Source organism: Allobosea sp. RCC_152_1 (assembly GCF_041360765.1).
Taxonomy (GTDB): domain Bacteria; phylum Pseudomonadota; class Alphaproteobacteria; order Rhizobiales; family Beijerinckiaceae; genus Allobosea; species Allobosea spartocytisi.
Genome location: NZ_JBFUPU010000003.1, coordinates 335,307 through 389,830 on the forward strand (window position 1 = coordinate 335,307; position 54,524 = coordinate 389,830).

Consider the following 54,524-nt stretch of genomic DNA (forward strand, 5'->3'; position numbering starts at 1 on the left):
TCCGCCATCAGCGCCGCGCAGTCGCGCATCAGGACGTCGTAATCCTCGCCGGCGCGATACCATTCCAGCATGGTGAATTCGGGATGGTGCAGCGCCGTGCGCTCGCGGTTGCGAAAGACGCGGGCGAAATCGAAGATGCGCGCCTCGCCAGCCGCGAGCAGCTTCTTGGCCGCGAATTCCGGCGAGGTGTGCAGGTAATAGGGATGCGGCTCAGCGGCGTTATCGATCAGCGTCGTACCGAAGCCGTGGAGATGCGTCTCGTTGCCGGGCGAAAGCTGCAGGATCGCCGCCTCGACCTCGACGAAATCATCAGCCTCGAACCAGCGCCGCAGCGCCGTCTTGATCCGCCCGCGCGCCAGAAGCGCCGGCCGGCGGTCGGCATGGATGTCGGGCCGCCAGAATGGCGTGGGGGACGAACTCATCGAATCTCGCGTCGGAACCGTCGGAAAGCTTTCGTTTCGCGCGCGAATGCGGTAGTTGCGCGGCAATTGAATTCGCATAGAGCATTGCGCGAAAAAGTGGGAACCGGTTTTTCGCAAGCGCAAGGCTCTGAACTTTAGGATTCGCGCGGGCGCGCCGCGCACCAGAAGGACATTCACGTGGTCAAGGTCATCGCCTCTTCCGTCCGCAAGGGCAACGTCCTCGAGCTCGACGGGCATCTCTGCACCGTCATCTCGGCCGAGAGCTTCTTCCCCGGCAAGGGCACCCCGACGACGCAGATCGACATGCGCCGCATCGCCGACGGCGTGAAGATGACGCAGCGCTACAAGACGACCGAGCAGGTCGAGCGCGCCTATGTCGAGGACCGCGACTTCACCTATCTCTACCAGGATGGCGAGCAGTACGTCTTCATGAACCCGGAGACCTACGACCAGATCCATGTCGACAAGGACGTGGTCGGCGATGCCGCTCCCTATCTCCAGGAGAACATGAAGGTCTCGCTCTCGGTGTTCGAGGACAAGGCGGTGGCGATCGAACTGCCGCAGCGCGTCACGCTCGAAGTCGTCGAGACCGAGCCGGTGACCAAGGGCCAGACGGCCTCCTCCTCCTACAAGCCGGCGATCCTCTCCAACGGCGTGCGCAGCGCCGTGCCGCCGCATGTCGGCGTCGGCACCCGCGTCGTCGTGATGACGGCCGACGGCTCCTATGTCGAGCGCGCGAAGGATTGACCTGCTGGCGCAGAGCGCCGGGGAAAATTCTGCTCTATAGCTTTACGCAGCGGGCCCTTTCCGGGCCCGTTGTCGTTTCCCGAGGATATCCATGCCGCTCACAGTCCAGGCCGCCGCCCTTTCCGGCTTCGTGCAGACGCTCAAGGCGCTCGACGCCATTCTCGACAAGGCCGTGGAACAGGCCGAGAGCCGCAAGATCCAGCCGGAGGTGCTGCTGAGCGCCCGGCTCGCGCCGGACATGCTGGCCTTCACCCGCCAGATCCAGCTCTGCTGCGATTTCGCCAAGAACGCCGTCGCGCGCCTTTCGGGCGGCGAAAACCCGCGCTTCCCCGATGAGGAAAAGAGCTTCCCGGAGCTGAAGGAGCGCATCGCCAAGACGCTGGCCTTCATCAATGCGGCCGACGGCGCGGCGCTCGATGCAGGCCTCACCCGCGAAGTCACCTTCCCGCGCGGCCCCTCCGCGACGGCGACGATGACCGGCGTGGCCTATCTCTCCTGCTTCGCCATCCCGAATTTCTATTTCCACGCCACGACCGCCTACGACATCCTGCGGCAGAACGGCTTCCAGATCGGCAAGCAGGACTTCCTGAAGGGTGTATTCGAGGCCTGATCGCATCTTTTGCGAGTGGCCTTGAAATAGCCTTGTTAGCCTCCCATATAGGGATCACGACGGTGTTGAAGGCGGCTCTGCTGCTTTCCATTGTCGGTGAAGACGGCCATGGGCCGAACGTTTGACGCCGGATGTACGCGCACCCGTTCAGGACATGGCCGTTGGTTCATTCCGAGGCCCGTAGCGGATATCCGCTGCGGGTCTTTTCGTTTCCAGGGTCCGGTTTCCTTCGGGAAATGCTCCGTCATGGTCTGGCTTGTGCCGACCAGCCACGTCTTCCTTCGTCAAAGGCCATGTCCAGGACGTCGACGCTTGCCACAAGGGCGAGCATCCACGTCGCGGTCTTTCACCCCTGCAAGAACGGATTGTTCCGGCGCTCCTCGCCCAGCGTGCTGGCCGGGCCGTGGCCGGGCAGGAACTGCACGTCGTCACCGAGCGGCAGGAGCTTCGTCTTGATGCCGGCAATCAGCGCCGTGTGATCGCCATAAGGGAAATCGGTGCGGCCAACCGAGCCGGCAAAGACCGTGTCGCCCGCCAGCAGGAAGCGCAGGTCTTTCTGGAAGAAGGTGACATGGCCGGGCGAATGGCCCGGCACATGCGCGACCTCGAAGGTCAGATCGCCCAGCGAAACCGTGTCGCCATCCTTCAGCCAGCGCGTCGGCACGACCGCCTTCATGTCCAGAATGTCGAAGCGCAGCCCCTGCTCGGGCAAGCCGTCGAGCAGGAACTTGTCACCCTCATGCGGACCGACGATCGGGACCGACAACGCCTCGGCCAGCTCCGTCGCGCCGCCGGCATGGTCGAGATGGCCATGGGTGAGCCAGATCGCGACCGGCGTCACGCCGAGCTCCTTCACCGCCTCCTTGAGACGCGGCACGTCGCCGCCCGGATCGACGATGGCGGCCTGCTTCGTCTTCGTGTCCCAGACGATCGAGCAATTCTGCTGGAACGGCGTCACTTGCAGGACGGCGATCTGGAGCGGCGGCTGGTCGGTCATGGGAAGCCTTTCGATCATTCGGGAAGGTTCCTACCACGTCATGACGTCATTGCGAGCGCAGCGAAGCAATCCAGGAAGACTGGGTTGAACTTCCCAGTTCCCCTGGATTGCTTCGTCGCTGCGCTTCTCGCAATGACGCGCAGGCCTCACCGCCCGCCGCAGCGATTGGCGATGAGGGCGCGGTAGTTGACCAGCTCGGAATCCATCTCCGCGATATTGCGCTCGCGCTCGGCGCCACCCTGGCAGGTGGCGAAGATGGCCCGCGACTTCTGCAGATAGACGACATGCTCGCGATAGGCCCGGCACTGGGTCGCCGGGTCCGCACTGGCCACGGCGGCGAGCCGGGTCTGCTGCTGACGGAAGCCGGCCTCGTTCTGGAACAGGTCGCGCGAGCAGGTCGCGGGGCGCGGCTGCTGGGCCAAGGCGGGACCGGCCAGCAGCAACGCCAAGGCGAGCGAAAGCGAAAGCCTCATCCGAGGTTCAGCTCCTTGAAGAAGTCGTTGCCCTTGTCGTCGATGACGATGAAGGCCGGGAAATCCTCGACCTTGATCCGCCAGACGGCTTCCATGCCGAGCTCGGGATATTCGAGCACCTCGACCTTGCGGATGCAGTCCTGCGCGAGACGCGCGGCCGGGCCGCCGATCGAGCCGAGATAGAAGCCGCCATGGGCCTTGCAGGCCTCGCGCACCGCCGCCGAGCGGTTGCCCTTGGCGAGCATCACCATCGAACCGCCGAAGGACTGGAACTGGTCGACGAAGGAATCCATGCGGCCGGCCGTGGTCGGGCCGAAGGAGCCGGAGGCGAAGCCTTCGGGCGTCTTGGCCGGGCCGGCGTAATAGACCGGGTGGTTCTTGAAATAGTCGGGCATGCCCTCGCCGCGCTCCAGCCGCTCGCGGATCTTGGCATGGGCGAGGTCGCGGGCGACGACGATGGTGCCGGTCAGCGACAGGCGCGTCTTGACCGGGTGCTTCGACAGCGTGGCGAGGATCTCGCTCATCGGCTGGTTGAGATCGATCCTGACGACATCGCCGCCGAGCGCGGCTTCGTCGATATCCGGCAGGTATTTCGAGGGATCGGTCTCCAGAGCTTCCAGGAAGATGCCGTCCTTGGTGATCTTGCCCTTGGCCTGGCGGTCGGCCGAGCAGGAGACGCCGAGCCCGATCGGCAGCGAGGCACCGTGGCGCGGCAGGCGGATGACGCGGACGTCATGGCAGAAATACTTGCCGCCGAACTGTGCGCCGACGCCGAGCGCCTGCGTCATCTTATGGACCTCTTCCTCCATCTCGAGGTCGCGGAAGGCATGGCCCGAGGGCGAACCCTTGGTCGGCAGCGCGTCGAGATATTTGGTCGAGGCGAGCTTCACCGTCTTGAGGTTCTGCTCGGCCGAGGTGCCGCCGATGACGATGGCGAGATGATAGGGCGGGCAGGCCGCGGTGCCGAGCGTCAGGATCTTCTCCTTCAGGAACGCCATCATGCGGTCCTTGGTCAGGAGCGAAGGCGTCGCCTGGTAGAGGAAGGTCTTGTTGGCCGAGCCGCCGCCCTTGCAGACGAAGAGGAATTTGTAGGCATCCTCGCCCTCGGCGTAGATGTCGATCTGCGCCGGCAGGTTGGTCGCAGTGTTCTTCTCCTCGAACATCGAGAGCGGCGCGAGCTGCGAATAGCGCAGGTTGCGCTTGAAATAGGCGTCCGCGACGCCCTCGCCCAGCGCGGCCTCGTCGTCGCCATCGGTCCAGACCTTGCGGCCCTTCTTGCCCATGATGATGGCCGTGCCGGTGTCCTGGCACATCGGCAGCACGCCGCCGGCGGCGATATTGGCGTTCTTCAGAAGGTCATAGGCGACGAACTTGTCGTTCGAGGTCGCCTCGGGGTCGTCGAGGATCTTGCCGAGCTGGGCGAGATGGCCGGGGCGCAGCAGATGGTTGATGTCGATGAAGGCCTGCTCGGAGAGCTGGCGGATCGCCTCGCGCGAGACGCTGAGCACCTCACGGTCACCGATCTTCTCGACACTGACGCCCTCGCTGCCGAGCTTGCGGTAAGGCGTCTCGTCTTCGCCGAGCGGAAAGAGATCGACATGCGTATAGGCCATGGCCAGCGGCTCCGAAGCAGGATGCGCCGCGCGCGTGACTCAGGGCTGGCGCGACGCCGGTCTGGCCGGCGTCATAGCGGCTCGGGCGTTCGCGTCCAAGCAGTCTTTAGCAACTCTAGACTGGGCGCGCTGTTCAAGCCGCCTGAGCGGCCGACTCGGCCAGCACGGCGTAGATCGCCGCGGGATCGCGGATCTTGCGGACCTGCTCCAGAACCGACTGGTTGCGCAGCACGCGGGCAACGCGCGCCAGCGCCTTGAGATGGTCGGCGCCGGCCCCTTCGGGCGCGATCAGGACGAAGATGATGTCGACCGGCTGACCGTCGAGGGCCTCGAAGTCGATCGGCTTGTCCGCTCGCGCGAACAGGCCGACCAGGCGGTCGATTCCCGCCATGCGACCATGGGGAATCGCGATGCCGTCACCGATGCCGGTGGAGCCGAGGCGCTCGCGTTGGAGCAGGGCCTCGAAGAGTTCCCGCTCGGGCAGGCCGGTCAGCGTCGCGGCGTGCTGGGCAAGCTCCTGCAGCGCCTGCTTCTTGCCGTTGGCCCGCAGCGGCGAAATCACCGCGGCGGGGCTCAGGAGATCGGTCAGCGTCATTCGCCCGTCCATGCATGTCCCGTGCCGCTCTTGAACGCGTCGGCCTGGGTCGGGGTTCGACGACCGGTGCGATTATTCCGCCGGCCTCAGGACAACGATGCCGGCGGGTCGATCCAGCCGATGTTACCGTCGCGGCGGCGATATACGATGTTCATGCGACCATTGCCAGCATGGCGGAAGACGATGACCGGCGCGCCGGTGAGGTCGAGCTCCGCCACCGCATCGCCCACGGTCAGGCTGAGCAGGGATTTGGTCGATTCCGCAACGATAACCGGGTTGTCGGCACCCGCATCGCCGCTGATCTCCTCGACATCGTCGTCCGGCGCCGCGATCACATAGCTGGGGATTTCGATCCCGGCATCGCGGCCATTGGCGGCGGTACGGTCCTTCAGCCGGCGCTTGTAGCGTCGCAGCCGCTTCTCGATGCGCTCGGCCATCTTGTCGAGGCTGGCATAGGCATCATGGGCGGTGGCGGAGGCTTCCAGCGTGATCCCGGAGGAGAGGTGAATGACCGTGTCGGTGCGAAAGGCCGTACCGTCCTTGTCGACGGTGACATGCCCTTGATAGCCGCCCTCGTAATATTTGCTGACGGCCGCAGCGACCCGCACCTCGGCCTGGCCGCGCAGGGCCTCGCCGACATCGAGATTCTTGCCGGAGATTCGCAGGCTCATGGAGTGCTTCCCCTTGTTAGCCATGGCCAGTGTTCGACCATCCAGAGGAGCTAAGGACTGCGAGTCCGGGATGTCAATGAGCGAAGCCCCGCATGGCGCACATGCCGCAAGGCTTTGGAACAAAATCGCTCAACGGCCTCCCAGCGCCATCGCGACCTTTTCCCGGCGGCGCTCCATCGAGGAAGGGATTCTGAGCGATTCGCGGTATTTCGCGACGGTGCGCCGGGCGATGTCGATGCCGCCGTCCTTGAGCCTGGCGACGATGGCGTCGTCCGAGAGCACCGCGGAGGGGCTTTCCTCGTCGATCATCTGCTTGATGCGGAAGCGGACCGCCTCGGCCGAATGCGCCTCGCCATAGCCCGTCGCGGCGATCGCGGCGGAGAAGAAATACTTCATCTCGAAGACGCCGCGCGAGCAGGTCAGGTACTTGTTCGAGGTGACGCGCGAGACAGTCGATTCGTGCATGCCGATGGCGTCCGCGACCGTCTTGAGGTTGAGCGGGCGCAGATGCTCGACGCCATGGGCGAAGAAGCCATCCTGCTGGCGGACGATCTCGCTGGCGACCTTCAGGATCGTGCGGGCCCGCTGCTCGAGCGAGCGGGTCAGCCAATTGGCGGTCTGCAGGCATTCCGCGATGAAGGCGCGATCCTGGTCGCTGCGCGCCGACTTCGAGACGCGCGCGTGATAGGTCTGGTTGACCAGCAGGCGCGGCAGGGTCTCCGGGTTGAGATCGACGAGCCAGGAGCCGTCCGGCGCGGCGCGGATGAAGACATCCGGCACGACCGTCTCCGCCGCCGAGCCGCCGAAGCCGCGGCCGGGCTTGGGATCGAGCCTCCGGATCTCCGCGACCATGTCGGCGACATCCTCATCATCGACGCCGCAGATCCGCTTCAGCGCCGCGAAATCGCGCTTGGCCACGAGGTGGAGATTGGCGACCAGCATCTGCATGGCGGGGTCGAAGCGGTCGCGGTCGCGTAGCTGGATCGCCAGGCACTCCGCGACGTCGCGCGCCGCCACGCCGGACGGGTCGAAGCTCTGGACGATGCGCAGCACGGCTTCCACCCGCTCGACGCCAACCCCGAGGCGTTCCGCGATCTCCGCGACCGGCTCGGTCAGATAGCCGCTATCGTCGACCGCATCGATGAGATGGCGGCCGATGATCCGCTCGGCCGGAGCATCGACGGCGAGGTCGAGCTGGGCGCTCAGATGGTCGTGCAGGGACAATTCGGCCGTCAGGCTGCTTTCGAAGCCGTCGGGACCATCCTCGAAGGAACCACCGGAGGAGCCGTAGCTGCCGCCGACGATCGGCAGGCTGTCGGCGCCGCTGGCTTCGCTGCGCGCCAGGCTCGGCTGCTCGCCCTGGAAGACGTTGTCGAGACTGGTGCCGAGCCGCCCTTCCATGCCCTCCAGCGTGTTCAGGCTCTCCGCCCGCGCGAAGCTCTCGGCATCCGCAGCGAGCGCCCCCTCGGCGCCATTCGCCTCCGCCGGCACATCCGCCCCGTCGTCGCGTTCCAGCAGCGGATTGCGCTCCAGCTCGCCCTCGACGAAATTCTGGAGTTCGAGATGCGAAAGCTGGAGAAGCTTGATCGCCTGCAGAAGCTGCGGCGTCATCACCAGGGATTGTCCCTGGCGCAATTCCATGCGCGGCATCATCGCCATGCGCGAAAGGCCCTTCTGCGACGGCGCGCCAGCGGCACGCTTCTTGCTTTCGAGAAAGACCCTAGCGCCCGATCACGCCGACGTCAAAGGCCTTGCCGACGAAACGGGCAAGCCGGTTAATGCGGCGCAGCATTATTCCGCAATCGCGAACAAGACGGCACCGCTCAGAGGCGGAAATCCTCGCCGAGATAGACACGGCGGACATCGGGATTGGCAATGATCTCAGCCGGCGAGCCTTCGGTGAGCACGCGGCCGGTGTGGATGATATAGGCGCGGTCGACCAGCCCGAGCGTCTCGCGGACATTGTGATCGGTGATCAGCACGCCGATGCCGCGATCGGTCAATTGCCGCACCAGCGCCTGGATGTCGCCGACCGCGATCGGGTCGATACCCGCGAAGGGCTCGTCGAGCAGGATGAAGGAGGGCTTGCCGGCCAGCGCGCGGGCGATCTCGCAGCGGCGACGCTCGCCGCCCGAAAGCGCGATCGAGGGCGCCTTGCGCAGGCGCGCGATGCTGAACTCGTCGAGGAGCTGGTCGAGCTGGCGCTCACGCGCCTTGCGGTCGGGCTCGACCACCTCCAGCACCGCCCGGATGTTGTTCTCCACGGAGAGCCCCCGGAAGATCGAGGCTTCCTGCGGCAGGTAGCCGATGCCGAGACGGGCGCGCTGATACATCGGCAGGGCAGTGATGTCGTTGCCTTCGAGCGAGATGACGCCGAGATCGGCCCCGACCAGCCCGGTGATCATGTAGAAGATCGTGGTCTTGCCGGCGCCGTTGGGGCCGAGCAGGCCGACCGCCTCGCCCTGGCGCAGATAGAGGCTGGCATCGCTGACGACGGTGCGCCCGCCATAGGTCTTGCGCAGGCCGCTGACGGCGAGGATGCCCGGGCCGCCGATCGCGGCCGCGATCAGGCCGGGACGGTCCTGCCGCTCCTGCGAACGGCCGCCGAACAGGCCGCGCAGCCGCGCCATCGCGCCACCGCTGCGCGGACGGGTGGATTTACGCGCCGGAGCGGCGGCGGGACGGGCGTCGGAAACGGTCACGAGGCAGCCGGATCAGTTGGTGGGAGGCTTGGCGGCCGCACCGGCGGCGGGCTTGGCGCCCGGCTTGGCCGCGTCGGTCTTGTTGGCGTCGGCCGAGTTCGGCACGAAGAAGCCCTGCACGCGCCCACCCTTGTTGGTCTCGACATTGGCGACGCCAGTGACGGTATTGTAGGTCAGCTTCTCGCCGCGGGTGATGTTCGGCCCGTCGTTCAGCGCGACATTGCCGGTCATGATCACCAGATTGTTGGCGCGGTCGAATTCGGCATTGTCGGAGGTGGCGGCCTGCGTCTTCGAGACAACGGTGACCGGCCCTTTGCAGAGGATGCGCTTGATCGAGCTGTCATTGGCCGGATCCTTGCCGCCGGCCGCGGCCGGCGTCTGTGCCGGCGCCGGGGTGGCCCCCTTGGCGGCAGCAGCGCCCTGCCCGCCGCGCCCTTCATAGAGCACGGTCATCACGGTGCAGCGCACGGTGGTCTCGCCCTGCACGGCAACGACATTGCCGGTGAAGACCGCCTTGTTCTCCTTGTCGAGCACATCAAGCTTGTCGGCGTCGATCTTGATCGGCTCCTTGCTGTCGCCGCCGAGGCCGCCGAGCGGGGACGAGGCATTGCCTCCCCTCTGCTTGGGCTGGGCCTGGGCAAAGCCATCCTGCTGGGTCGCCAGAAGCGCGAGGCCGGTCACCGCCAGCAGCGTGGCGACCCGGCCGGCACGCATGAAACGGAACGTCTGCGCCGGCGCTCTCATATCACTGCCTCTTTTCGTTGCCTTACGGAGCCGCAGAGTCTGCGGGAGCCGTCCGATTCGCCTTCAACAATTCCGGCATCGGCGTGCTGCCCGCGCGCTCCGGTCCGGCGATCGTCCCGGCGGGAGCATTCTTGATCAGCACGCGGACCCGTCCTTCGAAGGCGATCAGCTCTCCGTTGTTCTTCACGTCGAGCGTGTTCGCGTCAACCGTCGTCTGATCCATATGGACGGTCACCGGCTCTCTCGAGGCGACCGTTCCGGCCTTGAAGTCGACATCGGCGGTTCTCATGCTCATGTCATGGCCGCTTTCGGTGCGGATCTTGACGTCGTCGATGAGCTTGAGCTTCTCCTTCTGCGTGTCGAACAGCCCGGTCTTCGCATTCACCGTGACCCAGCCCTCGCGCTCCATCTGGATGCGAGCGATAACCGCCTGCAGCTCGACCTGCGTCGGATTCTTGATCTCCTGGAAGGCGTTTTCCGCGGTGACCTGATAAGGCCGGTTGTCCTTGCGATAGCCGGAGAGCTTCGGCGTCTCCATCCGGACCTTGCCGCCGGTGATGCCAACCGCGCCGATCGAGACATTCGCGAGCTTGCCCCCCAGCGGGTTGAGGAAGGGGACGATCACCAGCCCGAGCACGGAGACGACAGCCACGACCGGGATGGCGCGGCGCAGCAGGCGGACGAGGCGGGTGTGCCGCTGCGCGGCGCTGAAGGCCCGCTGCCGGCGCAGCATATGTGCCGACAGCCCGCCCGTCGGGTTATTGAAGGTCATTGCCACAGTCATGCCCCGCGCAATGGCAGTCGCTCACGGCTTTTTCGTGTCGCCGGACGAACTGCATCGCGCCCCCGCGCTGCCCGCCCTGTCGGAAGGAGCGGGACAAGACCCCCGCTCGCGCGCAGACTGACGCAGAAAGCCTTAGAAATTGTCAAGTGTGAGCGAAGATGTCCGTCTCCGCCCAGCCGGCGAGATCAAGCTCGGCACGGTAGGGCAGGAAGTCGAAACACGCTTTCGCGAGGTCAGCGCGCCCTTCCCGCGCCAGCATCGTGTCGAGCTTCTGATGCAGCGCGTGGAGATGCAGCACATCGGAGGCCGCGTAAGCGAGCTGGGCTTCGCTCAACGTATCCGCCCCCCAGTCGGAGGATTGCTGCTGCTTCGACAATTCGACCCCGAGCAACTCGCGCACGAGATCCTTCAGCCCGTGACGGTCGGTATAGGTGCGGGTCAGCTTCGAGGCGATCTTGGTGCAGTAGACCGGGGTGGTGACCACGCCGAAGGCGTGACGCAGCACGGCAACGTCGAAACGGGCGAAGTGGAAGAGCTTCAGCACCGCCGGATCCTCCAGCAGGCGGACCAGATTCTTCGGCCGCCCCGGATTCTTCGGGATCTGCACGACATCGGCGGTGCCGTCGCCACGCGAAAGCTGCACGACGCAGAGCCGGTCGCGATGCGGGTTGAGGCCGAGCGTCTCGGTGTCGATCGCGATGCTCGCACCGGCGTCGTAGCCGTCCGGCAGGTCGCCGCGATGGAAACGGATGGTCATGCTCGCAACCTCACTCGTCCGGCAGCGGCGGCCGGCACGTCAACGCACGCTCGATTCGGCAGGACGGCCTGGGAACGACGCTCCCGGATCCTGCGCGATATCTTTCCGCAGCTAGCCGCCCGCCCCGCCCCGTTCAAGCCTTTTCTGAGGCCGAACAAGGATTTGGGCCGGTGTTAACCTTTTATTCACCATAAGCTTCATTCCGCGGCGCAAGCATGCGACAAGAGGGCAACGGAGCCCGACACATGCCCCTGATCCGCCTCTTCACCGATCTCGACGGCCGCATCGGCCTGCGGGCCTTCTGGTTCGGCACCGCGGCGGTGGCGCTCTCGCTGTTCGTGATCCAGCGGCTCGCGCCGCAACTGGCCGCTCCCGCCACGGCGGCGGCCATCATCGCCTTCGCCAAGTCCTTCGCCCTGTTTCCCTGGTGTGCGCTGGCCGCCAAGCGCGCCAAGGATCGCGGCGGCTCTTCCCTGTTCGGCATCCTGCTGATCTGCGCGATCGTCATACCGGAGCTTATGCTTCCTCATGTTCCGTTCGGCTGGCGGCCATCGCTGGAAGCGATCGGCACCATCGCCTGGGTCGTCGCCTTCATCGATCTCGGCCTGATGCCTTCCGCGCATCAGGACGAAACCGGGCTTGCGACTGTCGTGCTGGGTGCTAAAGCGGCGGAATGACCGCCGACTCCACAGCCGCCCTTCCCTCGCTCGATTTCGATCCGACCGATCCGGTCGCGCTGACGCAGGCGCTGGTGCGCTGCCCCTCCGTGACGCCAGCCGAAGGCGGCGCGCTCTCGCTGCTCGCCGCGGTCCTGTCGGCGGAAGGCTATGGCGTGCATCGCCCGGTCTTCAGCGAGCCGGGCATGCCGGATATCGAGAATTTCTACGCGCGGATCGGCAGCGAGACCCCGGTCTTCGTCATCGCCGGGCATACCGATGTCGTGCCGGTCGGCGACGAGGCCGCCTGGAGCCGCGCGCCCTTCGGAGCGGAGATCCAGGACGGCGTCCTCTACGGGCGCGGCGCCTGCGATATGAAGGGCGGGCTCGCCGCCATGGTCGCGGCCGCGATCCGCTATCGGCGCGAGAATCCGGACGCGCCGGGCTCGATCGCCTTCCTCGTCACCGGCGACGAGGAGGGACCGGCGGTCAACGGCACGGTCAAGCTGCTCGAATGGGCGCATGGACGCGGCGAGCGCTTCGACCATTGCCTCCTCGGCGAGCCGACCAATCCGGCCACGATGAGCGACATGATCAAGATCGGCCGGCGCGGCTCGCTGACCGGCGAGCTGACGGTGAGCGGCATCCAGGGCCATGTCGGCTATCCGCATCTCGCCGATAATCCGATCCGCGGCATGGTCCGCCTGCTGGCGGCGCTCGATGCGACGCCGCTCGACCAGGGCACCCAGCATTTCGACCCGAGCAATCTCGAGGTGACGACGCTCGATGTCGGCAATCCCGCGACGAACATCATCCCGGCACAGGCGAAGGCCGTCTTCAACATCCGCTTCAACGATACCTGGACGCCGGAGACGCTCGCCAACGAGATCGAGCACCGTTTGCGCGAGGCGGCCGGCAATACGGTGCGCTTCGCGGTGACCTTCCGGCCGACGAACTCGGTCGCCTTCCTGACCGAGCCCGGCCCCTTCGTCGCGATGGTCGCGGATGCGGTCGAGGCCGAGACCGGCAAGCGCCCGGCGCTCTCGACGACCGGCGGCACTTCGGACGCCCGTTTCATCAAGAGCTATTGCCCGGTGGTCGAGTATGGCGTCGTCGGCAAGACGATGCACCAGATCGACGAATGCGCCGCCGTTTCGGACCTGGTCGCTCTCGAGCGGATCACGCATCGGCTGCTCGCCACTTATTTTGCAACGCAACATAAGGCTTGACCTGCCGGCAAAGCGCCTCATTATTGGCTTAGACGAAAGTCTAAGACCACATGATGAGGTTCGCGATGAGGCTCGATGCCGATGACGTCGCGCGTTCGCTGCGCGGCTCCTGGCGCCTGATGACGAAGGGCGCGGATGCGCTCCCCGAACTCGATCTCAGCCGTGACGGCTTCTGGCGCTCCTTCCTCGCCTTCGCGCTGATGCTGCCCGCGACGGTGGCGATGCTCGCGGCCATGCGGCTGGCGGCCGGGCTCAGCAATGCCGGCGGCCTGTTCGGCGCGCCCGGACTCGCACTTGCCGTCGTCGGGGCGCTGTCGCTGGCCATCCTGGTCGTGCCGGCCTTCCTGATCCTGATCCGGCCGGAGCTGGCGCAGGCACCGCGCTTTACCAGCTTCGTGATCGCCTGGAACTGGGCCGGCATCGTCTCCGCCAGCCTGATGGCCGTGCCGGCCGCGGTCTATGCTGTCGGCTGGGCGCCCGCCACGCTCGCGCTGGTGCAATCGGCCTTCTTCGCCGCGATCGTGCTCAGGCTGCGCTATTGCGTGGCGCGCGCCGCCTTCGGCGCCGGCAACGGCATCGCGCTGCCGCTGGTCATCGCCAGCGTGGTGCTGGACTACGGGGTGGTCCGGGCCTTCGGCCTGGTCTAAGGCCGCGACGTGGTTCTCGGGCCCGACCCGAGAGCCTCATGCCGCGTGAGCGATCCGAGCCTCGACGTCACGAGATGTGCGGGTCAAGCCGGAGCCTGACGGCCGCGCTGCCGGCGAAGACCTCAGTAGTCCACCCCGGCCAGATAGAGCCCGCTGGACGGCGCCAGCGCCGCACATTGCGAACGATCGCGCGCCGCCAACACCGCACCCATCTTCCCCTCCGGCCAGCGCCCGGCCCCGACCATCTTCAGGCTGCCGACGATGGAACGGATCTGATGATGCAGGAAGGAGCGCGCATGGGCGTAGACCACGATCTCGCTGCCCTCGCGCCGGACGTCGAGCCGGTCCAGCGTCCGGATCGGGCTGTTGGCCTGGCATTCGGCGGCGCGGAAGGTGGTGAAGTCGTGCTTGCCGAGCAGGGCCTTGGCGGCACGGTCCATCGCCTCGTGGTCGAGCTTCACCGGGACGTGCCAGACCCGGCCACGGTCGAGCGCCGGCGGCGCCCGCCGATCGAGGATGCGATAGATGTAGTAGCGGCGCTTCGCCGAGATGCGGGCATCGAAATCATCCGGCACGATCTCGGCGCTCAGCACGCTGACCGGCACCCGCGCCTTCAGCCGGGCGTTGGTGGCGTCGCGCACGACATCGGTGCGCCAGTCCTTGTCGAGGTCGACATGGGCGACCTGATGGGTGGCGTGGACGCCGGCATCGGTGCGCCCGGCGCAATGCAGGCGCACGGCATGGCCGCAAAAGGCCTCCACCGCCTCCTCGACGCTCTGCTGCACGGACGGGTCGCTCGCCTGGCGCTGCCAGCCCGAGAACGGCGTGCCGTCATATTCGATGACGAGCTTGTAGCGCGGCATCAGAGCCGGTTACCCAACCGGAGGTCCGCGTCAGCGAACAGTGCGAAGCGGTTTTCGGACAATGGCCTGCTCATTTAAAGCTTGTCGCCGGCCCCGAGCCGGGCGCCGCGCAGGAATTCCGCCCCGCTCATCGGCGCCTTGCCGGCGCGCTGGACCTGGAGGAGCTTCACCGCCCCTTCCGCGCAGGCGACCGTGCCCTCGTCGTCGAGCAGCGTGCCGGGCTCGGCCGCGCCGCCGGCGAGCGCCGAACGGAGCACCTTGAGACGCTCCGGCCCCTTGCCGAGATCGATCTCGGCAAAGGCGCCCGGAAAGGGCGACAGGCCGCGCACGAGGTCGTGCACCTGCCGGGCCGGCCGGCTCCAGCTCAGCCTCGCCTCGGCATTGGCGATCTTGGCGGCGTAAGTCACGCCCTCCTCCGGCTGCGGCGTGAACTGCAGCCCGCCGCGCCCGAGCGCCGCGAGCGCCCGCACCATCAGGTCGGCGCCGAGGCGGCTGAGCCCATCGTGCAATTCGCCGGCCGTCATGTCGGGGCCGATGGCGAGCGTCTCGACCATGCCGACCGGGCCTGTGTCGAGCCCGGCCTCCATCTTCATCACGCAGACGCCGCTCTCGGCGTCGCCGGCCATGATAGCGCGCTGGATCGGCGCGGCGCCGCGCCAGCGCGGCAGCAGCGAGGCATGCAGGTTGAGGCAACCCAGTTCCGGCAGATCGAGGATCGCCTGGGGCAGGATCATGCCATAGGCGACGACGACCGCGACATCGGCTTCATGCGAGGCGATCAGCTCGGCCTGCTCGGCCGTTTTCAGGGTCGCGGGCGTGAAGACCGGAATGCCGAAGCGCTCGGCCGCCCTGTGCACCGGCGAGGGCCGCAGCTCCAGCCCACGACCGGCCTGGGCCGGAGCGCGGGTGTAGCAAGAGACGACCTCATGCCCCTGCCCGACGATCTCGGTCAGGACCGGCACGGCGAAATCGGGCGTGCCCATGAAGATGACGCGCAAGCTCATACGCTCGACCTTACCTTAAAATCTTCCCCGTCATTCCGGGCATAGCCCCCGGGTCCGATCTTCGATCGGCCCAAGGATAAACTCCGCGGAGAGCCGGAAGCCATGCCGGCACGCCGGAGCCCTTCGATGGATTCCGGATCGGCGCCGCTTCGCGGCTCGTCCGGAATGACGCAGCAGTGATTATGCCGCTGAGCGCTTGGCGGCCTTGGCGAATTTCTTGGTCACACGCTCGCGCTTCAGCCGCGAGAGATGATCGATGAAGAGCACACCGTTGAGATGATCGATCTCGTGCTGCAGGCAGGTGGCGAGAAGGCCATCCGCCGCGATCTCGTGAGTCTTGCCGTCGAGATCCATGTAGCGAACCTTGACCTCGGCCGGGCGCTCGACCTCCTCGTAATATTCGGGGATCGAAAGGCAGCCCTCTTCATACACATTGGTCTCTTCCGAGAACCAGGTGACCTCCGGGTTGATGAAGACCTGCGGCTTCCTCGGTTCCGGCTCCTCGCCCTCCTTCGCCTCCGGCTTCGACAGATCCATCGTCACGACGCGCAGCGGCACGCCGATCTGGATCGCGGCGAGACCGATGCCCGGCGCGTCGTACATGGTCTCGAACATGTCCGCGACCAGCGCCTTGATTTCCGGCGTGACGGCCTCGACCGGCTTCGAGGCAAGGCGAAGCTGGGCGTCGGGCAGGATGACGAGCGGACGAATGGGCATGTGGTTCCGAGAGAAAAGGGCTGTTGAGCCCGGGACATAAGCATTTGTGGGCGGGCGGTCAAACCGTTCCGCTTTCGTTCGCCATCCCGAGCCGAATCGGCTAGGCTTCGCGCATGAACGCGATTGCCTTCACCTTGCTGGAACGCCCCGTGACCTGGGCGGAGGCCGCACTCGGCTTCGGCGGGTTGAGTCTCGCATTGCTGCTGATGACGGCTTTGGCGGCCTGGCGCGGCGGCAGAAGCCGCGCGATCGAGGCTGCGATGGCCGCCGAACGCGCCCGCGAGATGGACGACAAGGTCGCGGAGATGAACCGGCAGCAGGCCGAGCTCGCCGGCCGGATGCAGTCGATGGCCGAGATCCTCTCGACCCGGCAGGGCGACCTCGCAAGGTTGATGGCCGAGCGGATGGACGGCCTCGGCCAAAAGGTCGGCCAGGGGCTCGAGCAGAGCGTCCGCCAGACCACCGAAAGCCTCGGCAAGCTGCAGGAGCGGCTGGCGGTGATCGACAGCGCGCAGAAGAACCTGACCGACCTCACCTCGGAAGTGGTGACGCTGAAGGACGTGCTCTCCAACAAGCAGGCGCGCGGCGCCTATGGCCAGGGCCGGATGGAAGCGATCATCCGCGACGGTCTGCCCGCCGCCTTCTTCGCCTTCCAGCCGCAGCTCTCGAACGGACGCCGGCCCGACTGCCTCGTCACGCTGCCGGGCGACGGGCGCGGCCTCGTGATCGATGCCAAGTTCCCGCTGGAGAGCTTCACGATGCTGCGCGAGGCGCGCGGCGAGGAGGCGAAGAAGATCGCGGGCCAGCGCGTCCGCAGCGATGTCGGCGTGCATGTGAAGGACATCGCCGAGCGCTATTTCCTGCCCGGCGAGACGCAGGATATCGCGCTGCTCTTCGTGCCGTCGGAATCGATCTATGCCGATCTGCACGAATATTTCGACGATGTCGTGCAGCGGGCGCACCGGGCCCGCGTGATGATCGTCTCGCCCTCGCTGCTGGCGCTGGCGATCCAGCTCATGCAGTCGCTGGTGCGCGATGCGCGGATGCGCGAGGAGGCGCAGGTCATCCAGACCGAGGTCGGCAAGCTGCTCGACGATGTCAGGCGCCTTGGCGAGCGCGTCGACAAGCTCGACACGCATTTCCGGCAGGCGCAGGAGGATGTCGGCCAGATCAAGACCTCTGCCGGCAAGGTCACCAGCCGCGCCGAGAGGATCGGCGCGCTCGATTTCGACGACGAGAAGAGCGAGCCGAAGCTGCCCTTCGCCAAGGGGCTCGAACTGAAGCGGGCCGCGGAGTAGCGCGCTCCCTGCCAGGCAGGGCGGATCCGGCCGACGACGCTAAAGGACCCCAAAGTCAACGCGCCGCCTGCCCCGGATGTCGGCGAGGGCGAGCCAGGGGGACCGCCCACACAACCTGAACGCTCATCCCCAACGTGAATACGCGTATTTGCAAGTAAACGTCGTCACTTTTCCGAAGGGGACATTAGAACAGCCTTAAACTTTATCTGAAAGATCTGGGGCACCGAGAACTCTCAATACAGTCGAGCGCCATGACGCGACCGGGGTATCGCCGATCCATGCCTGGACCATAGGCATCTTTGCGGACCTTCCATCATCGGCACTCCATTGAATGAGCGACGTCTTCCCAGAAGGTCCGTCATGACAATGAGCATCAAGACAAAGCTGGCGGCCGCGCTGGTCGCCCTGGCCCTGTGCGTCCTCGCCATCGGCGCCTGCGGCTATCTGGCCTTGCGATCCGTGACGGAGCGTGTCGACAACGTCGTCCAGAACAATGTCATCCCGATGGAACAGTTGCGTTCCGTCAGCGACATGTATGCCGTCAACGTCGTCGACACGATCTGGAAGGCGCAGAGCAACCAGGTCACCTGGACCAATGCGCTCAAGAGCGTCCAGGACGCGGTCGGGACCATCGACAAGAGCTGGAAGGCCTATCTGCCCAGCATCACCGAGTCCGATGAGAGGCAGCTTGCGGATCAGGCAGCGGCGCTGATGAAGACCGGCGATGTCGCCATCGCCAAGGTCATCGCCATCCTGAAGGATCGTGACGACAGCGCTCTTCGCCTGTTCTCCTCGGACGAACTCTACAAGGCGATGGACCCGATCACGAAAAAGCTCGGCGAGTTGGCCGCGTTGCAGCTCAAGCAGGCGCGCGAGCAGGGAGCACAGGCCCAGTCGACGGCCCATGCCGCGGCCTATCTGCTGCTCGCCGTTGCCGGCGGCGCCCTGCTCCTGGGAGCATTTGCGCTCGCCTTCGTGATCAGCGGCGTCGTGCGGCCGCTCGGCGGCATGACCGCCGCGATGAAACGCCTGGCGGATGGCGAGCAGGACGTCACCGTGCCGAGCGTCGGCCGGCGCGACGAGATCGGCGAGATGGCCGGCGCCCTGCAGATCTTCCAGGAGAACGCGGCAAGGGTCCGTGCCCTGGAAGAGCAAGAGCGTGCTGCGGCGGCGGCGCGGCTGGCGCGGGCCCAGTCGATGGAGGCTGTGGTGTCGGATGTCGGCGAGGTGGTCGCGGCGGCGGCGGCCGGCGATTTCTCGGCCCGCCTCCAGATCGACGATGCCGACGAGCAGATGCAGCGGCTGGTCGCCGGCATCAACGAAATCAACAGCGTGGTCGACGGTGCGACGACGGAGTTCGCTGGGGTTCTGCAGGCGGTGGCGGGCGGCGACCTGACGCGGCAGGTCGAGGGCGGCTATCGCGGCCGCTTCGCCGATCTCCAGGGCGCGATCAACGAGACGGTCGAGCGCCTCTCGGCCACGGTCGCGACGATCCAGACGACCTCGGCCGATGTCGGGCTCGCCGCCCGCGAGATCAACATGGGCGCCGACGATCTCTCGAAGCGCACCGAGGAACAGGCCTCCTCGCTGGAGGAGACCGCCGCCACCACCGAGGAGCTCGCCGCGTCCGTCAAGGCCTCGGCCCAGGCCTCGAAGGATGCCGCCCGCATCGCCGACGAGGCGATGCAGGCGGCCCAGTCCGGCGGCGCCATCGCCGGCCAGGCGGTCGAGGCCATGGCCCGCATCGAGAGCGCCTCGCAGAAGATCTCCGACATCATCCGCGTCATCGACGACATCGCCTTCCAGACCAACCTGCTGGCGCTCAACGCCGCGGTCGAGGCGGCGCGTGCCGGCGAGGCCGGCAAGGGCTTTGCCGTCGTCGCCTCGGAAGTGCGCACCCTGGCGCAGCGCTCGGGCGAGGCGGCCAAGGACATCTCCGGGCTGATCTCCTCCTCCAATGACGAGGTCGGCGCCGGGGTGAAGCTGGTGCGCCAGGCCGGCGACCAGCTGGCGCGCATCCTCGAAGCCTCGCGCAAGGTCGCCGCCACCATCGCCGACATCTCGGCGGCGGCGGGCGAGCAGGCCAACGGCATCGACGAGATGAGCCAGGCGGTGGCGCATCTCGACGAGATGACGCAGGCGAATGCGGCGCTGGCCGAGCAGAGCGCGGCCTCGGCCGGCTCGCTGTCGGGCCGCATCGGCCAGCTCAACGACCTCGTCGCGACCTTCCGCACCGGCCGCGAGGCGGCTGGGCAGTCCGCCTATCCGCAAGCCCATGCGGCGGCTCCCGCCCGCCCGGCGAAGGCGGCCCCTGCCGTCCCGGCCCGGCCCACTCCGGCTGCCGCCACCACCGCGCCCGAGCCGGCGCGGCTGCGCCAGCTCGCCGAGGCCGCCTTCGTCCAGTCCCGGACCGCCCCAGCCCCCCGCAAGGTCGCCAATGGCCGCGCCATCGATACCGGATGGGAAGAGTTCTGAGGGAGCCCGGCCTTCAAGGCGCTCCGTCACAAACACAAACGGCGCCGAAAGGCGCCGTTTTCTTTAGGCGTCAATGGCCTGCCCGACCGAGACCTGGCGCGCCCGAAAGCGCTCCAGGCGGTGCTCAGACGGCTTTTCGATCCAGCACCGCCGACAATTCCGGCTTCACGTTGAGCGTCTGGAAGACGACGCAGTAACGCTCGGTGAGCTTCAGCAGCGTGTCGAGCTTCTCCTGCGGCGCGTCGGTCTCGACGTCGAAGGAGAGGCGGATCGCCTTGAAGCCGACGGGCGCATCCTTGACGACACCGAGCGTGCCGCGGAAGTCGAGATCGCCCTCGGCCCGCACCACGCCCTTCTTCAGCTCGATCTCGAGCGCCGTCGCGACGGCCTTCAACGTCACGCCGGCGCAGGCGACCAGCGCCTCGAGCAGCATGTCGCCGGAGCAGAGCTCGGCCCCGGAGCCGCCGGTCGCGGGATGCAGGCCGGCCAGCGCGATGGCGCGGCCGGTCTCGACCTTGCAGGCGATGTGCTGGTCGTCGAGCTCGCCATGGGCCTTGAGCGTGACGATCGCCGCCTCGGGGTTGCTCCGGTATTCGTCCTTGAGGGGAGCCTGCAAGGCGCGCAGCGCGGTGACGTCCATGGAACCGACCCTCTCGTTCAGACTGTGAAATCGCGTCATGCGGCTGATAGGACGAAGCCGCGACCAATGCCAGAGATGGCAGCGTGCCGCGGCCGAGCTACCACCACATGCCAGCGGTCTCAGCTGCCTTCTCCTGATGCGGCGCCTCGTGGCGCAGCGAGCGGTCGAGCGCGCGCAACGCCTCCCGCTTCGTCGCCTCGAAGGCCGGAGAAAGCCGATCACGCGGCCGGGCGAGCGGGTTGTCGAGCTCGTCGAAGAGCCGACCGGGATGCGGCTGCATCACCACGATGCGGTCGGCGAGCGTCACCGCCTCCTCGACATCATGCGTGACCATCAGGACGGTCGGCCGGCTCTCCTGCCAGAGTGCCAGCAGATGCCCGTGCAGGCTTGCCCGCGTCGTCGCGTCGAGGGCCGAGAAGGGCTCGTCCATCAGCAGCAGCTTCGGCCGGGTGACGAGGGCGCGGGCGATGGCGACGCGCTGCTGCTGGCCGCCGGAGAGCTCGCGCGGCCAACGCTTCTCATGGCCGGCGAGGCCGACGCGGACCAGCGCATTGGTCACCAGCCCTTCCCGCTCGAAGGCGGAGAGATGCGACAGGCCGAAGCCGACATTCTCCGCGACGCTGAGCCAGGGGAAGAGCCGCGGCTCCTGGAAGATGACGCCGACATCGGCGCGGGGCTCGGCGACGGTCTCGCCATTGAGCCGGATCGCTCCGGCGCTCGGCGTGTCGAGCCCCGCGACGAGCCTGAGCAAGGTCGTCTTGCCGCAGCCCGAGCCACCGAGCAAAGCGACGATCTCGCCGCGCCCGACTTCGAGGTCGATCGCCGAGAGGGCATGGGTGCCGTCGGCATAGGTTTTGGACAGCCGGTCGAAACTCAGCACGGGGTTAAGCCTTCAGAGCTTGTCGCGCGCCGTATCCTGCCAGGCGAGGAAGGGCCGCGTGATGGCGACGAGGAGGCCGTCAGCCAGCTTGCCGAGCACGGCGAAGCTGATGATGGCCGCGATGATGGTGTCGGGGCGACCGAGCTGCTGGCCGTCCACGAGCAGGTAACCCAGCCCCTCGCTCGCCCCCATGATCTCGGCCGCGACCACGAACATGAAGCCGAGGCCGAGGCCCGAGCGCAGCGCAGTGATCCAGTCCGGCAGGATCGCCGGCAGCAGGACGCGCCTGACCATGGCGAGCCGCGAAAGGCGGAAGACCCGGCCGACCTCGACGATCTTGCGGTCGATGCCCTGGATCGCGGCGGCGACGCCGAGATAGACCGGGAAGAAGACGCCGACCGCGATCAGCGCGACCTTCGAGGCCTCGAAGATGCCGAGCCAGAGGATGAAGAGCGGCACCCAGGCGATGGAAGGGATGGCCCGCAGCGCCTGCAAGGTTGGATCGAGCAGGCGGCGCGCAACCGGCAGGGCGCCGGTCAGCGCGCCCAGGACCGTGCCCGCCAGCGCCCCGAGCCCGAAACCCGCCGCGACGCGCGAGAGTGTTGCCGTCGCATGGGTCAGGAGCTCGCCGGAGGCGGCCAGATCCCGGAGCGTGCGGCCGATGACGCTGGGTGGAGGCATCAGCCGACCATTGGCGATGCCTGCCGCCACCAACCCTTCCCAGAGCAGGGCCAGCAGCACTGGCAGCACGAAGCCGAGAAGAACGAGGCTGGAACGGCGCGGCTTGCGGCCGCCCTGCCGCTCCTGCCGGACCGTCCCAGCCGCTTCGGCCTCCACCGCGCTCATCGGGCCGGGCCGCGCCTCAGTTGGTCGCGAGGAAGCCGCGATCGATCAACGAGTCGACCGCCGCCTTCACATCGGTCGCGGCCGGCAGGACGCCGGCGTCCTTCAGCGCGATGCCGGCGGCGGTGATGCTGTCGATCTGCGCCTGCCCGATGGCGGAATGGGTGAGATCCGTGCGGGTGAGCTGGCGCTCGATCACCGGCTCGGAGAGCTTGGTGTAATCGACCAGGATCTTCTTGAGCTCGGCGGGGTTGGCGAGCGCGTAGCGGCGTGCCTCCTCATAGGCGGCGATGACCTTGCGCACGAGCGCCGGGTTCTCCGCAGCGAAAGCCTCGCGGGTATTGAGGATGCCCCAGGTGTTGTCCTCGGGCTTGCGGTAGAACAGCTTGGCGCCGCTCTCGACCTCGGCCGCCGCCATCAGCGGGTCGAGCCCGGCCCAGGCATCGACATCGCCGCGCTCCAGCGCGAGGCGGCCATCGGCGTGCTGGAGCAGGACGAGCTTGACGTCCTTCTCGGTCAGCTTGGCATCGGCCAGCGCCCGGACAAGGAAGATGTGAGGATCGGTGCCGCGCGTGACCGCGACGCGCTTGCCCTTGAGGTCGGCGACCTTGGTGATCTCGCTCTTGGCGCCGGTGACGAGGGCGGTCCATTCGGGCCGCGAATAGACATAGATCGACTTGATCGGGTTTCCGTTGATCTTGCCGATCAGCGCGGCGGCGCCGGCGGTCGAGCCGAAATCGATCGAGCCGGCATTGAGGAATTCGAGCGCCTTGTTGGAGCCGGCCGAGAAGACCCAGCGGACCTTGATGCCGTCGGCCTCCAGCGCCTTTTCCAGCGTCCCGCGCTCCTTGAGCACGAGGCTCACGGGGTTATAGGTCGCGTAATCCAGGCGGATCTCCTTGGGCTGCGCCAAGGCGGGAGTGGCGAGCGCGGCGACCGCCAGGGCGGCGAGCGCAAGACGGCGGGTGATGCTGGTCATCGGATGATCCCTCTTTTGTCGACGATGCGAGGGATCGGGCGCTCATCGCCCCTCCCAACGCTTTAGCTGCACTTGTTTCGCGCCCGCAAGCTGATGGCTCAAATCGGCGCGTATCCTTTTCTTAGGTCCAATCGTTCTGTATGTCAAACAACACAAACCTGCATGGTCTTCCGCAAAATTCACGGAAATCCACGTATATTTTAAGCGTTCCTGCGCAGCGCGCCGTCATGATAGGAACAGGCTTCACAGCGAGACCCTGCTGCCGTGTCAGCCGCCCACGACAAGCCCGCCCTTCCGCTTCCCGAGATGCTGCAGGATCCCGAGGCCGGCGTCACCCGCCTGCTGGCTTCGGCACGTCGGCGCGACAAGGCCGAAAAGCGCCAGCTCCTCGTCGGCGCGCTGCGCCAGCTCCTCGACGACGGCCACACCTCGGCCCGCGCCATTCTCGAAGGGCCGCGCAGCGGGCTCGCCTGCGCGCACCGGCTGTCCGCGGTGATGGATGCGGTCGTCATCGCGCTGCACAAGGCTGCGACGGGCTATTTCTATCCGGCCGACAACCCCTCGCAATCCGAGCGCATCGCGGTCGCCGCCGTCGGCGGCTATGGCCGCGGCACGCTGGCGCCGGGCTCGGATGTCGACCTGCTCTTCCTGTTCCCGCACAAGCAGACCGCCTGGGGCGAGAGCGTGGTCGAGTCCATGCTCTACCCGCTCTGGGACCTGAAGCTGAAGACCGGCCATTCGGTCCGCTCGGTCGACGACTGCATCCGCGAAGCGCGTGCCGACATGACCATCCGCACAGCGCTGCTGGAAGCGCGCTTCCTCAGCGGCGACAGGGCGCTGTTCGACGAGATGGTCCGGCGCTTCGACGCCGAGGTGGTCGAGGGTACGGCCGCGGCCTTCACCGAGGCGAAGCTCGCCGAGCGCGAGACGCGGGTGCAGCGCGCCGGCACCTCGCGCTATCTGGTCGAGCCCAACGTCAAGGACGGCAAGGGCGGCTTGCGCGACCTCAACACGCTGTTCTGGATCGCGAAATACGCCTACCGCGTGAAGGATGTGCGCGAGCTCGTCGCGGCTGGCCTGTTCGACACGCAGGAATTGCAGATGTTCGAGCGCTCGGAAGAGTTCCTCTGGCGCGTGCGCTGCTGGCTGCACTTCATCACCGGACGGGCGGAGGAGCGGCTCTCCTTCGACCTGCAGCGGCAGGTGGCGGCGGCCATCGGCTATGCCGGCCGCAGCGGCCAGGCGCCGGTCGAGCGCTTCATGAAGGCCTATTTCCTCGTCGCCAAGGATGTCGGCGACCTCACCGCCATCGTCTGCGCGGCGCTGGAGGCGCGCCAGCAGAAGCCGCGCGCGACGCTCTCGCGCCTGCTCGGCTCCTTCACCAAGCGCAAGCGCGTGCGCGCGCTCGGCCACACCGATTTCACCCTGAAGGGCCAGCGCCTCGCCGTCATCGACGACAGCGCCTTCGAGCGCGACCCGGTCAATCTGCTCCGGCTCTACCAGATCGCCAGCCGCGAGGACCTCGCCATCCATCCCGATACGAGCCGGCTGGTGACGCAGTCGCTCAGGCTGATCACCTCCGGGCTGCGCCACGACCCCGAGGCCAACCGCATCTTCCTGGAAATCCTCACCGCGCGGCGCTCGCCGGAGGTGGTGCTGCGGCGCATGAACGAGTCCGGGCTGCTCGGCCGCTTCGTCCCGGATTTCGGCCGGGTGGTGGCGATGATGCAGTTCAACATGTACCACCACTACACGGTGGACGAGCACCTGATCCGCGCCATCGGCGTGCTGGCCGAGATCGATTCCGGCACGCTCGAGGCCGAGCACCCGCTCGCGAACGAGATCATGCCGACGGTCGCCAACCGGCGGGCGCTCTATGTCGCCCTGTTCCTGCACGACATCGCCAAGGGCCGGCCGGAGGACCATTCGCTCGCCGGCGCACGCATCGCCCGCAAGCTCGGCCCGCGCCTCGGGCTGACGCCGGGCCAGACCGAGACCGTCGCCTGGCTGGTCGAGCACCATCTCGACATGTCGACGGTGGCGCAGAGCCGCGACCTCGGCGATCCGAAGACGATCGAGAGCTTCGCGGCCACGGTGCAGACGCTGGAACGATTGAAGCTCCTGCTGATCCTCACCGTCGCCGACATCAAGGCGGTCGGTCCCGGCGTCTGGAACGGCTGGAAGGGCCAGCTCCTGCGCACGCTCTATTACGAGACCGAGCTCGTCTTGACCGGCGGCCATTCGGCGGTCGAGCGCAAGGCCCGTGTCGGCCGCAAGCAGGACGAGTTGCGGCAGCGGCTCTCCGACTGGAGCGAGGCCGAGCGCGAGGCCTATATCGCGCGCCACTACCCGCCCTACTGGATCAAGGTCGATCTCGCCGACCAGGAGAAGCACGCACGCTTCCTGAGCGAGGCGGAGAAGGCCGGCCGCACCACCGCGACCGTGGTCGAGACCGACCAGTTCCGCGGCGTGACCGAGCTCACCGTACTCGCGCCCGACCATCCGCGCCTTCTGGCCATCGTCACCGGCGCCTGCGCTGCGGCCGGCGGCAACATCGTCGACGCGCAGATCTTCACCACCACGGACGGGCTCGCGCTCGACACCATCTCCGTCTCGCGCGCCTTCGACCGCGACGACGACGAGTTGCGCCGGGCCGGGCGGATCGCGGCGGCGATCGAACGGGCCTTGAAGGGCGAGATCAAGATCGCCGATCTCGTCGCGCAGCGCCGCGCGCCGCCGCCGCGCGGCCAGACCTTCCAGCTCGCGCCGGAGATCGTCATCGACAACGTGCTGTCCAGCCGCCACACGGTGCTGGAGGTCTCCGGGCTCGACCGGCCGGGCCTGCTCTACGACCTCACCACCGCGATCGGGAAGCTCAACCTCAACATCGCCTCCGCCCATATCGCGACCTTCGGCGAGAAGGCGGTCGACGTTTTCTACGTCACCGACCTGACCAATGCGAAGATCGTCTCGACCGCGCGCCAGCTCGCGATCCGCAAGAGCTTGCTGGAGGTGTTCGAGTTCGAGGGGGGCAAGGCGGCGTCGGCCAGGACGAAAGTCCCGGCGCGCGCTTGATTTGGGCCGCCATAAGCCCGATATCGGCCACGAACGCGGCCGCGTTTCCGGGGAAACCCGCCAGGCCCGGCGACGGGCGGCACGGCCAGCCAGATTGATGGATGGGAATTGGAACAGGCAATGACGCGCAACCCTGCGACGGAAGACCCGAACCTCGAAGCCGCGACCGACGCTCCCGAGCAGGCTCAGGCCACCGAAGGGGGCAACGAGGCCCAGATCGCGGCGCTCCAGAACGAGCGCGACGACCTCAAGGACAAGCTGCTGCGCACGCTCGCCGAGATGGAGAACCTGCGCCGTCGCACCGAGCGCGAGATCGCCGATGCGAAGGCCTATGCGGCGACGAGCTTCGCCCGCGACATGCTCGGCTCCTCGGACAATCTGCGCCGGGCGCTCGAGAGCGTGCCGGACACTGCGCGCGACGCCGCCGACGCCACGCTCAAGGCACTCTATGACGGCGTCGAGCTGACCGAGCGCGAGCTGCTGAAGACGCTGGAGCGTCACGGCGTGCGCAAGATCGACCCGCTGGGCGAGAAGTTCGACCCGCACCTGCATCAGGCGATGTTCGAGGCGCCCGATCCGGCCACGCCCAAGGGCATGGTCTCCAAGGTGGTCCAGGTCGGCTACAAGATCGGCGAGCGCGTGCTGCGCCCTGCCCTCGTCGGCATCTCGGCCGGCGGCCCCAAGGCCGAGCAGGGCGGCGACAAGCCCACGAGTCACTGATCGATGTTCGAGGGCGCCGGCGTCGCCATCTTCGCGCTGACCGGAGCCCTCGTCGCCGCCCGCAAGGGCATGGACCCCTTAGGCTTCATCCTGCTCGCGACCGTCACCGGCGTCGGCGGCGGCACGCTGCGGGAGCTGCTGCTCGGCCATAGCGCGCGCTGGGTGCACGATCCAACCAGCGTGATCATCTGCACCGTGGTGGCGATCGGCGCCTGGGCGCTGGCCTATCTGCGCCCAGGCATTATCGAGGGCTGGAGCGGGCGCAAGCTGCTGCTCTGGAGCGACGCCGCCGGCCTCTCGATGTTCGCCGTCAGCGGGACCCTGATCGGGCTGGAAGCCGGCGCGCCGGTCCTGTCCGCCATCGCGCTCGGTGCCATGACCGCCACCTTCGGCGGCATCCTGCGCGACATCCTCGCCGGCGACCGGCCGATGGTGCTGTGGAGCCGGGAATTCTACGTCACCGCCGCCACGGCCGGCGCGGCGGTGACCGCCTTGCTCCATGGCCTTGGCCTGCCCGTCTATGCCGTGGCTCTCGGCGGGCTGGCGATGGGCTTCGGGCTCAGGGCCGGCTCGCTGCTGCTCGGCTGGTCCTTCCCGAAGCTGCCGGGCGGCACGGGCGAATAAATCCCGTTTGCGATGGGCAGTCCTCCCCCCGAGAAGCCGCGAAGCGGCGTCTCGAAGGACGGGGTCCGATCATCTTCAATCCGGCTTCGTCACGCGCCGCAGCGTCAGGTTGAGGCGCCCTCCCTCGGCCAGCAAGGTCGAGGAGCCCGACAGGACGCGGTCGATGCCGTGATAGGCGAGCCGCGCCGCGCCGCCGAAAACCAGCACATCGCCGGAAGCGAGCTTGAGGGAAGCCGTCTTGCCGCCACGCGTCGTCCCGCCGATGCGGAAGAGCGCGGCATCGCCGAGCGAGATCGAGAGCACCGGCGCGTCGAAATCCTGCTCGTCGCGATCCTGATGCAGCCCCATCTTCGCGCCGGCCGCATAATAGTTGACGAGACAGGCCTCGGGCGGATGGGGATAGCCGGAAAGCTCCTCCCACAACGCCAGCAGCGGTGCCGGCAGCAGCGGCCAAGGCTCCTTCGTCTCGGGATGGAGCGGCTGGTAGCGATAGCCGCTCTCGTCGGAAACCCAGCCGAGCGGGCCGCAATTCGTCATCCTGACCGAAAACGGCTTGCCGGTCTTCGGCATGCGCGGCTGGAAGAGGGGCGCCTGCCTGACCACGGCACGCAATTCGGCCAGGAGAGCGCCCTGCTCCGCGGCCGAGAGCCGGCCCGGCCAGTGGACGACGCCCGGGGCGACGGCGATCCGCGTCATGGCCAGCTCCGGGTCACGAGCTACAGCGTGTCGAGGCCGAGGACATCGGCCATGGAATAGAGGCCGGGCGCCCTGCCCCGGCCCCAGAGCGCCGCCCTGATCGCGCCCTGGGCAAAGAGGCTGCGATCCTCCGCGACATGGGCGAGTTCCAGCCGTTCGCCCGCTCCGGCGAAGATGACCTTGTGATCGCCGACAACGGTGCCGCCGCGCAACGCGGCAAAGCCGATCGTGCCCGGATCACGTGCACCGGTGATGCCGTCACGGGCCGCGACGCGCCGCTCGGCGAGATCGACGGCGCGGCCGGCAGCGGCCGCCTCGCCCAGCAGCACGGCCGTGCCGGAGGGCGCATCGACCTTCATGCGATGGTGCATCTCGACGATCTCGATGTCCCAGTCGGTGCCAAGCGTCGCGGCGACCTTGCGCACCAGCGCCGCCAGCAGATTGACGCCCAGGCTCATATTGCCGGACCGAATGATCGGGATGCGCCGCGCCGTCTCCGCCAACGCCGCGAGATGCGCCGGCTCCAGCCCGGTCGTGCCAACGACGTGCAGGATGCCGGCATCGGCCGCGAGGCGCGCGAAGGCGACGGTCGCCTCCGGCGAGGTGAAATCGAACACGGCATCGCCCTGCGCGAAAGCGGCAGCGGGATCGCCCGTCACGGTCACGCCCAGCGGCGGCAGTCCAGCAAGCGGACCGGCATCGGCGCCCAGGGCCGGCGAGCCCGGACGTTCGACGGCAGCGACCAGGCGGCATCCCTCAGCCTGATCGATGGCCTTGATCAGCATGCGCCCCATGCGCCCGGCGGCGCCGACGACGACGAGACGCATGTCACTCATGGGGCAGGCTCCGAAAGGGCTTCCGGACGGAAGCGGCAAGGCAGGACGACTAACGCAAGACGACCAAGGCGGGACGATTATCGCTATAAGCCGGTTCGTCGCGGCGCGACACCCGAAACCGCGCATGGCCAGGCGCATGCGAAAACGGCCGGGTTGCCCCGGCCGTGATGCGATTTTGTTGCAAGATCGCGGAGGTTCAGGCCGCCTGCTGGATCGCGGAGAGCTTCCACTCACCGCCACGCTCGCGCAGGAAGGTCCAGAACTCCTTGACCTCCTGCGGCGCGGTCGCATTGCCGTCGACGACGCGGCCGCTCTTGCGGTCATAAAGCGCGTTGACCAGGCTGAAGCGCATCGAGACCGTGGCGTAGTCGGTGCTGCCCTCGCGCCAGGCCTCGGACAGGTCACCCTGTAGCAGCTTGACGTCGGAGACCCGGTCGACCACGCCGCGGCGGACGTTCTCGGTCAGATCCTCGTCGAAATAGCCGAACATCTCCGGGGTGACGCGCTGGCGCAGGCCGGCCTCGTCCTCGTTCGAATAGGCGGCGTTGACCTCACCGAGCAGGCGCTCGAAGGCGCTGAAATCGGCACCCTCAAGCTGGATCGGCGTGGTCGCCGGCTGGGCCGCGCCACCGCCGAAACCGCCCATGCGGGCGGCCGCGGGCTGGGCCGCGTCGGGCTGCGCGCCATAGGCCTCGCGGCCATAGGGCGCGCCAGCGCCAGCGAGCTGCGGCTCGGACCGGCGGCGGAAGAAGCGGATGGCCAGCATGATGATGCCGGCGATCAGGCCGATCTGCAGCAAGAAACCGAGGATGCCCGCAAGCGAGGCCAGACCGCCGAAGAAGCCCGAGCCGCTGAGCATTCCGAACAGGCCGGCGCCGAGCAGGCCGGCGCCGATGCCCATCATCATGTTGCGGGCGAAGGACGGACGGGCCGCCTGCGCAGCAGCAGCGCCGGCGCCCATGCCGGGGTTGGCGACGGACGGCGAAGGGGCCGCGCTGCGCTGGAAGGACTGCGCGCCGCCGGGAATCGTATTGGTCGGGGCCGGGGCGCTGTTCGAGAACATCCCGCGGCTACCCGAGCTGCGGCCGCCACCGGGGCGCGCCTCGGCGACCAACGGTACCAGCATCAGGGCTCCAACAACCAGGGCGACGGCACGTCCGCGACGGGCGAGCGAGATCAAAGACATTGTTCCTCCCGGAGCCTCCATGGGCTCGACGGCGCTCAATATGGGAGAGGAACGCGCGCGCCGCAAGATGGATGCTTGTTAACCGGCTGAAAGATCTCACTATTTCAAATCGGTGCATAATCATTCGTCGTGATCACTGGCCTGTGGTAAGGTGTCGCATCGTCCTCTCCGCGGACGAAGGAAAGAGCGCCATGTTCGGACATGAACCGAGGCCTCACCGACATCGCCTGTTGAGCTGGCTCCTGGCGCTGGCCGTTTTGCTGCTGATCACCGAAGCCGCCGCCGCGGGAGAACCGGCCATTCCACTCGACGGCCCGCGCCTCGCCCAGGCACCCGAGCCGCTCTGCTTCTGTTGGAACAACGGCCGCAAGATCGCGGAGGGTTCGTCCTCCTGCATCCGCACCTCGCAGGGCCCGCGCATCGCGGCCTGCAGCCGCGTGACCAATCTGATGTCCTGGCAAGTGACGGAAACACCCTGCCCCGAAAGCTGAGCCTTTCACGCCAGCGGTCCCGCGCAGGAGCGATCTTTCAAGCGAGCGATCTTGCGAAACAGAAACGCCGCCGGGACATCTCCCGGCGGCGTCATCGTTTATGGCTCTTGTGGTCCTAGCGACTTCGAGACTGACCCTTGTGTCAGAACGCTCCCAGAACGATTGCCATCATGAAAACGAAGGCCGCACCCATGATCAACCGGTCGAGACGCAGCGTGACAGTCATCACACCCTCCTGTGTCATTGACCTGTCGCAGAAGCTACCAGAACTGGCAGCGGCCGCAAGGGGGCGGCACCGTGGCGGCATGGTGGCGAAGGCTAGATCATGCTTAAACTTGCGTTAAATCCTTGAATAGATTTGGGGATATTTCTGATGCCGGCAGTCGCGCAACCGGCGCCCGGAAAGGCTTCCCAAGTCGTTGCAGCGCTCTTCTCCGGACTCTTCCGCATTGACCTCGGACTGAACGACGCACCGGGTCGGCTGCAGCGCAATCGGCATCCGTTAACGCGGGAAACGCCGGATTAAGTCGGCATTCACCACTCCGCCAAAGTTAATCCGGCTGTGGCGGCCGGGGCGCAGTCGGTTGAGAAACCGTTCACCAAACGCTTCGCATTTGAATGGTCATGCGACGCGTAAAACTCGCCCTCATCGCAGTTGGTCTGGCCGGCGCCGCCGGGCTGGCCGGCTGCGGCAAGTTCCAGAAACCGCAGCGCGCTCCCTGGCGCGATCAGGCGGAAGCCACCTGCATGAGCTCCGGCCAGGTGCAGCTCTCGAGCTATGTCAGCCTGCGCGGCAAGGCGATCGACGGGCCGGGCGTCTGCGGCATGCAGCAGCCGCTCAAGGTCACCGCGCTGCAGAACGGCAGCGTCGCCCTGAAGAGCCCGGCCCTGCTCGCCTGCCCGGTCGTGGCAACGACCGACCAGTGGTTCGCCGAGGTCGTGCAGCCGGCCGCGATGAACATCTTCGGCGCGCAGGTGATCGAGATCCGCGCCGGTTCCTATTCCTGCCGCTCCATGAACAACGGCACCTATACGACGGCCACTTCGGAGCATGCCTATGGCAACGCCGTCGACGTGTTCTCCTTCCGGCTGAACGACAACCGCGTCGTCACGGTCAAGGAAGGCTGGCGCGGCTCGCCGGAGGAACAGAACTTCCTGCGCGAGGTCTTCGTCGGCGCCTGCACCTATTTCGGCACGGTCCTCGGGCCGGGCGCCGATCCGATGCATTACGACCACATCCATATCGACCTCGCCCGCCATTCCAAGGGCCGGCACATCTGCAAGCCGATCATCAAATACACGCCGAACTACAACCTGCCGCCGCCGGATCCGGCCCGGACCTATTCTTCGGCGCAAAGCGCACCGGCGACCCAGCGGGACGGCGCTCCCGCCGCCACCGCCTATGCCGGCGGGCCGGCGCTGCGCCGCCCGAACGACGGCCTGCGCCCGCCCGGCGCCGTGCAGGGCGGCTATCCGGTCGCCAATAACGGCCAGGGCCAGGACCACAGCCTCGACGCCCAGATGCGGTTCCTCCAGGACTACGACGCACGCCGGCAGCAGGGCGGCGCGCGCTTCCAGCCGCAGCCTTTGCCCAGCGAGGCGCGCGGGCCACTCACCCTGCCCGGCGCGGTCGAGCCGTCGGAGGAGGTCGTGCTCGGCGATGGCGGAGGTTCCGGCGTCGTCGACCAGCAGGGCTCTGAAGAGGCGCAGCCGATCACGCCGGAGCATGACCCCTTCGCCTACAGCTCCGGCCGGACGAGGCGACGTTGATCTGCGAAAGAATGTCGAGTTGCCACGGAAATGCACGGTCATCCCGGGCTTGACCCGGGATCCATGCAGGAGCGCCTACCGGAAAAGTTCAGGCATGGCTCCCAGATCTTCGCTTCGCTGCGTCCGGGATGCCCCGTCGTTCCTCGGGGAACGCGAATTCAGGGCGCCGCCAGAACCTGGCGGCATTCCGGCGGCAGGGCGTCGAGCGACATCGGCGGCTTGGGTTTCGGCTTCGGGCCAGGCTTTGGCTTCGGCGGATTGAAGATCGCCTCGCGCTGGCGTTCGACCCAGCCGGTGAGCTCGGCGCCGCAGCCATCGCCGAAATTCGGCGGCTCCTGCGGCACGCAGCTCGCCATGCCGGCCGGGCAGGCCAGCCGGATGTGGAAATGGTAGTTGTGGCCCCAGATCGGCCGAACCTTGTCGAGCCAGCTTTTGTCGGCGCCCGCCTCGCGGCAAAGAGCCACCTTCAGGGCCGGATTGACGAAAACGCGCTCCACCCGCGGCTCCGAGGCCACCGCCTTGATCAGGCGAGTATGGGCGGGCGTCCAGGCACGCGGATCGACATCGCGCCAATCGGCCCGGGCCATGTTGACCGCCGGCATGTTCTCGCGCTGCTCCCCGTCGAGCCTGCTCTTCGGCATCGGCGTCAGCCAGATATCGGCATCGAGGCCGATCTGATGCGAGGCATGGCCGGTCAGCATCGGCCCGCCGCGCGGCTGCGACATGTCGCCGACCAGAAGCCCGGACCAGCCGGTGATGCGCGGCACGTCGCGGGCCAGCTTCTCGAGATAGTCGATCAGGGCGGGATGCCCCCAGTTGCGGTTGCGGTTGAGCCGCATCACCTGCCAGCTCGGCCCGTCGAGAGGCAGCGCGGCGCCACCGGCAAGGCAGCCACGGGCATAGGAGCCGATGGCGCGCGGCGGCAGGTGCGCCGGGGTCGCCTTCTGGCCGAAGAGCGAACGGGCGGCATCCGGCCAGGCGGCGATGTTGGCCGCGCGCGTCTTCGCCTCCTGATCGGCGGTGGACTGGGCCCTGGCCGCGAAGGGCACGAGGCCCGCCATGACGGTGAGGAGGGCGGCGATTCGTTTGGCGTGACGCATCGGCACAGAATCAGCGGCACTGCCCCTGGCGGTCAAGCCGCCGGATGGACAAGAGCGGATGCGGCAGGCAGCCTAGTGGCAAAAGGCGGGGCAACCGCCAGCCGCAACCGGAGGACCCCCATGCCAGAGCTCATAGACCGCCGCGCCCTGCTGGCCGGCACCGGCGCCGCACTGCTTGCGTCCGGCGCCGGGCTTGCCCAGCAACCCTGGCCGCAAGGGCGGCAGGTCAAGCTTGTCGTGCCCTTCACGCCCGGCGGGGCGACCGACGTGCTCGGGCGGCTCGCGGCCGACAAGCTCAGCCAGAGCTGGGGCAATGTGGTCGTCGTCGAGAACCGTCCCGGCGCCGGCAGCAATATCGGGATCGAGGCCGTCGCCAAGGCCGAGCCGAACGGCGACACGCTGCTGATCGCCTCGGTCGGGCTCGCCACGAACCGCTACCTCTATGCCAAGGTCAACTACGACCCGGTCAGGGATCTCGCGCCGATCACCATGGTGGCGCTGGTGCCGAACCTGCTCGTGGTGCGCAACGACCTGCCGGTCAAGAACGTCGCCGAGCTCGTCGCCTATGCCAAGGCCAATCCCGGCAAGCTGACCTATGCCTCCTCCGGCGTCGGCACCTCGCTGCATCTCTCGGGCGAGCTGTTCCAGAAGCTCACCGGCACGAAGATGGTGCATGTGCCCTATCGCGGCTCCTCCCAGGCGATCCAGGACCTGATGGGCGGCCGCGTCGACCTGATCTTCGACAACATCACCTCGGCCCTGCCGCAGGCCAAGGGCGGCGCCATTCGCGGGCTCGGCGTCACCACCGCCAAGCGCGCCCCGACGGCGCCGGAATATCCGCCGATCGGCGAGACGGTGCCGGGCTTCGACGTCTCGTCCTGGTTCGCGCTGTTCGCGCCAGCGAAGACGCCCCAGGCGATCATCGACAAGATCCAGGCCGATACCAAGGCCGGCCTCGCCGACCCCGCGCTGCGCGCCAAGATGGACGCGCTCGCCGCCGAGCCGGGCGGCTGGACGCCGGCCGAGCTCGCCGCCTTCCTGCAAGCCGAGCTCAAGAAATGGGGCGACCTGATCCAGGAGGCCGGGATCAAGGCCGAATAGAACGGAACAGTTGCGTCATGACCCGGGTTTTCCCCGTCGAACGCGCCTGTCGGGCGCAAACGACAAGGAAAACCTCATGTCCACGCTTCTGATCGTTCTGGTGCTGATCCTGCTGCTTGGCGGGGGCGGCTATTACGGCCATCGCAGCTATGGCCCGGCCGGGCTCGGCGGCGTCGTCGGCCTCGTTCTGGTCGTCGTGCTGATCCTGTGGCTGCTCGGCGCCATCGGCGGCGCTTCCGTCCACGTCTGAGGCCTTTGAACGGCGCCGATCAACTCCGATCGGCGCCATGCTCCCAGACGGCCACCGCCGCCGCCAGATCCTCGAGCGCGACGCCGACCGATTTGAACAGCGTGATGCCGCCGCCCTCGACGCTGCCCTGAACGCGCCCATGGCAGAGATCGGCCAAGGTGCCGGCGACCTTGTCGGCGCTGTAGCTGCCTTCGGCGATCGCGACGGCGACGTCGCCGCCCTCCTCGATCGCCTTGGCGGAATCGACGACGACGCGGGCGCGCTGCAGCGCATCGGCATCGGCCTCGCGCATCTGCATGGTGAAGCCGCCGATCAGGTCGAGATGAGCCTCGCGCTTGAGCCAGTGGCCATGGATCAGCGGCTCGGTCGCGTTGGTGGCGCAGGAGATGATATCGGCGGTGCGGACCTCGCCTTCGAGATCGGTCGTGGCGCGGGCCTCGATTCCGTCCTTCGCGAGTTCGGCGACAACGGCCTCGGCCGCCTCCTGCCGCCGCGCCCAGACCGCGATGTCGGTGAGGGGCCGCACCGAACGATGCGCCTTGATGATGAAGGGGGCGAGCGCGCCGGCACCGACCATCACCATATGGCTGGCTTCCGGATTCGACATGTAGCGCGAGGCCAAAGCGGAGGCTCCCGCAGTGCGCCAGAGCGTCAGCCGGTTTCCGTCCATCACCGCGAGCGGGCGCCCCGTCGTGCCGTCCATCAGCAGATAGGCCCCGAGGACGCCCGGCAGGTTGCGCTTGCCGTTGCCGAAGAAGACCGAGAGGATCTTGGTGCCGATATAGGGCTTTTCAGCCGCCGGACCGCTCCAGGCCGGCATGGTCAGCAGGATCGCGTCGTCCTCGCCGGGCCGTTCGATCGCATATTGCCCGCGCTTGGGCGCGATGACCTCGCTGCGGAAGGCGTCGTCCAGAATGTCGATGAGGGCGGGATAGCTCAGGGCCGCGTCGATTTCGGCCACATCGAAAAGGCGCATCGAGAACTCTTTGCTTTACCGCTTTGTCTGGACGCGAACCGGTATCCGCTTCGCTTGCGAAATGGCCTGCCGCCTCGGATTTTCGGGCCGATGCTTTAGTTCCGCCCGTCGGTCAGGGCAGGCAGCGCCGAATCCGGCACGGCCGAGCGCAGCGCCTGCGTCTCGGAGCGCAGCGCCTCGACCTCGCGGCGGCCACGGCGCGCGGCCTTGCGGTGCTTGCCCTGGGCGAGCCAGGAGGCGAGCCCCCCGACGAGAACGCCGAGGAAGATCGCCGCCAGCACCACGGCGAAGAGCGGCACATCATAGGAGAGCGCCGGCAGATCGCGGCTGAGCGGGTCGAACGAAACGCGCACCGCCCCACGGTTGGCAACCGAAAACAGCACGATCAGCAACGCGACCGGCACCAGAACCAACGCCTTGAAGAAGGCTTTCATCAGCGTCTCCGTGACGGTGCCGCCGGAGCGGCCGGCGGCGCCAGTGCCATCCGGCATTTCCCGGAAACACCGAACACCTCTAGCGCCTTGCTTTATCGCATTGTCTTCAAGCGAGCCGGCGTCCGCTCCGCTCAAATACGCTCGGGGCTCACGCCTTGCCGTTCAGGCGCAGGCGCAGCTCCTTGCCCGTCTTGAAGACGGGCACGAATTTCTCCTCGACCTCGACGGCATCCCCGGTGCGCGGGTTGCGGCCGATGCGGGCCGAGCGCGCCTTGCGGGAAAAGGCGCCAAAGCCGCGCAGCTCCACCCGGTCCCCACGCTCCAGCGCCTTCACGACCTCGTCCAGGATGGCCGAGACGATGTTCTCGATGTCGCGCTGATAGAGATGTGTGTTGCGGTCGGCAATCCGCTGGACGAGTTCCGATTTAATCATCGCTGGAATATAACCATCTGTATCAACATCACTTTTCAGCCGCAGGCTGCCAGAGCGCCAGAGGCTCGTCAAGCCGCAAGCCAACGGGCTGATCCGCCGCCCGCGCAATCGTCGCCGCCAGCCCGTCGAAGCCGGCGAGACGCGCCGCCACCTCTGCGAGGCTCCACAACCCGAAGCTCGACGAGCTGCTGCGCGGGCGCCAGTCGCGCACCTTCAGATCCTTGGCGACCTTCTTCTCGCGCTCAAGCCAGGCGATGCCCTCGCGCTCGCCGCCGAGCTCGTCGATCAGCTTCAGGCCCAGCGCCTGCCGGCCGGAAAAGACGCGTCCATCGGAGGCCGTGCCGAGCTGCGTATCGTTGAGGCTGCGCCGGTCATGCACCATCTGCTTGAACCAGCGATAATTGTCGTCGACCACGCTCTGCAGGGCGGCGCGAGCCTCAGGCGAGGTCGGCTCGAAGCCGTTCGGCGCGGCCTTCAGCGGGCTCGACTTGATCTCCTCGACCTTGACGCCGACCGTGCCCAGAAGCTGGCTGACATTGGGATACTGGAAGAGCACGCCGATCGAGCCGACGAGCGAGGTCTCGCGCGCGACGATGTGGTCGGTGCTCATGGCGGCGATATAGCCACCGGAGGCGGCAAGGCCGCCCACGACCGTCACCATCGGCTTCTTGGCCGCGAGCTCGCGCAGCGCGATGTGCAGCGCCTCGGCGCCGGAGGTGGTGCCGCCCGGGCTGTTGATGTCGAGCACGACGCCCGAGACAGCATTGCTATCGCCGACCGACTTGATCAGGTCGAGCGTGCGGCGATCCCCCGAGATGAAGCCGGAGATGGAGATGCGGGCGATATGGGCGCTCGACAGCGAGGTCGCGCCGTCGCCGCGCCAGGCGAGGCCGCCGATCACCGCAGCCGCGATCACCCCGAGCACCGCCAGCACGCGCCAGAGCGTCAGCTTACGCCTGAGGCTGCGGCGGTCGGCAAGCAGATCGGCATCGGACGCCATCGGGAAACTCCTGTCGGCTGCGGGCCCGTGATGTAGCCCCGTCACGCTGGACGGGCAAGGCGTTACGCCGCGACCGAGGCGCGCGCCCGGTCGAGAGCGAGCAGCGCGAGCCCGCTCGCGACCGAGCGGAAGGCATCGCCGATATGGACCTTCTCGGCGCCGAAGCGCCGGTCGAAGAGCTGCCGCACCGCCGGCACATGCGAGGTGCCGCCGGTCATGAAGACCGCCTCGATCCGCCCCGCCGCGATGCCGGCCTCGGCCAGAGCCCGGTCGAGCGCCGCCTCGATCGCGCCGACATCCTCCGCGATCCAGCGCTCGAAATCGCTCCGGCGGATCCGGCTTTCGATGGTCACGCCCACCTGATTGAAGCGCAGCACCGTCTCCTCCTGCTCCGAGAGCGCGATCTTCGCGGCCGAGACGGCGCGGTAGAGCTCGTAGCCGAGGTCGTATTCGATCACTGTCAGCAGGTCCTCGAGCTTGCCGGGCTCGACCGCCTCGCGGATCAGCGCGTTGAGCTCGGCCATGGTCTCGCGGCTCTTCATCAGCGAGAGCTTGTGCCATTGCGCGAAGGCGGCGTGGTAATGCGCCGGGACCGGCAGCAGCTTGTCGAAGGAGCGGTACTGCGTGCCCTTGCCGAGCGCCGGCGAGACGGCGTGCTCGATGATCCGGTAATCGAAGGTGTCGCCGGCGACGCCGACACCGGCATGGGAGAGCGGGATGGCTTCCAGCCCCGCGCGCTCGCCGGGCTCGAAGCGCATCACCGAGAAGTCGCTGGTGCCGCCGCCGAAATCGGCGACCAGCATGGTCTGCGGCGTCTTCAGATCGCGCGCATACCAATAGGCGGCACCCAGCGGCTCATAGGCGAAATCGACCTGATCCATGCCGGCCTTGCCGTAGGAGCCTTTCAGGCGCCCGAGCGCCAGCTCCTCGTCCGGCCGCTCGCCGGCGAAGACGACGGGGCGGCCCGAGACCAGGGGCAGCGCCGAAGCATCCTCCAGCCCCTCCGTCAGATCGCCGAGGAAGACGCCGATCAGATCTTCAAGCTGGTAGAGCTTGCCGAAGAGCCGCGTCTCCTGGAAGGCGCGGCTGGAAAGATGCGTCTTGAGCGATTGCAGGAAGCGGTGCTCGCTGGTCATGCCCAGCGCCATGTCGAGGGCGTCGGGGCCGCTGACATGGGTGATGCGGGACTGCGGCGGCCGCCCCTCGCGCCAGAACATCAGCGCCGAGCGATAGGCATCGACCGCGCCCTGCTTCGTGGCGAAGGAACGCGTCACGACCGATCCGTCGGCGCCAGCCAGCGCGACGACGCTGTTGGTGGTGCCGAAATCGATGCCGATGGCGGCGGGGGTCATAGCGGGCTCCTTTGCGGATGGACAGACCAGCCCTCATCCTGAGGTGCGGACACGAGCCGGCGTCTCGAAGGATGTTCCAGAGCACACTGGAGCATCCTTCGAGACGCCGCTTCGCGGCTCCTCAGGATGAGGGCTGAGGATAATCAGCCGAAACAAAAGCCCGCGCGGATTGCTCCGCGCGGGCTGTCTTGGATGTCCGGCCGCCGAAGCGGCCGAAACCTCACTTCTTGTCGGTGGTCGTGGCCTTCTTGAGGGCCGCGCCGAGGATGTCGCCGAGCGAGGCGCCGGAGTCGGCGGAGCCGTACTGCGCCATCGCCTCCTTCTCCTCGGCCATCTCCAGAGCCTTGATCGAGACCTGGATCTTGCGGGCCTTCTTGTCGAAGAGCACGACGCGGGCGTCGATGCGCTCGCCGGCCGCGAAGCGCTCGGGGCGCTGCTCGGAACGGTCACGCGCCAGCTCGGCCCGCTTGATGAAGGTCATCATGTCGGTGTCGGCGATCTTCACGTCGAGACCGGACTCCTTCACCTCGACCACCTCGCAGGTGACGATCTGGCCCTTCTTGAACTCGCCGGCATCCACGAAGGGATCGCCGCCGAGCTGCTTGAGGCCGAGCGAGATGCGCTCTTTCTCGACGTCCACATCGAGAACGACGGCCTGCAGGACGTCGCCCTTCTTGTATTCCTCGATGACCTGCTCGCCCGGACGGTTCCAGTCGAGATCCGAGAGGTGGATCATGCCGTCGATGTCGCCTTCCAGGCCCAGGAACAGACCGAACTCGGTCTTGTTCTTGACCTCGCCCTCGACCGTCGAACCGGCCGGGTGCTGCTCGGCGAAGACTTCCCACGGATTGCGGAGCGTCTGCTTGAGGCCGAGCGAGATGCGGCGCTTGACCGGATCGACCTCGAGGATCGCGACGTCGACTTCCTGCGAGGTCGAGACGATCTTGCCGGGGTGGACGTTCTTCTTGGTCCAGGACATCTCGGAGACGTGGATGAGGCCTTCGATGCCCGGCTCCACTTCGACGAACGCGCCGTAGTCCGTGATGTTGGTGACGCGACCCTTGAGGCGCGTACCGACCGGATAACGCTCGGCGATGCCGTCCCACGGATCGGCCAAGAGCTGCTTGATGCCGAGCGAGATGCGGTGCGTGTCCTGGTTGATCTTGATGATCTTGACCTTGACCGTCTGGCCGATGGTCACGACCTCCGACGGATGGTTCACGCGGCGCCACGCCATGTCGGTGACGTGCAGCAGGCCGTCGATGCCGCCGAGGTCAACGAACGCACCGTATTCGGTGATGTTCTTGACGACGCCGTCGATGACCTGGCCCTCTTCGAGCGAGGCGACGAGCTCGGAACGAGCCTCGGCGCGGGTCTCTTCGAGGACGGTGCGGCGCGACACGACGATGTTGCCGCGGCGGCGATCCATCTTGAGGATCTCGAAGGGCTGCGGCTGGCCCATCAGCGGGCCGACGTCGCGGATCGGACGGATGTCGACCTGCGAACGCGGCAGGAAGGCCACGGCGCCGTCGAGGTCGACGGTGTAGCCGCCCTTGACGGTGTTGAAGATCATGCCGGAGACCTTCTCGCGAGCCTCGAAGGCCTTCTCGAGCTTGACCCAGCTCTCTTCGCGGCGAGCCTTGTCGCGCGAGATGACGGCTTCGCCGAGCGCGTTCTCGATCCGGTCCAGATAGACCTCGACCTCGTCGCCGACCTTGATGTCCTGATCACGGCCGGGGCCGTTGAATTCCTTGAGCGCGACGCGCCCTTCCGTCTTCAGGCCGACATCGATGATCGCCATATCCTTCTCGATGGCGACGACCTTGCCCTTGATGACGGAGCCTTCCATCGCTTCGTTGCGCGAGAAGGACTCTTCGAGCAGGGCGGCGAAATCCTCGCGACCCGCGCTGTAGCTTTCAACTGCTGACATGTAATCTCCTGGAAGCCGGCCGCGTATCCCGCGGATGTCCGGCATGGGCCCCTGGCTGGTGCTGCACACCAGATCGTCGCCTGCGGCGCCTCCTCTTCGAAGGCTTCCGGCTCCTGAGAGCCGGTGGGCACCGGGCCGCCGGTTCGATCCGTATCCTGAGGGCGCTCCCAACACAAAACGGGAGCCGGTCTCGCTGACCGCCCCCGGCTCATGATCGATCACGACCCTTCGGACACGCCGGATTTAGTGCAAGCTCCGCGCGAGAGCAAGGCCTACCGTGCGGGAGCGGCCGCGCAACGCCTTCCTTTCCCTCGCCGAGCGGCCCCGCCACACGGGTCACGCAGCGTCAAGATCAAGATGAAGGGTGCGGGTTTCGCGCGCAGCGGGTTTCGTGCCAGTCTGGCGCCGACAGGGCACGGGCTTGGGGAGAACGCTTCATGGGCTGGATCATTCTGGGGCTGATCGTCGTCCTCGCGATCTATGCGGTGATGACCTATAACGGGCTCGTCGCGATGCGGCAGCGCGTCAACCAGGCCTTCGCCGACATCGACGTCCAGCTCAAGCAGCGGCACGACCTGATCCCGAACCTCGTCGAGACGGTGAAGGGCTACGCAACCCACGAGAAATCGACGCTGGATGCCGTGATCGCCGCCCGCAACGCGGCGCAGGGCGCGAGCAGCGTCCATGACAAGGCGGCCGCCGAGCAGCAGCTCTCCGGCGCGGTCGGGCGGCTGCTGGCGCTGGGCGAGGCCTATCCCGACCTCAAGGCATCAGCCAATTTCCAGCAGCTCCAGGTCGATCTCGGCAATGTCGAGGACAAGCTCGCGGCGGCGCGGCGCTTCTTCAACAATGCGGTCGGCGAGTTCAATGCCGCGATCCAGGCCTTCCCCGCCGTGCTCTTCGCGCCGCAGATGGGCTTCACCCAGCGTGAGTTCTTCGATGTCGGCCCGGAGGCCCGGGCCCAGATCGAGGTCGCGCCCAGCGTGAAGTTCTGACGGAAGGCAGGCGCTTACGGCCCGAAGCGCGTCACGCGCCATGCGGATTCGCCCCTGCGTCTCAGGTCTTTGGTGTTTCGCATGTCGTTTTCACAAAACCGCTGCGCAGTTTTGCGCGACATGCTTTAGGGAGCGGCAGCGATGGCGCAGGCCTTCGGGCTCTACACCCATCAGCGCAACAACCGGATCAGGTCCAATTTCCTGATCGCCGGGCTCTTCCTACTGGTCTATCTCACGACCTGGGGGCTGCTGCTCGTCGCCTATGGCTATGGCGGCGTGCCCTATGGCCGCAGCGCCTTCTCGGAAGCCAACCGGATCTTCCTGTCGTGGTTTCCGTTCGTCACGCTGGCGACGATCCTGTGGGTCTTCATTGGCTTTCGCATGAACGTCGCGCTGATCGGGGCGGTGACCGGCTCGCAGGGCATCACCCAGGCGGAGAACCCCAAGCTCTACCGGATGCTCGAGAATCTCTGCATCTCGCGTGGCCTGCCGATGCCCAGGCTCGCGATCATGCAGAGCGATGCCCTCAACGCCTTCGCCAGCGGCGTCAACGACAAGCAGTTCACCGTGACCGTCACCAGCGGCCTGCTGGAGCAGCTCGACGACCGGGAGGTCGAGGCCGTGCTGGCGCATGAGCTGACGCATATCCGCAATGGCGACGTCCGGCTGATGGTCGTCGCCGTGGTGATCGCCGGCGTGATCTCCTTCGTCGGCGAGATGATCTTCCGCGGCTTCGGCCGCAGCCGGATCAGGATGTCGTCGGACGATTCCAAGAAGGGCAACGGGCTCGCCATCCTCGTCGGCGTCGCGGTGATCGCGATCTCCTGGTTCCTGGCCATCCTGATCCGGCTCTCGCTGTCGCGCTCGCGGGAATATCTCGCCGATGCCGGGGCGGTGGAATTGACCAAGAACCCCGACGCGATGATCTCGGCCCTGCTCAAGATCTCGGGCCGGGCCGATATCGACGGCGTGCCCTCCGGCGTGATGGACATGTGCTTCGAGAACGATCCGGACGATTTCGCCGACCTGTTCTCGACCCACCCCTCCGTCACCAAGCGCGTGCAGGCGCTGATCGAGACCGCGGGCGGGCGCATGCCGGCGATGCCGCCGCACCCGCCGAGGCTCGCCGAGCGCCAGGACCTGCCGACCATGGTCGAGGAGAGCGTCGCGCGCGGGCCGTGGTCGCGCCCGCCGCAGGGGCCCGCAGCGGGCTGATCAGGCGGTAAGCTTGCCCGGATCGATCTCGAAGACGAGCGGGTAGAAGGTGTCCCAGCGGCTCCAGCGCTTCGAGCCCGCTTCGCTCACCGCCCAGAGCTTGCCATCGGGAGCGCAGCCCAGATCCTCGATGCCGCCGGGGGCCGGATAGCGCGCCAGCACCGCGCCGGTCTTCGGATCGAGACGCGAGAGAAAAGCCGGCCTGTTTCCGGCGCTCTGCGAGAGCCAGAGGTCGCCCTTCCGATCGAAGGTGGCACCCTGCACGATCTGCGGCAGCGGCAGGGTCAGCGTCGCATCCGCCGGCTCCACGGGCTTTTCGTCGCCGGGCAGGAGGCGCTCCGCCGGCACCGCGTAGAGGCTGGGGGCGCCCGTGCGGCGAAAGGCTCCGAACCAGAGCATCCCGCCGGACGCGGCCAGAAAGGACGGCCCCATCGTCTTGTCGATCAGCCTCTCGCCGAGCGGGACGCATTCGCCGGTGTCGCAGGAACGCGCGAAATCGAGCGACAGCAGCCGCCCGGAATTGGCGACGAAGACGGTCTCCCCGAGCACCGCGAGGCCGCCGGGATGGCCATAGGTGGCCGGCAAGGCGAAGCTGCCGAGCAGGCGTCCGTCCCTGCGCGCGAGGCGGAAGACGCGGGCCGGACCATTATCCTGCTCCAGCGTCTCGCTCCGGTAGGCAGCGACGAGAATCTCGTCGCGGAAAACCGTGAGCCCCTGCGGCACGAAACCGTCATTCAGCCCCGGAGCCCAGTAGCGGCGCCCGATCGCCTGCTCGTTCGGCACCGCTCCGAGCTCACGCGCATCATAGTGCGGCTCGTCCCCCGGCAGGCGCGGCCGCGCCAAGGCCGCGGAGGCGAAGAGGAGACCTGCTGCCGCGACGAATGCGCCGCGGCGCGTGAGGCCAGCAGCCTCAGCGGCCATCGCGAGCCCAGTCGAGCGCTTCCTCGAGGCGGTCGTCGCCCCAGAACAGCTCGTTGTCCCCCGTGACGAAGAAGGGCGCGCCGAAGATGCCGATCGACTTGGCGTACTCGATCTCCGCGCGCAGGCGGCCCTTCACCTCTTCGCTGCGCGAGAGGGATATCGCGCTGCCAGGATCGCCGCCCGCCTCCTTCAAGGCGGCGCTGAGCACGGCCTCCTCGGCGATGTTGCGGCCTTCGCAGAACTGGGCCCGGAAGAGGGCCTTGGAGAAGGCCGGCGTCCAGCCACCATCCCGCCCGGCGAGAGCCAGCCGGGCCGCGGTCAGCGAATTCTGCGGAAAATTCTCAGGCTTGACCATCGTGATGCCCTGCCGGCCGGCGCGCCTGGCCGTGTCGCGCCACATATAGCGACCCTTGCTCGGATAGAGCGCGAAGGGCGAGGTGGTCCAGCCCTGAGCCGCGAAGATCGGGCCCAGCAGGAAGGGGCGCCAGCGCAGCTCGACGCCGGCATTTTCGGCCAATTGCTCGATTCTCAGGGCGCTCAGGCAGGAATAGGGCGACGCGAACTCATACCAGAAGTCCAGAACGGGACGATTCGGCATTCAGCCTCCGAATTAGGTGGTCATGTCGTGTCGCGCCCGAGCGAGCCTGCGCCCTTCGGGATACGACTGCAAGCGCCGCGAAAGGGCGCGCGGCGATACCCATCGGCGCCTGGCGGCACCGATCCATCACGGAACGACGCGAGATCGATCAGAAGGTTCCGATTGCGTCGCTCCGATGGCTGCGATAGTGCGCCATTGCGTCCGAAACGCGGCCCGAGCGGCCGCCGGAACATTTCCGCGCTTCTTCGAAACGCGAAAATGCTCTAGGTCGTTGTTTTGTCGCATTTTCTTCACGCGGATCGATACCCACTCCGCTCGAAAATGCTCTAGCAGGAATGTGACACAGATGGCTGACAGCAGCGTGAAGAAGGTCGTTCTCGCCTATTCCGGCGGTCTCGACACCTCGATCATCCTCAAATGGCTGCAGACCACCTATCGATGCGAGGTCGTGACCTTCACCGCCGATCTCGGCCAGGGCGAGGAGCTCGGCCCGGCGCGTGACAAGGCGCTGCTGCTCGGCATCAAGCCCGAGAACATCTTCATCGAGGATCTGCGCGAGGAGTTCGTGCGCGACTTCGTCTTCCCGATGTTCCGGGCGAATGCGCTCTATGAGGGCGTCTATCTGCTGGGAACCTCGATTGCGCGGCCGCTGATCGCCAAGCGCCTGATCGAGATCGCCGAGAAGGTCGGCGCCGACGCCGTCTCGCATGGGGCGACCGGCAAGGGCAACGACCAGGTCCGCTTCGAGCTGACCGCCTATGCGCTGAAGCCCGACATCGCGGTGATCGCGCCCTGGCGCGAATGGGATCTGCGCTCGCGCGAGCAGCTCATCGCCTTCGCCGAGCAGCACCAGATCCCGATCGCGAAGAACAAGCGCGGCGAAGCGCCGTTCTCCGTCGACGCCAACCTGCTGCACGCCTCCTCGGAAGGCCGCGTGCTCGAGGACCCGAACGAGGAAGTGCCGGACTATGTGTTCTCGCGCACGATCTCGCCGGAGGAAGCGCCGGACAAGCCGACCGTCATCACCATCGGCTTCGAGAAGGGCGACGCGGTCTCCATCGACGGCCAGAAGCTCTCCCCGGCGACGCTGCTCGCCAAGCTCAACGATCTCGGCCGCGACAATGGCATCGGCCGGCTCGACCTGGTCGAGAACCGCTTCGTCGGCATGAAGTCGCGCGGCATGTACGAGACGCCCGGCGGCACGATCCTGCATGTCGCCCATCGCGCGATCGAGTCGATCACGCTCGACCGCGGCGCGGCGCATCTCAAGGACGAGATCATGCCGAAATATGCCGAGCTGATCTATAACGGCTTCTGGTACTCGCCCGAGCGCGAGATGCTGCAGGCGCTGATCGACAAGAGCCAGGAGTTCGTCGCCGGCGAAGTCCGCCTCAAGCTCTACAAGGGCGGCGTCCATGTCATCGGCCGCTCCAGCCCGTACTCGCTTTATGACCAGGATCTCGTCACCTTCGAAGAGGGCGCGGTCGCCTACGACCATCGCGATGCGGCCGGCTTCATCAAGCTCAACGCGCTGCGCCTGCGCACGCTCGGCCAGCGCAAGAAGAAGCTGGGGCTGTAAGACGGCCGAACTCCACCATCGCCCGGCACACGCGACAGCGCGTGCCGGGCACGCTTTATGAACCGCGGCCCTGTTCGCGCGTTCAACACTCACCTTTCATCGTGAGTGCCTCTGCATGAACCGTTTCGCTCCGCTTGCCGTTCTCGCCACGCTGCTGGCCGCCGCATCTGCCTCAGCGCAGGAGGTTCCGCCCGGCAGCAAGCCGGCGACGCCGGAGATCGCGACCTGCAAGACCGCAGCCTTGCAAGCGGTGTCCGCGAAGGAACCGGATATCAAGGACATCTATATCGACGAGGACGGCGCCACCGTCGCCGTGTCGGAATCGAAGATCGAGGCGATCCCGGTGACGCGCATCGTCATGGCCGAGGCCTATCTGCGGACCGACCGCTCGGACAAGCCGCGCCGCTTCCTCTGCCTGCTCGGCGAGAAGAACAAGGTGCTGCTGACCTTCTTCACCTCGCGCTGAGGCGCGCGGCAACGGGGCTCAGCTTTCGTCGATGACCTGCGTCGAAGGCCGGTCGCGGCCATCCGCCAGTTCCTCGTGCCACCGGCCGTCCCCGTCCTGATAGACGATCCCGTCCGTGTTGCCGGCGAGCGTCTGGCGAGCCGCGGCCGAGGTGGCCGCCTTCAGCGCGGCCTCATGCGAGCGAAAGGTTTCCGACAGAACGTCGCCAACCTTATAGGCCCAGCCACCATCATGCTCGACGACTTCATACCTGACGATCGGCATGGCAACCTCCGTTCAAAAACCGGAAACCTCGCCCGCGAGCTCAGGTTCCGGCCTGCTGCGAAAGGAAACGGCGTAGATCCTCGACCTGTTCAGGCTCGAGGGCTCTCTTCGGCAGGATTTGATAGGTCGCGGGATGCGGCCAGAGCAACAGCAATCTCTCGTTCTCGAGCCAGCGCCGATAGATCGGCCAGCGATTCATCGCATGGCCGGAGGTGGTTTCCGAGGTGAGGCCCTCCTCGTCCCAGCGGTAGTGCAAGGGAGCCTGGAAGGCCGGCACGACGCGAAAATTGCGCCGGGCGGCGCGGGGGCCGAGCAGCAGGACGATCAGGACCGGCAGGCCGAACACCAACAGAAACGTGCCGAAAGCGCAGAGCAGCGCGGCCCCAGCCAGCCCGCCGGGCAATTCCCCATTCAGCGACAGCGTGAAAAGGACAACGGCGACGATCCACAGCAGCAGTTGCTTCCACCGCCCCGACGGGTTGCGCAAACTGTCGCGCAGGATCAGCCTCTGTGCCGCGACGAGATCCGCCTCGCCGATCTCGACAATGGCCTCCCGCCGCATCGACAGCCTCGCCTTTGCGCCTCGCCTCAGGCCTCGCCCTGATCGGCCGCGCGCAAGCTCTCGAGCGCCGGCATCGAGGTGATGTGATAGCCCGCATCGACATGATGGACGTCGCCGGTCACGCCGCCGGAAAGATCGGAGAGGTAGTACAGCGCCGAGCCGCCGATCTCGTCGAGCGTCACCGATTTGCGCAGCGGCGAATTCGCCCTCTGCCAGGACAGCATGGCGCGCGCATCGGAGATGCCGGCGCCGGCCAGCGTACGGACGGGCCCGGGCGAGAGCGCGTTGACGCGGATGCCGCGCGGGCCGTAGTCGCCGGCGAGGTAGCGCACGCTCGCTTCCAGCGCCGCCTTGGCGACGCCCATGACGTTGTAGTTCGGCATGAGGCGCATCGAGCCGCCATAGGTCAGCGTGATGATGCTGCCGCCATGCGGCATGCGCTCGGCCGCCCGCTTCGTCGCCTCGGTGAAGGAGAAGCAGGAGATCACCATGGTGCGCGAGAAGTTCTCGCGGCTGGTGTCGGCATAGAGGCCCTTGAGCTCGTTCTTGTCCGAGAAGCCGATGGCGTGGACGAGGAAATCGAGCGTATTGCGCTCGGGATCGCCGCCCCAGACCTCGTCGAGCCTGGCGAAGGTCGCATCGACCGAGGCGATGTCCTCGACATCGCAGGGGATGACGAGGTCCGAGCCGATGCTCTGCGCCAGCGGCTTCACACGCTTGCCCAGCGCCTCGCCCTGATAGGTGAAAGCGAGTTCGGCGCCATGGGCGTGGAGGGTCTTGGCGATGCCCCAGGCAATCGAGTTCTGATTGGCGACCCCCATGACGAGGCCGCGCTTGTTCTGCATCAGGGGGAGCATGGCGCCCTCACGCCTCCAGGCGCTTCATGACGATGGTGGCGTTGGTGCCGCCGAAGCCGAAGGAGTTGGAGAGCACGCAGCCGAGGCCGGCATTGTCGATGCGCTTGCGCACGATCGGCATGTCGGCGAAGGCGGGGTCGAGCTCGTCGATATGGGCGCTCTCGCAGATGAAGTCGTTGTTGAGCATCAGCAGCGAGTAGATCGCCTCCTGCACGCCGGTGGCGCCGAGCGAATGGCCGGTGAGCGACTTCGTCGCCGAGATCGGCGGGCTCTTGTCGCCGGCGCCGAAGACCGCGCGGATCGCCTCGATCTCCTTGGCGTCGCCGACCGGGGTCGAGGTGCCGTGCGGGTTGATGTAGTCGACCTTCGCGTTGACGCCCTGGAGCGCCATGCGCATGCAGCGCTCCGCGCCCTCGCCCGACGGCGCGACCATGTCGTAGCCGTCCGAGGTCGCGCCATAGCCGACGATCTCGCCATAGATCTTGGCGCCGCGGGCCTTGGCGTGCTCCAGCTCCTCCAGCACGACGACGCCGGCGCCGCCGGCGATGACGAAGCCGTCGCGCGCCACATCATAGGCCCGCGAGGCGCGAGCTGGAGTCGCATTGAAGTCGGAGGACATCGCGCCCATGGCGTCGAACAGGACGGAGAGCGTCCAGTCCAGCTCCTCGCAGCCACCGGCGAAGATCACATCCTGCTTGCCCCACTGGATCAGCTCATAGGCGTTGCCGATGCAGTGATTGGAGGTCGCGCAGGCCGAGGAGATCGAATAGTTGACGCCCTTGATCTTGAACCAGGTCGCGAGCGTGGCCGAGGCGGTCGAGGACATGCCCTTGGGCACCGCGAAGGGACCGACCTTCTTCGACGAGCCGCTCTCGCGCGCCTTGTCATAAGCGTCGATCAGCGCGCGCGTGGAAGGGCCGCCCGAGCCCATGATGATGCCGGTGCGCTCGTTGCTGATCTCGGCGGGCTCCAGGCCGGCATCAACGATCGCCTGCTCCATCGCCACCTGGTTCCAGGCCGAGCCACCGCCGTGGAAGCGCATGGCGCGCCGATCGAGCACCGTCGCGGGATCGAGAGACGGGGCCCCGGCGACCTGACTGCGGAAGCCATGCTCGGCAAAGTCCTGGGCGAAGGCGATGCCCGATTTCGCCTCGTGCAGCGAGGCCAGGACCTCCTGCGTGTTGTTGCCGATGGACGAGACGATGCCCATCCCGGTGACGACGACGCGTCTCATGCTCGCTTCACTCCAGCTCTCCACCCACGGCGAGGCAGGCCTCGCCGCTCAGGATTCTCAATCGCGCAAATGGACCGTAAGGCCGCCGGACGCAAGGTCGGGCTGCGTTTTTCCTCAGGCCGCTTCGGGCTTGAACAGCCCGACGCGCATGTCGCTGACAGTGTAGATGCGCTTGCCATCGGCTTCCAGCCAGCCATCGGCGATGCCGAGGACGAGCTTCGACTTGAAGACGCGCTTGAAGTCGACGCCGTAGACCACGCGCTTGACGCTCGGCAGCACCTGATCGGCGAACTTGACCTCGCCGACGCCGAGCGCCCTGCCCCGCCCTGGCAGGCCGAGCCAGCCGAGGAAGAAGCCGGTGAGCTGCCAGAGCGCATCGAGGCCGAGGCAACCCGGCATCACCGGATCGCCCTTGAAGTGGCAGTCGAAGAACCAGAGGTCCGGCTTGATGTCGAATTCGGCGCGGACACCGCCCTTGCCGTGGGCGCCGCCCTCTTCGGTGATCTCTGTGATACGGTCGAACATCAGCATCGGCGGCAGCGGGAGTTGCGCATTGCCCGGCCCGAACAGTTCCCCGCGGCCACAAGCGAGGATCTCCTCGTAGCTGAAAGACGATTGACGCTGCATTCCCGCTCCGTTGCCTTGTCTCGGCCGCATTCGACCGGTGGATATCGCCTGCGTGCCTAACATGCCCGACGCCGGGAACGAAAGGGCGCAGGCACATTCACCCACATGGCACGCTGACGCGCTCGGGGCAGCTCAACCCGCGCGATTGTCAGCATGCTGGCATGAGCCCGCGCTTGCGAGCCCTCGTTCGAAGTCCTACATTTCCAATCGAATGCAGATGATGCGGAGCGCAGGACGCCCGTTGCAGCAAGAAGGGCAGAGCAGAGGCATGAGCGATCAGGTTTCCCGCGACGAGGCCTATGGATCGACCGTGCGGCAGGGTTGCCCGTTCCATGACGTCCGCCACAAGCTGCGCCGCGTGGGCCTGCGGCCGACACGGCAGCGCGTCTCGCTCGGCTGGGTGCTTTTCGCCAAGGGCGACCGGCATATCAGCGCCGAGATGCTGCATGAGGAGGCGGCGAAGGAACGCATCCCGGTCTCGCTGGCGACGATCTACAACACGCTGCGCCAGTTCACCGAAGCCGGGCTGCTGCGCGAGCTCGTCATCGACGGCAACAAGACCTATTTCGACACGGCGATCCATGACCACCATCATTTCGTGGTCGAAGGCGAGAACCGCGTCATCGACATCCCCGCGCGGGAGATCGACGTCGCCACCTTGCCCACCCCGCCGGAGGGCTACGAGATTTCCCATGTCGACGTGGTCGTGCGGCTGCGCAAGATCGGCGACTGAGGCGCCGCCCTTTCCGGCTCCCTGATGCGCTTTCCGGCCGATGCCCGCCCGAAACGGTGCGGCTGATGGCCTCAGTCGACGTTTTCGTTGGGATAAACGCCCCAGAGCCGTTCCTGCGGCAGATAGCCCGTGACGTTACGGATGCTGACGCGGCACCAGGCGCGGACGCATGAGGTGACGCCGATCACCACCCCGGGCTGCAATTCGGCGACGACCGTGGCGTCGGCATCGGGTGCGCTGCGCATCGGAAACAGCTCCGCCTTGTTCCGCGACCAGGGCGCGACCAGCGCCGTCCGGCGCCCCGAAAGCAGGCTGTGCAGCACCCAGCCTTCGGTTCCGTCGGAATCTCGGACGCGCCGCCAGGTTTCGAATTCCGCCGTGACCTCCACGGGCAAGCCGGCCCGCTGATAGACCCAGCGCGTGCGATGCTCCTTCGACGGCCCTTCGCGCAGATTCACCCGGTCCGATTTCAGGCTGACATAGCGCGGCACGGGCAGGCCCGTCACCGAACCGGCCTGCATGTCCTGAGCCTGCGCGCCCGTTGCCATCGCGGCGATGAAAAAGCCCGCCACGGCAAGGCATCTCATCCGCAAGCTCAGCATCGGCTGCTCTCCCACGCGACCCGCTCCGCTCTCAGGCGAAGGGTCAAGTTGTCATCCGCCATCGCGCCGCCTAGACAAACAGGAGCCGGGCTGCACGATCGCTCCATTCCTGAGCCACCACGGTTAACGGTGGGTTGAGGAGAAGCGGTCAATCCGGTGTGCCAGGAAGGGGAGTCACCATGTCGAAGAAGAAGCCGCTGGTCGTGGTGACCCGCAAGCTGCCGGCCGTGGTGGAAACCCGGATGCGCGAATTGTTCGACGCCCAACTCAACATCGACGACAAGCCGATGTCGCAGGCCGCCCTGGTCGAGGCGGTGAAAACCGCCGATGTGCTGGTGCCGACCGTGACCGACAAGATCGACGCCGCGGTGATCGCGCAGGCCGGCGACCAGCTCAGGCTCATCGCCAATTTCGGCAACGGCGTGGACAATATCGACGTCGCCAGCGCCGTGCAGCGCGGCATCACCGTCACCAATACGCCGGGCGTCCTCACCGACGACACCGCCGACATGACGATCGCGCTGATCCTCGCTGTGGCGCGGCGCATCGCGGAAGGCGCCCGCGTCATCCCCGAAGACGATTGGGCCGGCTGGTCGCCGACCTGGATGCTCGGCCGGCGGATCACCGGCAAGCGGCTCGGCATCGTCGGCATGGGCCGGATCGGCCAGGCCGTGGCGAAGCGCGCCGCCGCCTTCGGCCTGTCGATCCACTACCATAACCGCCGCCGGGTCGATGCCCGCATCGAGGAGAAGCTCGGCGCGACCTATTGGGATTCGCTCGACCAGATGCTGGCGCGGATGGACGTCGTCTCGGTCAACTGCCCGCATACGCCGGCGACCTATCACCTGCTCTCGGCCCGACGGCTCAAGCTGATGAAGCCCGACGCCATTCTGGTGAACACCGCGCGCGGCGAGATCGTCGACGAGACGGCGCTTGCCCGGATGCTGGAAGCCGGCGAGCTTGCCGGCGCCGGGCTCGACGTGTTCGAGCAGGAGCCCGCGATCAATCCGCGCCTGCTCAAGCTCGCACGCCAGCACAAGGTCGTGGTCCTCCCGCATATGGGCTCGGCCACCCATGAAGGCCGCGCCGATATGGGCGAGAAGGTCATCGTCAACATCAAGACCTTCATGGACGGCCACAAGCCGCCGGACCGCGTGCTGCCGAGCATGCTCTGAGGAGAGTGCCGAAAGGCCGTCTCGAACATCCTTCGAGACGCCGCTGCGCGGCTCCTCAGGATGAGAGCTGAAAGGGTCGCTCAGGCCGCGAGCGAAGCCACCGCTCCTGGCCAATCCGCATAGCTGTCCACGACGATGGCGGCACCGGCCGCCAGCAGGCGCTCGCGCATCGCCGCCTTGTCGCGTGCCGTGCCGGTGAAGCCGGCGACCCGCATTCCCGCCGCGCGCGCCGCCTGCACGCCGGGGACCGAATCCTCCAGCACCAGGCAATGGGCCGGCTCTGCGCCCATCTCCGCAGCGGCGAAGAGGAAGACGTCCGGCGCCGGCTTGCCGCGCGCGACCTGCGAGGCCGAGAAGACATGCGGGTCGAACAGCTCGATCAGCCCGGCCAGGGCCAGGTTGCGCCGCAAGGGCTCGAGGCTGGTCGAGGAGGCAACGCAGCGGCGCCCGACGAGACACTCCAAAGCGCTGTGCACGCCGGGCAGCGCCCGCAACTCCTGTTCGAGACGGGCGGCGACGCCATCCTCGACGCGGCCTTCGAAATCGGCGGGAAGCGGCCGGCCGAGCGCCGCCTCGATCACCTTGAAGCCGTCAGCGAGCGGAATGCCGACCATCTGCGTGTCGTAGTCATCGAGCGTCCAGCTCGTCAGCCCGATCTCGTGACACAAGGCGAGACTGACCTCGCTATAGACCGTCTCGCTGTCGATCAGCGTGCCGTCGCAATCATAGATGACGAGATCGAACGGCATCGCCTTCCTCGCCGAATCAGGGAGCCGCGATCAGCTCGCCCGCGCCGTGTCGAACTGGCCGGTCTTGCGGAAGCGCCAGAGATAGGACGGCACCTCGACCTCGACCGAAACCGGCGCGATGCCGAGGCCGGCGAAATCGCGCCCCTCCGCCTTCGCAGCCGCAGAGACGACATTGTCGCTGCCGAGCAGCGTCACCTGGTCGCGGGTCAGCTTGAGCTCGTTCGGCAGCAGCCCGAGCGTCAGCGTATCCACCACTTCCAGTACCCGCGCCATGATTCCGGCCAACGGCAGCGGCAAGGGCAGGATCAGGCGCTTGCGGCCGATGACCTTGCAGACATCCTCGACGAGCTCGCGCAGGCTCATCACCTCCGGCCCGCCGAGCTCATAAGTCCGGCCGGGCTCCAGCGCACCGTCGACCCCACGCGCCACGACCTCGGCGACATCGCCGACGAAGGCCGGCTGGAGCTTGGCGCTGCCGTCCCCGACCAGCGGCAGGACCGGCATCATCCGCGCCATGGAGGCGAAACGATTGAAGAAATCGTCCTCGGGGCCGAACATCACGGAGGGCCGCAGGATGACCGCGCGCGGCACGATATGGCGCACGGCGCTCTCGCCTTCCGCCTTGGT

At 67.1% G+C, this 54,524-nt stretch carries 58 protein-coding genes (2 of these 58 cut by a window edge); 20 read left to right on the forward strand and 38 right to left on the reverse strand.

Annotated features, from left to right (window positions below):
- A protein-coding gene (epmA, locus tag AB6806_RS13405; protein ID WP_370954748.1) for an EF-P lysine aminoacylase EpmA crosses the window boundary here: on the reverse strand, positions 1-422 show its start. It extends 643 nt beyond the left edge of the window; 422 of the gene's 1,065 nt are visible here — the first part of the coding sequence; it begins with the start codon at positions 420-422; its stop codon lies off the left edge, out of view.
- A gap of 177 nt (positions 423-599) precedes the next feature.
- Between epmA and efp the strand changes: the two genes are divergently transcribed.
- Positions 600-1,169, forward strand: a complete 570-nt coding sequence (gene efp / locus AB6806_RS13410; RefSeq protein ID WP_038360488.1) for an elongation factor P — start codon at positions 600-602, stop codon at positions 1,167-1,169.
- A 91-nt stretch (positions 1,170-1,260) separates the two neighbouring features.
- Entirely contained in the window at positions 1,261-1,779 is a 519-nt protein-coding gene (locus AB6806_RS13415; protein WP_112763777.1) for a DUF1993 domain-containing protein, read from the forward strand.
- Between the two features lie 346 nt (positions 1,780-2,125).
- Here AB6806_RS13415 and AB6806_RS13420 read toward each other — a convergent pair whose 3' ends face one another.
- The 10 genes from AB6806_RS13420 to AB6806_RS13465 all read right to left on the reverse strand — a co-directional run bounded on the left by AB6806_RS13420 (position 2,126) and on the right by AB6806_RS13465 (position 11,115).
- Positions 2,126-2,776, reverse strand: a complete 651-nt coding sequence (locus AB6806_RS13420) for an MBL fold metallo-hydrolase (protein WP_038362154.1) — start codon at positions 2,774-2,776, stop codon at positions 2,126-2,128.
- A 146-nt stretch (positions 2,777-2,922) separates the two neighbouring features.
- On the reverse strand, positions 2,923-3,249 hold the full coding sequence (locus AB6806_RS13425; RefSeq protein ID WP_142019872.1) for a hypothetical protein: 327 nt from the start codon (positions 3,247-3,249) through the stop codon (positions 2,923-2,925).
- Entirely contained in the window at positions 3,246-4,862 is a 1,617-nt protein-coding gene (locus AB6806_RS13430; RefSeq protein ID WP_142019870.1) for a fumarate hydratase, read from the reverse strand. Before AB6806_RS13430 ends, AB6806_RS13425 begins: the two co-directional genes overlap by 4 nt.
- 133 nt (positions 4,863-4,995) lie before the next feature.
- On the reverse strand, positions 4,996-5,457 hold the full coding sequence (gene ptsN, locus AB6806_RS13435; protein ID WP_038360476.1) for a PTS IIA-like nitrogen regulatory protein PtsN: 462 nt from the start codon (positions 5,455-5,457) through the stop codon (positions 4,996-4,998).
- An 86-nt stretch (positions 5,458-5,543) separates the two neighbouring features.
- Positions 5,544-6,128 carry a ribosome hibernation-promoting factor, HPF/YfiA family gene (gene hpf, locus AB6806_RS13440; protein ID WP_038360473.1) on the reverse strand — a complete coding sequence of 195 codons (585 nt, stop codon included), beginning with the start codon at positions 6,126-6,128 and terminating at the stop codon, positions 5,544-5,546.
- A 129-nt stretch (positions 6,129-6,257) separates the two neighbouring features.
- Positions 6,258-7,787 carry an RNA polymerase factor sigma-54 gene (gene rpoN, locus AB6806_RS13445; protein ID WP_113254246.1) on the reverse strand — a complete coding sequence of 510 codons (1,530 nt, stop codon included), beginning with the start codon at positions 7,785-7,787 and terminating at the stop codon, positions 6,258-6,260.
- Between the two features lie 164 nt (positions 7,788-7,951).
- Positions 7,952-8,758 carry an LPS export ABC transporter ATP-binding protein gene (gene lptB, locus AB6806_RS13450; RefSeq protein ID WP_051987640.1) on the reverse strand — a complete coding sequence of 269 codons (807 nt, stop codon included), beginning with the start codon at positions 8,756-8,758 and terminating at the stop codon, positions 7,952-7,954.
- Positions 8,759-8,842: 84 nt separating this feature from the next.
- Positions 8,843-9,574 (reverse strand): LptA/OstA family protein, encoded by a 732-nt coding sequence (locus AB6806_RS13455; RefSeq protein WP_051987639.1) that lies wholly within the window; start codon positions 9,572-9,574, stop codon positions 8,843-8,845.
- A gap of 22 nt (positions 9,575-9,596) precedes the next feature.
- On the reverse strand, positions 9,597-10,346 hold the full coding sequence (gene lptC, locus AB6806_RS13460) for an LPS export ABC transporter periplasmic protein LptC (RefSeq protein ID WP_051987638.1): 750 nt from the start codon (positions 10,344-10,346) through the stop codon (positions 9,597-9,599).
- Between the two features lie 154 nt (positions 10,347-10,500).
- Complete coding sequence (locus tag AB6806_RS13465) at positions 10,501-11,115, reverse strand: ribonuclease D (RefSeq protein WP_370954749.1); 615 nt, start codon at positions 11,113-11,115, stop codon at positions 10,501-10,503.
- Between the two features lie 245 nt (positions 11,116-11,360).
- Here AB6806_RS13465 and AB6806_RS13470 point away from each other — a divergent pair, with 245 nt between their 5' ends.
- The 3 genes from AB6806_RS13470 (at position 11,361) to AB6806_RS13480 (ending at position 13,647) form a co-directional block, all read left to right on the forward strand.
- Complete coding sequence (locus AB6806_RS13470) at positions 11,361-11,792, forward strand: DUF805 domain-containing protein (RefSeq protein WP_370954750.1); 432 nt, start codon at positions 11,361-11,363, stop codon at positions 11,790-11,792.
- Positions 11,789-13,000: a succinyl-diaminopimelate desuccinylase gene (gene dapE / locus AB6806_RS13475; protein WP_370954751.1), complete on the forward strand. Its 1,212-nt coding sequence runs from the start codon at positions 11,789-11,791 to the stop codon at positions 12,998-13,000. Before AB6806_RS13470 ends, dapE begins: the two co-directional genes overlap by 4 nt.
- Positions 13,001-13,065: 65 nt before the next feature.
- Positions 13,066-13,647: a hypothetical protein gene (locus tag AB6806_RS13480; protein ID WP_133562549.1), complete on the forward strand. Its 582-nt coding sequence runs from the start codon at positions 13,066-13,068 to the stop codon at positions 13,645-13,647.
- Between the two features lie 122 nt (positions 13,648-13,769).
- Here the strand turns inward: AB6806_RS13480 and truA are convergent, their stop codons facing one another.
- The 3 genes from truA to def all read right to left on the reverse strand — a co-directional run bounded on the left by truA (position 13,770) and on the right by def (position 16,231).
- Positions 13,770-14,510: a tRNA pseudouridine(38-40) synthase TruA gene (truA, locus tag AB6806_RS13485; protein ID WP_038360461.1), complete on the reverse strand. Its 741-nt coding sequence runs from the start codon at positions 14,508-14,510 to the stop codon at positions 13,770-13,772.
- A 74-nt stretch (positions 14,511-14,584) separates the two neighbouring features.
- The gene (gene fmt / locus AB6806_RS13490; RefSeq protein ID WP_038360458.1) at positions 14,585-15,514 is read right to left on the reverse strand and encodes a methionyl-tRNA formyltransferase; all 930 of its coding nucleotides are present in this window, start codon (positions 15,512-15,514) and stop codon (positions 14,585-14,587) included.
- Between the two features lie 180 nt (positions 15,515-15,694).
- Entirely contained in the window at positions 15,695-16,231 is a 537-nt protein-coding gene (gene def, locus AB6806_RS13495) for a peptide deformylase (RefSeq protein WP_133562553.1), read from the reverse strand.
- Positions 16,232-16,344: 113 nt separating this feature from the next.
- On the opposite strand from def, the gene AB6806_RS13500 reads away from it, so the two are divergent.
- Both AB6806_RS13500 and AB6806_RS13505 read left to right on the forward strand, forming a co-directional pair.
- On the forward strand, positions 16,345-17,529 hold the full coding sequence (locus AB6806_RS13500) for a DNA recombination protein RmuC (protein WP_133562555.1): 1,185 nt from the start codon (positions 16,345-16,347) through the stop codon (positions 17,527-17,529).
- Between the two features lie 360 nt (positions 17,530-17,889).
- Positions 17,890-20,004, forward strand: a complete 2,115-nt coding sequence (locus tag AB6806_RS13505; protein WP_370954752.1) for a HAMP domain-containing methyl-accepting chemotaxis protein — start codon at positions 17,890-17,892, stop codon at positions 20,002-20,004.
- A 124-nt stretch (positions 20,005-20,128) separates the two neighbouring features.
- Here the strand turns inward: AB6806_RS13505 and AB6806_RS13510 are convergent, their stop codons facing one another.
- From AB6806_RS13510 to AB6806_RS13525, 4 genes are all read right to left on the reverse strand, one after another.
- Positions 20,129-20,644, reverse strand: coding sequence for an OsmC family protein (locus tag AB6806_RS13510; protein ID WP_142023386.1), 516 nt, complete (start codon positions 20,642-20,644; stop codon positions 20,129-20,131).
- A 97-nt stretch (positions 20,645-20,741) separates the two neighbouring features.
- The gene (locus AB6806_RS13515; protein ID WP_142023385.1) at positions 20,742-21,524 is read right to left on the reverse strand and encodes an ABC transporter ATP-binding protein; all 783 of its coding nucleotides are present in this window, start codon (positions 21,522-21,524) and stop codon (positions 20,742-20,744) included.
- Between the two features lie 12 nt (positions 21,525-21,536).
- A complete protein-coding gene (locus AB6806_RS13520; RefSeq protein ID WP_142023384.1) occupies positions 21,537-22,370 on the reverse strand; it encodes an ABC transporter permease in 834 nt (277 codons plus the stop codon).
- Between the two features lie 16 nt (positions 22,371-22,386).
- Complete coding sequence (locus AB6806_RS13525; RefSeq protein ID WP_142023383.1) at positions 22,387-23,346, reverse strand: aliphatic sulfonate ABC transporter substrate-binding protein; 960 nt, start codon at positions 23,344-23,346, stop codon at positions 22,387-22,389.
- Between the two features lie 309 nt (positions 23,347-23,655).
- Here AB6806_RS13525 and AB6806_RS13530 point away from each other — a divergent pair, with 309 nt between their 5' ends.
- From AB6806_RS13530 to AB6806_RS13540, 3 genes are all read left to right on the forward strand, one after another.
- A complete protein-coding gene (locus AB6806_RS13530) occupies positions 23,656-26,421 on the forward strand; it encodes a [protein-PII] uridylyltransferase (RefSeq protein ID WP_370954829.1) in 2,766 nt (921 codons plus the stop codon).
- 120 nt (positions 26,422-26,541) lie between these two features.
- Complete coding sequence (grpE, locus tag AB6806_RS13535; protein ID WP_038357764.1) at positions 26,542-27,141, forward strand: nucleotide exchange factor GrpE; 600 nt, start codon at positions 26,542-26,544, stop codon at positions 27,139-27,141.
- Between the two features lie 3 nt (positions 27,142-27,144).
- Positions 27,145-27,765 carry a trimeric intracellular cation channel family protein gene (locus AB6806_RS13540; RefSeq protein WP_142023381.1) on the forward strand — a complete coding sequence of 207 codons (621 nt, stop codon included), beginning with the start codon at positions 27,145-27,147 and terminating at the stop codon, positions 27,763-27,765.
- Positions 27,766-27,840: 75 nt separating this feature from the next.
- Here the strand turns inward: AB6806_RS13540 and AB6806_RS13545 are convergent, their stop codons facing one another.
- The 3 genes from AB6806_RS13545 to AB6806_RS13555 all read right to left on the reverse strand — a co-directional run bounded on the left by AB6806_RS13545 (position 27,841) and on the right by AB6806_RS13555 (position 30,483).
- On the reverse strand, positions 27,841-28,461 hold the full coding sequence (locus tag AB6806_RS13545; protein WP_112764818.1) for an alpha-ketoglutarate-dependent dioxygenase AlkB family protein: 621 nt from the start codon (positions 28,459-28,461) through the stop codon (positions 27,841-27,843).
- A 20-nt stretch (positions 28,462-28,481) separates the two neighbouring features.
- A complete protein-coding gene (gene dapB / locus AB6806_RS13550) occupies positions 28,482-29,288 on the reverse strand; it encodes a 4-hydroxy-tetrahydrodipicolinate reductase (RefSeq protein WP_133565878.1) in 807 nt (268 codons plus the stop codon).
- Positions 29,289-29,493: 205 nt separating this feature from the next.
- Positions 29,494-30,483, reverse strand: coding sequence for a Tim44 domain-containing protein (locus AB6806_RS13555; protein ID WP_112764817.1), 990 nt, complete (start codon positions 30,481-30,483; stop codon positions 29,494-29,496).
- A gap of 230 nt (positions 30,484-30,713) precedes the next feature.
- Here AB6806_RS13555 and AB6806_RS13560 point away from each other — a divergent pair, with 230 nt between their 5' ends.
- Together AB6806_RS13560 and AB6806_RS13565 are read left to right on the forward strand one after the other, a co-directional pair.
- Positions 30,714-30,974 (forward strand): hypothetical protein, encoded by a 261-nt coding sequence (locus AB6806_RS13560; RefSeq protein WP_038357755.1) that lies wholly within the window; start codon positions 30,714-30,716, stop codon positions 30,972-30,974.
- A 624-nt stretch (positions 30,975-31,598) separates the two neighbouring features.
- Positions 31,599-32,744 carry an extensin-like domain-containing protein gene (locus tag AB6806_RS13565; RefSeq protein WP_112764830.1) on the forward strand — a complete coding sequence of 382 codons (1,146 nt, stop codon included), beginning with the start codon at positions 31,599-31,601 and terminating at the stop codon, positions 32,742-32,744.
- Positions 32,745-32,902: 158 nt separating this feature from the next.
- Here the strand turns inward: AB6806_RS13565 and mepA are convergent, their stop codons facing one another.
- Entirely contained in the window at positions 32,903-33,844 is a 942-nt protein-coding gene (gene mepA, locus AB6806_RS13570) for a penicillin-insensitive murein endopeptidase (RefSeq protein WP_038357753.1), read from the reverse strand.
- 120 nt (positions 33,845-33,964) lie between these two features.
- Between mepA and AB6806_RS13575 the strand changes: the two genes are divergently transcribed.
- Entirely contained in the window at positions 33,965-34,945 is a 981-nt protein-coding gene (locus tag AB6806_RS13575) for a Bug family tripartite tricarboxylate transporter substrate binding protein (protein ID WP_133565860.1), read from the forward strand.
- 76 nt (positions 34,946-35,021) lie between these two features.
- Complete coding sequence (locus AB6806_RS13580; protein WP_370954753.1) at positions 35,022-35,195, forward strand: DUF3309 family protein; 174 nt, start codon at positions 35,022-35,024, stop codon at positions 35,193-35,195.
- Between the two features lie 19 nt (positions 35,196-35,214).
- Here the strand turns inward: AB6806_RS13580 and lhpI are convergent, their stop codons facing one another.
- The 6 genes from lhpI to rpsA form a co-directional block, all read right to left on the reverse strand.
- Positions 35,215-36,171, reverse strand: coding sequence for a bifunctional Delta(1)-pyrroline-2-carboxylate/Delta(1)-piperideine-2-carboxylate reductase (gene lhpI, locus AB6806_RS13585; protein ID WP_370954754.1), 957 nt, complete (start codon positions 36,169-36,171; stop codon positions 35,215-35,217).
- A 95-nt stretch (positions 36,172-36,266) separates the two neighbouring features.
- Entirely contained in the window at positions 36,267-36,662 is a 396-nt protein-coding gene (locus AB6806_RS13590; RefSeq protein ID WP_248311050.1) for a LapA family protein, read from the reverse strand.
- 91 nt (positions 36,663-36,753) lie between these two features.
- Entirely contained in the window at positions 36,754-37,038 is a 285-nt protein-coding gene (gene ihfB, locus AB6806_RS13595) for an integration host factor subunit beta (protein ID WP_038357749.1), read from the reverse strand.
- Between the two features lie 28 nt (positions 37,039-37,066).
- Positions 37,067-38,038: a signal peptide peptidase SppA gene (gene sppA / locus AB6806_RS13600; RefSeq protein ID WP_113252864.1), complete on the reverse strand. Its 972-nt coding sequence runs from the start codon at positions 38,036-38,038 to the stop codon at positions 37,067-37,069.
- Between the two features lie 62 nt (positions 38,039-38,100).
- A complete protein-coding gene (locus AB6806_RS13605; protein ID WP_142023377.1) occupies positions 38,101-39,390 on the reverse strand; it encodes an Hsp70 family protein in 1,290 nt (429 codons plus the stop codon).
- Positions 39,391-39,610: 220 nt separating this feature from the next.
- Positions 39,611-41,320: a 30S ribosomal protein S1 gene (gene rpsA / locus AB6806_RS13610; RefSeq protein WP_038357744.1), complete on the reverse strand. Its 1,710-nt coding sequence runs from the start codon at positions 41,318-41,320 to the stop codon at positions 39,611-39,613.
- A 437-nt stretch (positions 41,321-41,757) separates the two neighbouring features.
- Here rpsA and AB6806_RS13615 point away from each other — a divergent pair, with 437 nt between their 5' ends.
- Together AB6806_RS13615 and AB6806_RS13620 are read left to right on the forward strand one after the other, a co-directional pair.
- Complete coding sequence (locus tag AB6806_RS13615; protein WP_142023376.1) at positions 41,758-42,315, forward strand: LemA family protein; 558 nt, start codon at positions 41,758-41,760, stop codon at positions 42,313-42,315.
- Between the two features lie 141 nt (positions 42,316-42,456).
- On the forward strand, positions 42,457-43,530 hold the full coding sequence (locus AB6806_RS13620) for a M48 family metallopeptidase (RefSeq protein ID WP_142023375.1): 1,074 nt from the start codon (positions 42,457-42,459) through the stop codon (positions 43,528-43,530).
- Here AB6806_RS13620 and AB6806_RS13625 read toward each other — a convergent pair whose 3' ends face one another.
- Entirely contained in the window at positions 43,531-44,451 is a 921-nt protein-coding gene (locus AB6806_RS13625) for an NHL repeat-containing protein (RefSeq protein WP_370954755.1), read from the reverse strand.
- The gene (locus AB6806_RS13630) at positions 44,441-45,049 is read right to left on the reverse strand and encodes a 2-hydroxychromene-2-carboxylate isomerase (protein ID WP_038357738.1); all 609 of its coding nucleotides are present in this window, start codon (positions 45,047-45,049) and stop codon (positions 44,441-44,443) included. The genes AB6806_RS13625 and AB6806_RS13630 overlap by 11 nt, the downstream gene beginning before the upstream one ends.
- 346 nt (positions 45,050-45,395) lie before the next feature.
- Between AB6806_RS13630 and AB6806_RS13635 the strand changes: the two genes are divergently transcribed.
- Entirely contained in the window at positions 45,396-46,628 is a 1,233-nt protein-coding gene (locus AB6806_RS13635; protein WP_038357736.1) for an argininosuccinate synthase, read from the forward strand.
- 115 nt (positions 46,629-46,743) lie between these two features.
- On the forward strand, positions 46,744-47,094 hold the full coding sequence (locus AB6806_RS13640; RefSeq protein WP_142023374.1) for a hypothetical protein: 351 nt from the start codon (positions 46,744-46,746) through the stop codon (positions 47,092-47,094).
- Positions 47,095-47,112: 18 nt separating this feature from the next.
- Here AB6806_RS13640 and AB6806_RS13645 read toward each other — a convergent pair whose 3' ends face one another.
- The 5 genes from AB6806_RS13645 to fabA form a co-directional block, all read right to left on the reverse strand.
- Complete coding sequence (locus AB6806_RS13645; protein ID WP_112764807.1) at positions 47,113-47,358, reverse strand: DUF2188 domain-containing protein; 246 nt, start codon at positions 47,356-47,358, stop codon at positions 47,113-47,115.
- Between the two features lie 40 nt (positions 47,359-47,398).
- A complete protein-coding gene (locus AB6806_RS13650) occupies positions 47,399-47,920 on the reverse strand; it encodes a YcxB family protein (RefSeq protein ID WP_142023373.1) in 522 nt (173 codons plus the stop codon).
- 26 nt (positions 47,921-47,946) lie between these two features.
- Positions 47,947-48,777 (reverse strand): enoyl-ACP reductase FabI, encoded by an 831-nt coding sequence (fabI, locus tag AB6806_RS13655; RefSeq protein WP_142023372.1) that lies wholly within the window; start codon positions 48,775-48,777, stop codon positions 47,947-47,949.
- Positions 48,778-48,784: 7 nt separating this feature from the next.
- Complete coding sequence (fabB, locus tag AB6806_RS13660) at positions 48,785-50,011, reverse strand: beta-ketoacyl-ACP synthase I (RefSeq protein ID WP_142023371.1); 1,227 nt, start codon at positions 50,009-50,011, stop codon at positions 48,785-48,787.
- Positions 50,012-50,125: 114 nt separating this feature from the next.
- The gene (fabA, locus tag AB6806_RS13665; protein ID WP_038357728.1) at positions 50,126-50,638 is read right to left on the reverse strand and encodes a 3-hydroxyacyl-[acyl-carrier-protein] dehydratase FabA; all 513 of its coding nucleotides are present in this window, start codon (positions 50,636-50,638) and stop codon (positions 50,126-50,128) included.
- A 268-nt stretch (positions 50,639-50,906) separates the two neighbouring features.
- Between fabA and irrA the strand changes: the two genes are divergently transcribed.
- Complete coding sequence (gene irrA / locus AB6806_RS13670; protein ID WP_191125447.1) at positions 50,907-51,371, forward strand: iron response transcriptional regulator IrrA; 465 nt, start codon at positions 50,907-50,909, stop codon at positions 51,369-51,371.
- Between the two features lie 71 nt (positions 51,372-51,442).
- Here irrA and AB6806_RS13675 read toward each other — a convergent pair whose 3' ends face one another.
- Positions 51,443-51,958, reverse strand: a complete 516-nt coding sequence (locus AB6806_RS13675; RefSeq protein WP_112764829.1) for an SH3 domain-containing protein — start codon at positions 51,956-51,958, stop codon at positions 51,443-51,445.
- 194 nt (positions 51,959-52,152) lie between these two features.
- On the opposite strand from AB6806_RS13675, the gene AB6806_RS13680 reads away from it, so the two are divergent.
- Positions 52,153-53,148, forward strand: a complete 996-nt coding sequence (locus AB6806_RS13680; RefSeq protein WP_038357724.1) for a 2-hydroxyacid dehydrogenase — start codon at positions 52,153-52,155, stop codon at positions 53,146-53,148.
- Between the two features lie 80 nt (positions 53,149-53,228).
- Here AB6806_RS13680 and AB6806_RS13685 read toward each other — a convergent pair whose 3' ends face one another.
- Both AB6806_RS13685 and AB6806_RS13690 read right to left on the reverse strand, forming a co-directional pair.
- A complete protein-coding gene (locus AB6806_RS13685) occupies positions 53,229-53,897 on the reverse strand; it encodes an HAD family hydrolase (protein WP_370954756.1) in 669 nt (222 codons plus the stop codon).
- Positions 53,898-53,927: 30 nt separating this feature from the next.
- A protein-coding gene (locus AB6806_RS13690; RefSeq protein ID WP_038357720.1) for a complex I NDUFA9 subunit family protein crosses the window boundary here: on the reverse strand, positions 53,928-54,524 show its 3' portion. Its footprint extends 408 nt past the window's final position; the window shows 597 of its 1,005 coding nt (coding positions 409-1,005); its start codon lies off the right edge, out of view; its stop codon occupies positions 53,928-53,930.

Coding starts and splice junctions, on each gene's coding strand:
- AB6806_RS13415 (WP_112763777.1), top strand. CDS start 1,261: ATGCCGCTCACAGTCCAGGCCGCCGCCCTTTCCGGCTTCGTGCAGACG.
- AB6806_RS13420 (WP_038362154.1), bottom strand. CDS start 2,776: ATGACCGACCAGCCGCCGCTCCAGATCGCCGTCCTGCAAGTGACGCCG.
- AB6806_RS13425 (WP_142019872.1), bottom strand. CDS start 3,249: ATGAGGCTTTCGCTTTCGCTCGCCTTGGCGTTGCTGCTGGCCGGTCCC.
- AB6806_RS13430 (WP_142019870.1), bottom strand. CDS start 4,862: ATGGCCTATACGCATGTCGATCTCTTTCCGCTCGGCGAAGACGAGACG.
- ptsN (WP_038360476.1), bottom strand. CDS start 5,457: ATGACGCTGACCGATCTCCTGAGCCCCGCCGCGGTGATTTCGCCGCTG.
- hpf (WP_038360473.1), bottom strand. CDS start 6,128: ATGAGCCTGCGAATCTCCGGCAAGAATCTCGATGTCGGCGAGGCCCTG.
- rpoN (WP_113254246.1), bottom strand. CDS start 7,787: ATGGCGATGATGCCGCGCATGGAATTGCGCCAGGGACAATCCCTGGTG.
- lptB (WP_051987640.1), bottom strand. CDS start 8,758: ATGGCGCGGCTGCGCGGCCTGTTCGGCGGCCGTTCGCAGGAGCGGCAG.
- AB6806_RS13455 (WP_051987639.1), bottom strand. CDS start 9,574: ATGAGAGCGCCGGCGCAGACGTTCCGTTTCATGCGTGCCGGCCGGGTC.
- lptC (WP_051987638.1), bottom strand. CDS start 10,346: ATGACCTTCAATAACCCGACGGGCGGGCTGTCGGCACATATGCTGCGC.
- AB6806_RS13465 (WP_370954749.1), bottom strand. CDS start 11,115: ATGACCATCCGTTTCCATCGCGGCGACCTGCCGGACGGCTACGACGCC.
- AB6806_RS13470 (WP_370954750.1), top strand. CDS start 11,361: ATGCCCCTGATCCGCCTCTTCACCGATCTCGACGGCCGCATCGGCCTG.
- dapE (WP_370954751.1), top strand. CDS start 11,789: ATGACCGCCGACTCCACAGCCGCCCTTCCCTCGCTCGATTTCGATCCG.
- AB6806_RS13480 (WP_133562549.1), top strand. CDS start 13,066: ATGAGGCTCGATGCCGATGACGTCGCGCGTTCGCTGCGCGGCTCCTGG.
- truA (WP_038360461.1), bottom strand. CDS start 14,510: ATGCCGCGCTACAAGCTCGTCATCGAATATGACGGCACGCCGTTCTCG.
- fmt (WP_038360458.1), bottom strand. CDS start 15,514: ATGAGCTTGCGCGTCATCTTCATGGGCACGCCCGATTTCGCCGTGCCG.
- def (WP_133562553.1), bottom strand. CDS start 16,231: ATGCCCATTCGTCCGCTCGTCATCCTGCCCGACGCCCAGCTTCGCCTT.
- AB6806_RS13500 (WP_133562555.1), top strand. CDS start 16,345: ATGAACGCGATTGCCTTCACCTTGCTGGAACGCCCCGTGACCTGGGCG.
- AB6806_RS13505 (WP_370954752.1), top strand. CDS start 17,890: ATGACAATGAGCATCAAGACAAAGCTGGCGGCCGCGCTGGTCGCCCTG.
- AB6806_RS13510 (WP_142023386.1), bottom strand. CDS start 20,644: ATGGACGTCACCGCGCTGCGCGCCTTGCAGGCTCCCCTCAAGGACGAA.
- AB6806_RS13520 (WP_142023384.1), bottom strand. CDS start 22,370: ATGAGCGCGGTGGAGGCCGAAGCGGCTGGGACGGTCCGGCAGGAGCGG.
- AB6806_RS13525 (WP_142023383.1), bottom strand. CDS start 23,346: ATGACCAGCATCACCCGCCGTCTTGCGCTCGCCGCCCTGGCGGTCGCC.
- grpE (WP_038357764.1), top strand. CDS start 26,542: ATGACGCGCAACCCTGCGACGGAAGACCCGAACCTCGAAGCCGCGACC.
- AB6806_RS13540 (WP_142023381.1), top strand. CDS start 27,145: ATGTTCGAGGGCGCCGGCGTCGCCATCTTCGCGCTGACCGGAGCCCTC.
- AB6806_RS13545 (WP_112764818.1), bottom strand. CDS start 28,461: ATGACGCGGATCGCCGTCGCCCCGGGCGTCGTCCACTGGCCGGGCCGG.
- dapB (WP_133565878.1), bottom strand. CDS start 29,288: ATGCGTCTCGTCGTCGTCGGCGCCGCCGGGCGCATGGGGCGCATGCTG.
- AB6806_RS13555 (WP_112764817.1), bottom strand. CDS start 30,483: ATGTCTTTGATCTCGCTCGCCCGTCGCGGACGTGCCGTCGCCCTGGTT.
- AB6806_RS13565 (WP_112764830.1), top strand. CDS start 31,599: ATGCGACGCGTAAAACTCGCCCTCATCGCAGTTGGTCTGGCCGGCGCC.
- mepA (WP_038357753.1), bottom strand. CDS start 33,844: ATGCGTCACGCCAAACGAATCGCCGCCCTCCTCACCGTCATGGCGGGC.
- AB6806_RS13575 (WP_133565860.1), top strand. CDS start 33,965: ATGCCAGAGCTCATAGACCGCCGCGCCCTGCTGGCCGGCACCGGCGCC.
- AB6806_RS13580 (WP_370954753.1), top strand. CDS start 35,022: ATGTCCACGCTTCTGATCGTTCTGGTGCTGATCCTGCTGCTTGGCGGG.
- lhpI (WP_370954754.1), bottom strand. CDS start 36,171: ATGCGCCTTTTCGATGTGGCCGAAATCGACGCGGCCCTGAGCTATCCC.
- AB6806_RS13590 (WP_248311050.1), bottom strand. CDS start 36,662: ATGCCGGATGGCACTGGCGCCGCCGGCCGCTCCGGCGGCACCGTCACG.
- ihfB (WP_038357749.1), bottom strand. CDS start 37,038: ATGATTAAATCGGAACTCGTCCAGCGGATTGCCGACCGCAACACACAT.
- sppA (WP_113252864.1), bottom strand. CDS start 38,038: ATGGCGTCCGATGCCGATCTGCTTGCCGACCGCCGCAGCCTCAGGCGT.
- AB6806_RS13605 (WP_142023377.1), bottom strand. CDS start 39,390: ATGACCCCCGCCGCCATCGGCATCGATTTCGGCACCACCAACAGCGTC.
- rpsA (WP_038357744.1), bottom strand. CDS start 41,320: ATGTCAGCAGTTGAAAGCTACAGCGCGGGTCGCGAGGATTTCGCCGCC.
- AB6806_RS13615 (WP_142023376.1), top strand. CDS start 41,758: ATGGGCTGGATCATTCTGGGGCTGATCGTCGTCCTCGCGATCTATGCG.
- AB6806_RS13620 (WP_142023375.1), top strand. CDS start 42,457: ATGGCGCAGGCCTTCGGGCTCTACACCCATCAGCGCAACAACCGGATC.
- AB6806_RS13625 (WP_370954755.1), bottom strand. CDS start 44,451: ATGGCCGCTGAGGCTGCTGGCCTCACGCGCCGCGGCGCATTCGTCGCG.
- AB6806_RS13630 (WP_038357738.1), bottom strand. CDS start 45,049: ATGCCGAATCGTCCCGTTCTGGACTTCTGGTATGAGTTCGCGTCGCCC.
- AB6806_RS13635 (WP_038357736.1), top strand. CDS start 45,396: ATGGCTGACAGCAGCGTGAAGAAGGTCGTTCTCGCCTATTCCGGCGGT.
- AB6806_RS13640 (WP_142023374.1), top strand. CDS start 46,744: ATGAACCGTTTCGCTCCGCTTGCCGTTCTCGCCACGCTGCTGGCCGCC.
- AB6806_RS13645 (WP_112764807.1), bottom strand. CDS start 47,358: ATGCCGATCGTCAGGTATGAAGTCGTCGAGCATGATGGTGGCTGGGCC.
- AB6806_RS13650 (WP_142023373.1), bottom strand. CDS start 47,920: ATGCGGCGGGAGGCCATTGTCGAGATCGGCGAGGCGGATCTCGTCGCG.
- fabI (WP_142023372.1), bottom strand. CDS start 48,777: ATGCTCCCCCTGATGCAGAACAAGCGCGGCCTCGTCATGGGGGTCGCC.
- fabB (WP_142023371.1), bottom strand. CDS start 50,011: ATGAGACGCGTCGTCGTCACCGGGATGGGCATCGTCTCGTCCATCGGC.
- fabA (WP_038357728.1), bottom strand. CDS start 50,638: ATGCAGCGTCAATCGTCTTTCAGCTACGAGGAGATCCTCGCTTGTGGC.
- irrA (WP_191125447.1), top strand. CDS start 50,907: ATGAGCGATCAGGTTTCCCGCGACGAGGCCTATGGATCGACCGTGCGG.
- AB6806_RS13675 (WP_112764829.1), bottom strand. CDS start 51,958: ATGAGATGCCTTGCCGTGGCGGGCTTTTTCATCGCCGCGATGGCAACG.
- AB6806_RS13680 (WP_038357724.1), top strand. CDS start 52,153: ATGTCGAAGAAGAAGCCGCTGGTCGTGGTGACCCGCAAGCTGCCGGCC.
- AB6806_RS13685 (WP_370954756.1), bottom strand. CDS start 53,897: ATGCCGTTCGATCTCGTCATCTATGATTGCGACGGCACGCTGATCGAC.